Annotated in this window: 59 protein-coding genes, 3 tRNA genes and 1 other RNA gene (2 of these 63 running past the window's edge); 20 read left to right on the top strand and 43 right to left on the bottom strand. The window is 35.0% G+C overall.

The window, feature by feature from the left end:
* The 10 genes from M900_RS16110 to M900_RS16070 all read left to right on the top strand — a co-directional run.
* A protein-coding gene (locus tag M900_RS16110; protein ID WP_021275748.1) for a hypothetical protein crosses the window boundary here: on the top strand, nt 1-390 show its 3' portion. Its footprint begins 12 nt before the window's first position; only the last 390 of its 402 coding nucleotides appear in the window; its start codon lies off the left edge, out of view; it ends in the stop codon at nt 388-390.
* 159 nt (nt 391-549) lie between these two features.
* The gene (locus M900_RS16105) at nt 550-1,206 is read left to right on the top strand and encodes a hypothetical protein (protein WP_021276002.1); all 657 of its coding nucleotides are present in this window, start codon (nt 550-552) and stop codon (nt 1,204-1,206) included.
* A 1-nt stretch (nt 1,207) separates the two neighbouring features.
* Nucleotides 1,208-2,896, top strand: coding sequence for a glycosyltransferase family 9 protein (locus M900_RS16100; protein ID WP_021275867.1), 1,689 nt, complete (start codon nt 1,208-1,210; stop codon nt 2,894-2,896).
* The gene (locus M900_RS17795) at nt 2,886-3,032 is read left to right on the top strand and encodes a hypothetical protein (protein ID WP_021275902.1); all 147 of its coding nucleotides are present in this window, start codon (nt 2,886-2,888) and stop codon (nt 3,030-3,032) included. The genes M900_RS16100 and M900_RS17795 overlap by 11 nt, the downstream gene beginning before the upstream one ends.
* A gap of 3 nt (nt 3,033-3,035) precedes the next feature.
* Nucleotides 3,036-4,727, top strand: a complete 1,692-nt coding sequence (locus M900_RS16095) for a glycosyltransferase family 9 protein (RefSeq protein ID WP_021275732.1) — start codon at nt 3,036-3,038, stop codon at nt 4,725-4,727.
* A complete protein-coding gene (locus M900_RS16090; protein ID WP_021275763.1) occupies nt 4,724-5,344 on the top strand; it encodes a hypothetical protein in 621 nt (206 codons plus the stop codon). Before M900_RS16095 ends, M900_RS16090 begins: the two co-directional genes overlap by 4 nt.
* Nucleotides 5,296-6,870, top strand: coding sequence for a sensor histidine kinase (locus M900_RS16085; RefSeq protein ID WP_021276000.1), 1,575 nt, complete (start codon nt 5,296-5,298; stop codon nt 6,868-6,870). Before M900_RS16090 ends, M900_RS16085 begins: the two co-directional genes overlap by 49 nt.
* Nucleotides 6,871-6,876: 6 nt before the next feature.
* Complete coding sequence (locus M900_RS17465; RefSeq protein WP_021275973.1) at nt 6,877-7,254, top strand: response regulator; 378 nt, start codon at nt 6,877-6,879, stop codon at nt 7,252-7,254.
* Complete coding sequence (locus tag M900_RS16075) at nt 7,241-8,134, top strand: NAD(+)/NADH kinase (protein WP_021275825.1); 894 nt, start codon at nt 7,241-7,243, stop codon at nt 8,132-8,134. The genes M900_RS17465 and M900_RS16075 overlap by 14 nt, the downstream gene beginning before the upstream one ends.
* 3 nt (nt 8,135-8,137) lie before the next feature.
* A complete protein-coding gene (locus M900_RS16070) occupies nt 8,138-9,751 on the top strand; it encodes a DNA repair protein RecN (protein WP_021275775.1) in 1,614 nt (537 codons plus the stop codon).
* An 11-nt stretch (nt 9,752-9,762) separates the two neighbouring features.
* Here M900_RS16070 and M900_RS16065 read toward each other — a convergent pair whose 3' ends face one another.
* The 3 genes from M900_RS16065 to M900_RS16055 form a co-directional block, all read right to left on the bottom strand.
* Entirely contained in the window at nt 9,763-10,482 is a 720-nt protein-coding gene (locus M900_RS16065; RefSeq protein WP_084703645.1) for a UDP-2,3-diacylglucosamine diphosphatase, read from the bottom strand.
* Nucleotides 10,483-10,500: 18 nt separating this feature from the next.
* On the bottom strand, nt 10,501-11,187 hold the full coding sequence (locus M900_RS16060; RefSeq protein WP_021275961.1) for a PilZ domain-containing protein: 687 nt from the start codon (nt 11,185-11,187) through the stop codon (nt 10,501-10,503).
* A gap of 162 nt (nt 11,188-11,349) precedes the next feature.
* Entirely contained in the window at nt 11,350-12,180 is an 831-nt protein-coding gene (locus M900_RS16055) for a flagellin (RefSeq protein ID WP_021276074.1), read from the bottom strand.
* 240 nt (nt 12,181-12,420) lie between these two features.
* Here M900_RS16055 and M900_RS16050 point away from each other — a divergent pair, with 240 nt between their 5' ends.
* Nucleotides 12,421-12,999, top strand: coding sequence for a hypothetical protein (locus M900_RS16050; protein ID WP_034733106.1), 579 nt, complete (start codon nt 12,421-12,423; stop codon nt 12,997-12,999).
* A gap of 75 nt (nt 13,000-13,074) precedes the next feature.
* Here M900_RS16050 and M900_RS16045 read toward each other — a convergent pair whose 3' ends face one another.
* The 7 genes from M900_RS16045 to M900_RS16015 form a co-directional block, all read right to left on the bottom strand.
* Complete coding sequence (locus M900_RS16045) at nt 13,075-13,908, bottom strand: flagellin (protein ID WP_021276075.1); 834 nt, start codon at nt 13,906-13,908, stop codon at nt 13,075-13,077.
* Between the two features lie 189 nt (nt 13,909-14,097).
* The gene (locus tag M900_RS16040) at nt 14,098-14,415 is read right to left on the bottom strand and encodes a hypothetical protein (RefSeq protein ID WP_021275806.1); all 318 of its coding nucleotides are present in this window, start codon (nt 14,413-14,415) and stop codon (nt 14,098-14,100) included.
* Nucleotides 14,416-14,862 carry a D-glycero-beta-D-manno-heptose 1-phosphate adenylyltransferase gene (gene rfaE2, locus M900_RS16035; protein ID WP_021275912.1) on the bottom strand — a complete coding sequence of 149 codons (447 nt, stop codon included), beginning with the start codon at nt 14,860-14,862 and terminating at the stop codon, nt 14,416-14,418.
* Nucleotides 14,859-15,542: an RDD family protein gene (locus tag M900_RS16030; protein ID WP_021275971.1), complete on the bottom strand. Its 684-nt coding sequence runs from the start codon at nt 15,540-15,542 to the stop codon at nt 14,859-14,861. Before M900_RS16030 ends, rfaE2 begins: the two co-directional genes overlap by 4 nt.
* Before the next feature lie 37 nt (nt 15,543-15,579).
* A complete protein-coding gene (locus M900_RS16025) occupies nt 15,580-16,296 on the bottom strand; it encodes a 16S rRNA (uracil(1498)-N(3))-methyltransferase (RefSeq protein WP_021276057.1) in 717 nt (238 codons plus the stop codon).
* Nucleotides 16,296-17,267, bottom strand: coding sequence for a 50S ribosomal protein L11 methyltransferase (locus M900_RS16020; RefSeq protein WP_021275730.1), 972 nt, complete (start codon nt 17,265-17,267; stop codon nt 16,296-16,298). The genes M900_RS16025 and M900_RS16020 overlap by 1 nt, the downstream gene beginning before the upstream one ends.
* Nucleotides 17,248-18,762, bottom strand: coding sequence for an ABC transporter substrate-binding protein (locus tag M900_RS16015; protein WP_021275862.1), 1,515 nt, complete (start codon nt 18,760-18,762; stop codon nt 17,248-17,250). Before M900_RS16015 ends, M900_RS16020 begins: the two co-directional genes overlap by 20 nt.
* A 144-nt stretch (nt 18,763-18,906) precedes the next feature.
* On the opposite strand from M900_RS16015, the gene udk reads away from it, so the two are divergent.
* Both udk and M900_RS16005 read left to right on the top strand, forming a co-directional pair.
* Nucleotides 18,907-19,557 (top strand): uridine kinase, encoded by a 651-nt coding sequence (gene udk, locus M900_RS16010; RefSeq protein WP_021275907.1) that lies wholly within the window; start codon nt 18,907-18,909, stop codon nt 19,555-19,557.
* Nucleotides 19,558-19,583: 26 nt separating this feature from the next.
* Nucleotides 19,584-21,191 carry a ribonuclease J gene (locus M900_RS16005; protein WP_021275980.1) on the top strand — a complete coding sequence of 536 codons (1,608 nt, stop codon included), beginning with the start codon at nt 19,584-19,586 and terminating at the stop codon, nt 21,189-21,191.
* Here the strand turns inward: M900_RS16005 and M900_RS16000 are convergent.
* The 16 genes from M900_RS16000 to mtnP all read right to left on the bottom strand — a co-directional run bounded on the left by M900_RS16000 (nt 21,188) and on the right by mtnP (nt 38,603).
* A complete protein-coding gene (locus M900_RS16000) occupies nt 21,188-21,574 on the bottom strand; it encodes a hypothetical protein (protein ID WP_021276010.1) in 387 nt (128 codons plus the stop codon). The two genes, M900_RS16005 and M900_RS16000, sit on opposite strands and share 4 nt — an antisense overlap.
* The gene (locus tag M900_RS15995) at nt 21,574-22,116 is read right to left on the bottom strand and encodes a hypothetical protein (RefSeq protein WP_021275765.1); all 543 of its coding nucleotides are present in this window, start codon (nt 22,114-22,116) and stop codon (nt 21,574-21,576) included. Before M900_RS15995 ends, M900_RS16000 begins: the two co-directional genes overlap by 1 nt.
* A gap of 86 nt (nt 22,117-22,202) precedes the next feature.
* The gene (ftsZ, locus tag M900_RS17460) at nt 22,203-23,747 is read right to left on the bottom strand and encodes a cell division protein FtsZ (RefSeq protein ID WP_021275803.1); all 1,545 of its coding nucleotides are present in this window, start codon (nt 23,745-23,747) and stop codon (nt 22,203-22,205) included.
* A 15-nt stretch (nt 23,748-23,762) separates the two neighbouring features.
* The gene (gene ftsA / locus M900_RS15985) at nt 23,763-25,001 is read right to left on the bottom strand and encodes a cell division protein FtsA (RefSeq protein ID WP_021275926.1); all 1,239 of its coding nucleotides are present in this window, start codon (nt 24,999-25,001) and stop codon (nt 23,763-23,765) included.
* Nucleotides 25,002-25,094: 93 nt separating this feature from the next.
* A complete protein-coding gene (locus M900_RS15980) occupies nt 25,095-25,826 on the bottom strand; it encodes a hypothetical protein (protein WP_021275745.1) in 732 nt (243 codons plus the stop codon).
* 1 nt (nt 25,827) lies between these two features.
* Complete coding sequence (gene murB, locus M900_RS15975) at nt 25,828-26,727, bottom strand: UDP-N-acetylmuramate dehydrogenase (protein ID WP_021275933.1); 900 nt, start codon at nt 26,725-26,727, stop codon at nt 25,828-25,830.
* The gene (gene murC / locus M900_RS15970; RefSeq protein WP_021276020.1) at nt 26,714-28,099 is read right to left on the bottom strand and encodes a UDP-N-acetylmuramate--L-alanine ligase; all 1,386 of its coding nucleotides are present in this window, start codon (nt 28,097-28,099) and stop codon (nt 26,714-26,716) included. Before murC ends, murB begins: the two co-directional genes overlap by 14 nt.
* A gap of 77 nt (nt 28,100-28,176) precedes the next feature.
* On the bottom strand, nt 28,177-29,295 hold the full coding sequence (gene ftsW / locus M900_RS15965; protein ID WP_021275688.1) for a putative lipid II flippase FtsW: 1,119 nt from the start codon (nt 29,293-29,295) through the stop codon (nt 28,177-28,179).
* 63 nt (nt 29,296-29,358) lie between these two features.
* Complete coding sequence (murD, locus tag M900_RS15960; RefSeq protein WP_021275793.1) at nt 29,359-30,741, bottom strand: UDP-N-acetylmuramoyl-L-alanine--D-glutamate ligase; 1,383 nt, start codon at nt 30,739-30,741, stop codon at nt 29,359-29,361.
* A gap of 3 nt (nt 30,742-30,744) precedes the next feature.
* On the bottom strand, nt 30,745-31,821 hold the full coding sequence (mraY, locus tag M900_RS15955; protein WP_021275989.1) for a phospho-N-acetylmuramoyl-pentapeptide-transferase: 1,077 nt from the start codon (nt 31,819-31,821) through the stop codon (nt 30,745-30,747).
* Between the two features lie 26 nt (nt 31,822-31,847).
* Nucleotides 31,848-33,185, bottom strand: a complete 1,338-nt coding sequence (gene murF, locus M900_RS15950; protein WP_021276005.1) for a UDP-N-acetylmuramoyl-tripeptide--D-alanyl-D-alanine ligase — start codon at nt 33,183-33,185, stop codon at nt 31,848-31,850.
* On the bottom strand, nt 33,172-34,506 hold the full coding sequence (locus M900_RS15945) for a Mur ligase family protein (RefSeq protein ID WP_021275746.1): 1,335 nt from the start codon (nt 34,504-34,506) through the stop codon (nt 33,172-33,174). The genes murF and M900_RS15945 overlap by 14 nt, the downstream gene beginning before the upstream one ends.
* Complete coding sequence (locus tag M900_RS15940) at nt 34,499-36,415, bottom strand: penicillin-binding protein (RefSeq protein ID WP_021275797.1); 1,917 nt, start codon at nt 36,413-36,415, stop codon at nt 34,499-34,501. Before M900_RS15940 ends, M900_RS15945 begins: the two co-directional genes overlap by 8 nt.
* 6 nt (nt 36,416-36,421) lie before the next feature.
* Nucleotides 36,422-36,757 (bottom strand): hypothetical protein, encoded by a 336-nt coding sequence (locus M900_RS15935; protein ID WP_021275916.1) that lies wholly within the window; start codon nt 36,755-36,757, stop codon nt 36,422-36,424.
* On the bottom strand, nt 36,754-37,764 hold the full coding sequence (gene rsmH, locus M900_RS15930) for a 16S rRNA (cytosine(1402)-N(4))-methyltransferase RsmH (protein WP_021276025.1): 1,011 nt from the start codon (nt 37,762-37,764) through the stop codon (nt 36,754-36,756). The genes M900_RS15935 and rsmH overlap by 4 nt, the downstream gene beginning before the upstream one ends.
* Nucleotides 37,764-38,603, bottom strand: a complete 840-nt coding sequence (mtnP, locus tag M900_RS15925) for an S-methyl-5'-thioadenosine phosphorylase (RefSeq protein WP_021275680.1) — start codon at nt 38,601-38,603, stop codon at nt 37,764-37,766. Before mtnP ends, rsmH begins: the two co-directional genes overlap by 1 nt.
* Nucleotides 38,604-38,712: 109 nt before the next feature.
* On the opposite strand from mtnP, the gene M900_RS15920 reads away from it, so the two are divergent.
* Nucleotides 38,713-39,945: a lecithin:cholesterol acyltransferase domain protein gene (locus M900_RS15920; RefSeq protein WP_021275925.1), complete on the top strand. Its 1,233-nt coding sequence runs from the start codon at nt 38,713-38,715 to the stop codon at nt 39,943-39,945.
* Here the strand turns inward: M900_RS15920 and M900_RS15915 are convergent.
* From M900_RS15915 to M900_RS15890, 7 genes are all read right to left on the bottom strand, one after another.
* Entirely contained in the window at nt 39,940-40,527 is a 588-nt protein-coding gene (locus M900_RS15915; protein ID WP_021275813.1) for an ATP/GTP-binding protein, read from the bottom strand. The genes M900_RS15920 and M900_RS15915 overlap by 6 nt on opposite strands.
* Nucleotides 40,528-40,542: 15 nt before the next feature.
* Nucleotides 40,543-41,049, bottom strand: coding sequence for a hypothetical protein (locus M900_RS15910; protein ID WP_021276019.1), 507 nt, complete (start codon nt 41,047-41,049; stop codon nt 40,543-40,545).
* A 9-nt stretch (nt 41,050-41,058) separates the two neighbouring features.
* Nucleotides 41,059-41,652: a recombination mediator RecR gene (gene recR / locus M900_RS15905; RefSeq protein ID WP_021275725.1), complete on the bottom strand. Its 594-nt coding sequence runs from the start codon at nt 41,650-41,652 to the stop codon at nt 41,059-41,061.
* Nucleotides 41,653-41,967, bottom strand: coding sequence for a YbaB/EbfC family nucleoid-associated protein (locus tag M900_RS15900; protein WP_021275840.1), 315 nt, complete (start codon nt 41,965-41,967; stop codon nt 41,653-41,655).
* 9 nt (nt 41,968-41,976) lie between these two features.
* On the bottom strand, nt 41,977-43,761 hold the full coding sequence (gene dnaX / locus M900_RS17455) for a DNA polymerase III subunit gamma/tau (protein WP_021275987.1): 1,785 nt from the start codon (nt 43,759-43,761) through the stop codon (nt 41,977-41,979).
* A 79-nt stretch (nt 43,762-43,840) separates the two neighbouring features.
* An RNA gene (ffs, locus tag M900_RS17485) (signal recognition particle sRNA small type) lies at nt 43,841-43,934 on the bottom strand.
* Between the two features lie 48 nt (nt 43,935-43,982).
* A complete protein-coding gene (locus M900_RS15890; protein WP_021276001.1) occupies nt 43,983-45,308 on the bottom strand; it encodes a hypothetical protein in 1,326 nt (441 codons plus the stop codon).
* Nucleotides 45,309-45,646: 338 nt separating this feature from the next.
* On the opposite strand from M900_RS15890, the gene M900_RS15885 reads away from it, so the two are divergent.
* From M900_RS15885 to M900_RS15860, 5 genes are all read left to right on the top strand, one after another.
* Nucleotides 45,647-45,871, top strand: coding sequence for a hypothetical protein (locus M900_RS15885; protein ID WP_021275757.1), 225 nt, complete (start codon nt 45,647-45,649; stop codon nt 45,869-45,871).
* A 53-nt stretch (nt 45,872-45,924) separates the two neighbouring features.
* A complete protein-coding gene (locus tag M900_RS15880) occupies nt 45,925-46,434 on the top strand; it encodes a GNAT family N-acetyltransferase (protein ID WP_021275782.1) in 510 nt (169 codons plus the stop codon).
* Nucleotides 46,434-47,465, top strand: coding sequence for an LD-carboxypeptidase (locus M900_RS15875; protein ID WP_021275939.1), 1,032 nt, complete (start codon nt 46,434-46,436; stop codon nt 47,463-47,465). Before M900_RS15880 ends, M900_RS15875 begins: the two co-directional genes overlap by 1 nt.
* 2 nt (nt 47,466-47,467) lie before the next feature.
* Nucleotides 47,468-47,716: a hypothetical protein gene (locus tag M900_RS15870; protein WP_034733095.1), complete on the top strand. Its 249-nt coding sequence runs from the start codon at nt 47,468-47,470 to the stop codon at nt 47,714-47,716.
* Between the two features lie 506 nt (nt 47,717-48,222).
* Nucleotides 48,223-48,453 (top strand): hypothetical protein, encoded by a 231-nt coding sequence (locus M900_RS15860; protein WP_157680703.1) that lies wholly within the window; start codon nt 48,223-48,225, stop codon nt 48,451-48,453.
* Nucleotides 48,454-48,488: 35 nt separating this feature from the next.
* On the opposite strand, the gene M900_RS15855 is transcribed toward M900_RS15860, so the two are convergent.
* The 7 genes from M900_RS15855 to M900_RS17450 form a co-directional block, all read right to left on the bottom strand.
* Nucleotides 48,489-48,576 (bottom strand) — tRNA-Ser (locus M900_RS15855).
* A gap of 187 nt (nt 48,577-48,763) precedes the next feature.
* The gene (locus tag M900_RS15850) at nt 48,764-49,246 is read right to left on the bottom strand and encodes a nucleoside deaminase (protein ID WP_021275741.1); all 483 of its coding nucleotides are present in this window, start codon (nt 49,244-49,246) and stop codon (nt 48,764-48,766) included.
* A complete protein-coding gene (locus M900_RS15845) occupies nt 49,243-49,968 on the bottom strand; it encodes a PilZ domain-containing protein (RefSeq protein ID WP_021275852.1) in 726 nt (241 codons plus the stop codon). Before M900_RS15845 ends, M900_RS15850 begins: the two co-directional genes overlap by 4 nt.
* A gap of 50 nt (nt 49,969-50,018) precedes the next feature.
* The gene (locus M900_RS15840; protein WP_021275804.1) at nt 50,019-50,792 is read right to left on the bottom strand and encodes a ThiF family adenylyltransferase; all 774 of its coding nucleotides are present in this window, start codon (nt 50,790-50,792) and stop codon (nt 50,019-50,021) included.
* A gap of 51 nt (nt 50,793-50,843) precedes the next feature.
* Nucleotides 50,844-50,920, bottom strand: a tRNA-Arg gene (locus M900_RS15835).
* 40 nt (nt 50,921-50,960) lie between these two features.
* Nucleotides 50,961-51,356: a response regulator gene (locus tag M900_RS15830; protein ID WP_021275691.1), complete on the bottom strand. Its 396-nt coding sequence runs from the start codon at nt 51,354-51,356 to the stop codon at nt 50,961-50,963.
* Nucleotides 51,356-52,897 carry an ATP-binding protein gene (locus M900_RS17450; RefSeq protein WP_021275790.1) on the bottom strand — a complete coding sequence of 514 codons (1,542 nt, stop codon included), beginning with the start codon at nt 52,895-52,897 and terminating at the stop codon, nt 51,356-51,358. Before M900_RS17450 ends, M900_RS15830 begins: the two co-directional genes overlap by 1 nt.
* A 177-nt stretch (nt 52,898-53,074) precedes the next feature.
* Here M900_RS17450 and M900_RS15820 point away from each other — a divergent pair, with 177 nt between their 5' ends.
* Nucleotides 53,075-53,380 carry a hypothetical protein gene (locus M900_RS15820; RefSeq protein WP_021275985.1) on the top strand — a complete coding sequence of 102 codons (306 nt, stop codon included), beginning with the start codon at nt 53,075-53,077 and terminating at the stop codon, nt 53,378-53,380.
* Here the strand turns inward: M900_RS15820 and M900_RS15815 are convergent.
* The 3 genes from M900_RS15815 to M900_RS15805 form a co-directional block, all read right to left on the bottom strand.
* Entirely contained in the window at nt 53,377-54,744 is a 1,368-nt protein-coding gene (locus M900_RS15815; protein ID WP_021275900.1) for a mannosyltransferase, read from the bottom strand. The two genes, M900_RS15820 and M900_RS15815, sit on opposite strands and share 4 nt — an antisense overlap.
* Entirely contained in the window at nt 54,731-57,487 is a 2,757-nt protein-coding gene (locus M900_RS15810; protein ID WP_021276077.1) for a peptidase MA, read from the bottom strand. The genes M900_RS15815 and M900_RS15810 overlap by 14 nt, the downstream gene beginning before the upstream one ends.
* A 122-nt stretch (nt 57,488-57,609) precedes the next feature.
* Nucleotides 57,610-57,671, bottom strand: a tRNA-Ser gene (locus M900_RS15805); it runs 28 nt beyond the window's last position.

Raw genomic sequence — 57,671 nt, 5'->3', positions numbered from 1 at the left:
GAAAATATCATGCAGCACCTAGATCTACTAGAAGCGCTAACGAATGCAAGTCAGGGACTTCTAGCAGCGGCTCAAAACGGTAAAGTTGACCTAGTTGATCAGATTATCGATAACAGAGAAAGACTGATTAATATTATCAGAAAAGTTCAAACAAATGTAGAAGAAGAGATTGCGAAATTTGATCTAAAGACTGTAACACCTGAACACATCCAAATCTTTAAGACTTGGTCACAAGAGGTTAATCAGATTGTTTACGTTAATGATAAACTTGACATAGAGACTACGGAAATTCTAACAAATCAAAAAGAGCAAACTACTCAAGAAATCGCTAGTGTATTCAAGAATCGTCAGTCATTTAAGGGCTACGACTTATCTAATGTAAAAAAGTAACCCCATATAAAAACTTCATTGCAAGATGAAGCAAAAATAAGCTATCATTAATAGAATCTAAGGGAACCAAGAATTGGTTCCCCCTATTAACCATAAAGACCTTAAGGATGAGGAACTATGGAAGCAAGCAATTTATCTAGTTCCATTAGAGGAAGACACATGAAAAGTATTAAGATTGATTCTTATGAGATCAAGACGTCTCGTAATAATCTAAAGGTACCTGTTATAAACAACGTACACCTACACTCTGTTTATAATCCAGCTAAAGAGGCTCAGGCCATTGTATCTACATACGATGAAAGACTTCAAAACAATAAGCACGTTCTTGTATTTGGACTAGGGTTTGCTTATCACGTTTATGAAATTTGTAGAAAACTAGAATCATATCACGGTAATGATTATCAAGTTGTTGTAATAGAACCAAACGAAGAAGTATATAGAGATTGTATCGCAAACCACCTCTTTCCAAATAAAAACATCAAAGTATTTTCGGGAGAAGATTTAGAGACTATTTACAGTGATATAACACTAGCAAAGTTTCTAATTACAAAACCAGTAATGGTAAGTCACCCACCATCATTTAATCTGTACTCTGATTACTTTAAAAGTTTTTTAAACTATGAAGCTTCTTCACTGGTCAAAGATGTTGCAATGAACATTACTAATCGTGAATTAAAATCATATTTATATACGGATGCAGACGCACAAAGCTTAGATTCCTTCATTCAGGAAAATGTTTTATCAAAACCTGCATTAACTAACAACTTAGACCACTTACTTTTAGCATATACTCATTTGAGTAACGGAGAATTTTAAGATGAAAGAACTCTTAATAATCAATCTGAAAAGAAACGGAGACATTTTTGCTTCGGGACATATTATCAGATCATTTATCGCAAAATATCCAGAGATTAAAATATCTCTTCTCGTGTTAAAAGAATTTGAAAAGGCTGCACTCAACCTTAAAGGTATCACTGAAGTACATACAATCGATCGTAAGAAAATTTTAACTTATAAAAAGAACAAGATTTTCTCTGATGGATTTGCCCTAGATGAATTTCAGAGAGATATTGGAAAGGTAACAGGAAAAACTTGGGATGCTGTTTACAACTTATCTAACGACAGAGTGTCTACGCACCTAACATCTCTTCTTAAAACAAAGTCTTCTAAACATATTGGTATTCGCTTCAACGAAACTTGTAACATCGAATACAGCTCGGAATGGGCAATTGTAATGAATGACATTTTAACATCTGTTAAATATGCTCCTGTTACATTCACTGATACATATCTAAACATGGCGAACCTTAAGCCTGCAAATGAGTCTTTTGTTCTAAAGACTAAAGAAGAATACAACAAATCTTCAGCGACGAACTTTGCAGAACTCAGAAAAGTAGAAAATAACGGTAATGACGTGAAGTTAATTGGTATTCAACTAACAGCTTCAACTGATTACAAGTCATTATCAAAAGAACAGTTAATAAATTTAATCGATGCTCTATATATGAGTCCTAATTTCTTCCCTATCTTACTGGCTGCGCCAACAGAGCAAGAGAGAAATTTAGTTTCAATCATTAACTCTGAATTTAATAACTCCCTCGTATCTGTTGAAGCAGACTTCTTGGCCCTTAATTCAGTTCTAATGAATCTTGATCTTTTAATTACACCAGACACAGCAATCAAACATCTCGCTGATTTAACTAATACTCCAACAATAGAAATATCACTTGGAGAATCACCACTCTTTAAACAAGGAAGTCTAAACCAAGAAAGCTTCATTGTAACACCAACCGTTTCAAAACGCGTATTTAGTAAAAAGACTGTGGAAAATGATATGAGTCTACAGGCTCAGAACATTCTACTTTCAACGGAAGACATTGTTGCTCTTGCTAAAAACATTCTTTTCGCTGAAGACTTATCAAATCATAAATTCGCTCAAGGCATCTCTGTCTATTCAGTAAATAACGATGAGCTTGGGACAAGATATGAGCTAGCTTATGGCGCTGTCGACCAAAATGCAGAAATTGAAAGACTAATATCTCGCCAACTATTACTTAAGAAATTTACAGGTAGTGAAGATTTAGAAATTTATAATGCACTTGTTATTGACGGAACAACACAACTTGAAAGCTGGCTTACAGATACAAAACTAGCAATTACAGAAGTTTCAAAAAACCTTCTTGGTACATTGAGATCATTATTACAAGTTGATGGCTCAAAAGCCAAAACAGGACAGTTTCTTAAGAATCTAACAGAGCTTTTAGCAGAATGCGAAGTTGAGTCACAGTTCATGGCAATCCCACTTTTAAGATTTAGAGCAAGAGTGGAAGCGCTAAATACTTCTAATCTTCTTGAGTCAGCTCGAGAAATGGAATCTCTTATTTATGAACTGAAAGCCGACATTCAAGTCCAAGTTGATATTGTAAAAACCGCAAGTGACTTTGTAAGAAGAACAAAAGACTCCCAGAGAACAAAATTCTCAAAGGAAAATCAGTATGACATCTAATGATAATGAGGTTTTCAAAAAAGAGTTCATGGAAAAGCTTAATCAAGTTAAAGCTAAATTAGCTCGTAAAGAAAAACTCAATGACGATGATTTTACACTACTACTAATGAGCTCCGCTCTTGAAGAGCAAGGATAAGACATGGGTGCAAAACAGGAGAATAAGACAACTGAGACAGCAGAAAAATGGTTATCAATTCTTCAGTTAACTAGGATTGGTGATATTCTACAAACTGCACAAGCAGTTCGTCTATTGAAGATCAATCATCCAGAAATAAAGGTTCAGCTTGTTGCAAGAAAGCAATTTGCGGAGCCAATTCAGTTTATTATCGACCAAGTTTTCGATGAGTGTATTACTCTTGATCTAAAGACGGCGATAAATCTTAGAGATGGAGTAAAGGGATCTTTAAAAAATATTTCTTCTCAAATTGCACTCATCAACAAGCGTCCAATTGCAGCTAGTATTAATCTATCGTTCTCAAAGTCATCAACATATCTACACTCTCTTATAAGAAGTGAATATAAACTTGGGCCATTCTTTAACGAAAAACACGAACAAGTTATTCAGGACAAATGGTCACAATATTTATTCTCATCTGTAATGAGAGGAAATTTGAATCCATTTAATCTTGTCGATCTTTTCGCAGCTATTATTGGTGTTAAGAAGATCAATACTCATCTAAATACAAAAGAGTATTCGAAAGAATTAAAAAACAAAGCCCTAATTCACCCATTTGCATCGCTCGATAAAAAAAGATGGGCTGAGTCAAAATGGACAGAGGTAATTTATAATCTTTTAAAATCTAATGCCGATTTAACGGTTTATATTGCTGGTTCAAATGGAGATACGCCCTCATACGAGAAAATGACAGCGTCTCCTATACTTTCAAAATTTAAAGATAGAATTACACCCCTATTAGGAAAGAAACTAACTGAAGTTTACGATCTTGTTGATGAGAACTTCTTATTCATCGGTCATGACTCTATGTTGAGTCATCTTTTTAGTTTCAAGAATGTGAAGAGTTTAACTATTTCACTTGGTACTGTTAGAGTTCAAGAGACTGCTCCTTACTCTTTAAACAACTATGTACTAGCACCAAAAACAAACTGTTACCCTTGCTTCCCTGATACAAAATGTTCATATTTTCAATGTCATGCTGACGTGCCATTTCATACTGCAATAGCGATGTCAAAACAGCTTCTTACTGCAAACGTGATTGATATCGAAAAACTAAGAAAAGATGTAACTGAGTTCAATTTAAATTCTGTTGATATTTATAGAACGACAACAAATAATCTAGGCCAGTTACTGCTCAAAAATCTTCTCGATGAGAATAAAAGCGCCAAGGAAGTATTTAGAGATTTTTATAACGTAATTTGGTCATACTCATTCAGCGAAGTTGAACCAACTATAAATCTTCCGAAGCTTTCAAAGAATGCAACTGAAGCTCTTTCCATGATGCCTGGTGCTGCGGAAAACCTATACGAGCTTGCAGAATTTGGTAAAAAATATAGTCGTTTTATACTTGAAGAAATTTCAAATAATTCGCCAAATATTCAATCAATTAAAAACTACTCTTTAAAGATTGATGAGATTGACCGCTTACTTGATGTACTAATTACGTCATACCCACTTCTTTCGCCAATTGTTGATTATGCTAAAGTTGCCAAATCAAACTTAAGTGGCACTAATATCGTAGAAATGACTGAGTCTGCTTTCTATGTTTATCAGGAGATCTCAACATCCTCGAGTATTATTTATGATTTCTTAAATAAACTTAATATCAAAAAAGATAAAACTACAAAATTAACTTCATCAAGGACAGATGCATGATTACAGTAAGTATAAGTAGAGAAGTTCTCGAGCTTAATGACAATCAATCGATTACACTTCACGAAGCAATTAACTTAATCGAAAGAGAAGGGCTTAAGAACAACGAAATCGTTACAGCTGTAACAATTCATGGTGAGACGATTCCAGTCGATTTGCTCGGTGAGTTCGCCGACGTGGATCTAGATAATTTAGGTAATCCTACTTTAGAGATTAAAAACTCTGTTGAGATAGCGATGGAAGCACTTCAAGATTCAAATACTTATATTGATACATTGAATGCTAAAATTCATGAAATAGTTGGTTTCTATAATGAGAACAATATAGATGAAGCAAATGCAAATTTCTCTGATCTCATTGACCTAATTGATCTTTATATTCAACTGATCTCTAAAGTTCATCGCACAGTAAAAAATCACAATCCTACTTTCTTTAAGAATAATGAAACCATTAGAAACCTTGAGATTCACCTTCTTTCTGTACTCAAGGCCTTGATTCCAGCGAAAGAGAAAAATGACATAATCATGCTTTGTGACTTGCTAGAGTATGAACTTGTCGATAACCTAGCACAGTGGAAAATCAAAGCAATTCCTCTAATGATAGAAAGCGGAAAGATCTAACTTTATATATCGATAAGAAGGCTAATCATGAATTAGCCTTCATTGATTCATCTCAATTTTCTATAAATTCAAAAAAATCTATATCTCAATATACTCTAAGAAGTAATTCATTAGAATTTAACAGTGTTGATAACTCAGAAATATACTTTAACTCAGAAGATGAGCTCAAAGGTCATTTAATAAATATTTCAAATATTAGTTTAGAGCTTGAAGAAAAAAGCACACTTGAAAACTTAGAAGAGATCACTAAAAGACTATTTAAAAGCTCTACCCATATAAATCAAGTAATTGCTAACTTTAATAAAATTCCAAATTTCAAACACTATAGCTTCTTCCAAGTATTTATTCACGAAAAAGGACAATCGAATGTTCACTCCTTTTTTAATGATCAGCATGAGATTATCACTGTTGCCTCTTACAACAATATTTTCTCTAAGATTAAGAAAAGTAAAAACAAGCATTTCGATTTAAAAGATATTGGATCAGATGACATACATGTCATTGGATCATTCCTGGCCAAAGAATTAGAATACACAGATCTATCGATTGTTGTCATTGCTTCTCGTGGAGATTTATTCAGTACTCAAAAAGAAGAGAAAGAGTTTTTTTCTAATTTAATAGCGTATAGTAAAATTAAGTTTTCCTTAATCGCAAAGAATACACTAATTTTTAATCAGAAAACTCAAATTGAAAAAATCATCAAAGATTTTCCAATATATTTAAGTATTACTTCCAAACTCATTAATCTTGAGTCAGACAAGAAGGCCAAGAACTCAACAAAAACTGTAAGCAACGAATACGTCACCATTACCTATGAGACGACAGAAGATAGTTCTAATGACGCGGAACTATTTCATCATGCAAGATTGATGATAATGGGTGAACTTTTAAACACTCTTAGCCATGAACTCTCAAATCCTCTTTTCGGTATTAGCATATCAACTGAAATGTTATCTTATGACTCTCATGACAAAGATCAAGATATACTTTCGACAATCAAAGAAGTTGGCTTAAGTGCGAGTCGTTGCCAAATGATTATTAAAAGCTTCTCAGAGCTTTATAACGAAAATGATCATAATACAAAAATTAACCTTAGATCACTACTTACAGAAACGATTACCCTAACGAAAAGTGAGTCTAAGTTTTTCAAAAAGAATATTAATTTTATTAATACGAATGAAGATATTGAGCTACTCACAAATCCAACATATTTGAGCCAGATTATATTTAATCTAGTTATCAACAGCTCCCAGTCACTCAAAGAAAGCAATCTTCCATCGAAGGAGATTCACCTCGATGTTTCAGATCATGAGAACTATCTCACAATATCAATTCGTGACAATGGTCCAGGTATTCCAACAGATAAAAAGGCAGATATTTTTAATCCTTTTGTGACGACCAAAGAGACGGGAACAGGGCTTGGTCTTTCTATTTGTAAGCGTCTTTGTGAGAAAATTAATGCAAATATTTCACTTGTTGAAAATCTACCTGGTTGGACAGAGTTTCTTATTACTATTCAAAAATAGGTAAAAATGAAAAATATACTTTTAGTCGAGGATGAGCCTCTAATTCAAAAAACTTTAAAGATGCTTCTTGAAAGAAGAGGTCATCAAGTTACTGCTGTAAGTAGTGGAACGAAGGCGATAGCACATATTAACGATGAGAATTTTGATTTGATCATTTGTGACTTAATGCTTCAAGACATAACAGGCTTTGATATCATTGAGGAGTCGAAGTCAAAATTCACATTAGATGATATCGCTACAAAATTTCGCATAATTACAGCTTATAGTTCTCCACAGATCATAGAAAAGGCTAAAATGTATAACTGCGCCATTTACAGCAAACCATTTACAGATGTAAATTTAGTTATTGATAACATATTAAGAGAAAGTAATGACACAAATTAAGAAAATTGGAATTGTATTAAAACCTAGAGTTGTTCATGATTTAATGACAATGCTCCCAAACTTATATGAGTGGCTCAAGAGAAGAAAAGTTGAAGTTTGCCTATATGACTCAGAAGCAGAACGAGTATCTAAAATCTTTAAAAGTAATAAGCCAAAAATTCATTTTCTTTCAAAAGCAGAACTTTTAAAAGAATCAGATCTTATTATTACTCTTGGCGGAGATGGAACACTTATTGGTGTATGTAGACACAAGTCTTCTAAATCGACTCCCATTTTTGGAATAAACATGGGAAACCTTGGATTCATTACAGAGTTTTCACGACAAGATTTTTATGATGATCTAGAGCTTGTTTTGAAGGGTAAATACCATCTAAATAAAGTGCCTCTTTTCAAAGCGGAAATTTTTGAAGGCAATAAGAAAATCAAAGAAGCGATTTTTATCAATGATGCTGTTGTTTCTAAGAACGGAATTTCGAGAATGTTCTCTATCACTCTAGAAACAGATTCTGAAACGATCTATAATCTCGCAGGCGATGGATTAATAGTAAGTAGTCCTATTGGCTCGACAGCCTATTCGCTTGCGGCGGGAGGACCAATTGTCCATCCACAAGTTAGAGCAATTACATTAACTCCTATTTGTCCACATGCACTCACTCATAGGCCATTGCTGCTTCCAGACAACCAGGCCATATGGATCAAGGTACCAAAAGATGAAAGTGAATTGTCTTTAACGCTTGATGGACAAGAAAATATAACAATATCGAAAAATCAAAAAGTAAAAATTATAAAATCTTCTAAATCTCAAATTAGTTTGATAACAAATCCTAACAGAGAGTACTTTGGAACTTTAAAAGAAAAATTCAAACACGGACGCAGGTAAAAAATGAGCGCAAGATTAAATCTTCAAACATTAAAGCTACAAAATTTTGCAACTTTTACTAATCAACAAATTAATTTCAATGAACACTTTAATTCTATTGTTGGTGAAACAGGATCGGGTAAAAGTTTAATCCTCGACGCACTTCAAATGATATTTGGTGCACGTGCCGATAAGAAGTTAGTAAGATCTGGCTCGGAGTTCGCTTCAATTGAGGCTACCTTTACTTGTAACGATGAGAAGTCTCGTGCATTCTTTGATATTATCGGATTTCCTTGTGAAGATGATATCGTAATTAAGAGACTTATTTACAATAATGGAAAGTCTAAATCATTCTTAAACTTCCAATCTTGTCCTCTCAATATTCTCACACAAGTTGCAAGAAAGTTCATCGACCTTGTTGGGCAATTTGAAAATCAAAAACTACTTTCAGATGATTATCAACTTAAACTACTAGATAACTTCTCTGGTCACAGTGAGCTTTATAATGATTATAAAAATAGTTATAACGAACTTAAACTACTTGAAGCTAAATTAATTGATCTTCAAGAATTTAAAAATAAGTCTCTTGAAAGAAAGGATTTTTTAGAGTTCCAAATTAATGAAATTGAAGGATTAAGTCCTGAACCCTCAGAGGAAAATGAATTAAAATCCAAAAAGGATAAAATCTTAAATTACGAAAAGAATCAAAAGACATTGAATGAAATTAACTTCATGCTTAGTGAGTCTAACAACAGTGCGACAGAAATTTTGTCTCGTGCAGAGAGACTTCTTGATACTATAAGTGTTGATGATTCAATTCACGCCAGATTTTCAAATCTTAAGGCTGAACTCGACGATATTTCTTTTGAAATAACAAAACTTTCAAATGATGAGGCTCCAGAAGATTCCGTCGAAGAGATTATAGATCGTCTTGATGAGTACCAGCGTCTTAAAAGAAAATTCAATACTGATACTGAAGGACTGATTCAAGTTCTTGAAAAATATCAAAAAGAATTTTCAGAGATTGAAGTTGTTGATACAGAAATCAACAAGACCATGAAAGCTATTAACAATCAACACGATATCTGTAATAAAATAGCTACACAGCTTCACGAGAATAGGGTGACGAAAGCAGCAGAACTTTCGAAATCTTTAACGAAACTTATCCAAGCTCTTAATATGAAAGGGGCTGTTATCGATATTCGTATTTCAAAAGCTAATACACTAATGCCATCAGGAATTTCTAAGTTGGATTTCTATGCCCTTACCAACCCAGGAGAAGGCTATCATCCAATTAAGGAAATTGCATCGGGAGGGGAACTTTCACGTATCCTGCTTGCCCTGAGACAAGTACTCAGTACAACCGAATCTATTAGTGTTTTCCTCTTTGATGAAATCGACACTGGGATTGGTGGAGAGACGGCAATTACTATCGGTAAGGCACTTCAGGAAGTTTCACGAGGTAGCCAAGTAATTGCGATCACTCACCTTCCACAGATTGCGAATTTTTCTGATCAGTTGCTGTGGGTTGAAAAAGAGTCAGTTGAGATTAATAGTGAAGTAAGGACAGAGTCTCAAGTTCGTCATATCGAAAAGCCTAAAATGCCTAAATATATTAAAGAAATGCAAGCGCTCTAACGAGCGCTTTTTTATAGTTTTAAAATCTCTATTTTATCACTAATTCTAATGTAGCTTTGAGTATATGGTACGTATCCATTATTTGCGTAGATCAGGGTATCACTCTCAAAATAGTCCATATAGTGACTATGGCCACATATAACAACCTCTACCCCATATTCTTTGGAAGCAATCTCGGCGGCATCCCTAAAAGAATCTCTAATCTTAAGATTTTCCTGCGGATTACCGTAACGACTCTTGTTTCTCTTCCTACTTTTTTTACTAGCATTAACTCCAATAAAATTTAATAGGGAGTATGGCATTATTTTGTTCGCTATAAAATTTAGAGGTTTTGACGTTATGAAGTTCTTATATTTTTTATAGGTTGGGTTTCCAATCTCTATCTCATCGCCGTGGCAAAATAGAATTTTTTTATCATGAAATGATTTTTTCAATGGTGCCTTATAAACTTTTACACCAACATTTTGAAATAATTTCTCAACATGAAAGTCGTGATTTCCCTCAAAGTATTTAACTTTTATTCCTTGAGAAAGAAGTTCTTTAATTCGTCCAAAGAACCAATCATACTCTTTATAATATTCATTATGCGGACCGATCATGAGATCGAAGATATCACCTAGTAAATAAATTGAATCATTTTGCTCGAATGGTAAAGCGAGAAACTTCTTCATTATATCGACGTTTTGACCGTCTGGTTTAATGTGGACATCTGAGATCGTGTATATATTCATCTCTAGATAATAACGAATTTAAAGTAAATCTGTAAGTAATTTCTTCATTCCCTTACCTAGCTTAACCACACTTTCCTTGTAAAAATCATTTGATTCGACTTTAAAAGAAATTCGTTTTGCTCCATAAGGAAATCTCTCAACCTGAAATGGTTTAAGATTAGCGATATTTACAATTTCGGCTTTTATTTTAATTTTCTTGGTAGGAAATTCGATGTGACATTCTACAATTTGCCCTGGTTCATATCTCATATTTCTAAATTCTAGCCCATTCAGAATAAATGAAAATCCACCAAAAGATACGTCATAACATTCTTTCTTGATCCCTTCCATTTTGAAATGTACTGGAATCAGTGGTTCTAATCTATCTTCTCTTCTTCTATCATGCTTTTGAAATGCTTCTGGGTAGCGTACTTCTAAATGGCTTCCTCTATACATTTCAACTTTTGATACAAATAAAAGTTGAGAATCTGGAATATAAAATTTTAAAACACCAGGACCACTAATGAGGTCTTTGATATATTCTTTCGCACGGTGATCAATTTCAAAATTCACAACTTTCTTAAATGCATTATAATTCTTTAATTCAACAGGTACTCTTATTATTTCATTGGCCTCAAGATCCCAGATAAAGGCTTTAGCATTTGTACTAACCGCTGCTGCGATTAATTGTTCAAATGTTTTTTCTTCACCTTTTAACTTTAACATCTCTAATCCATTCCTTTTTTCCCAAAATCCCCTGGGCAACGCTAATTACCCAGAGGAAAAATGGGTAAAAAAAGGTATAAGTTTACATCGCTAAAAAAAACTTAACCTATGCTTTTAAGAAAAGAGCGGGAGGAATTCCCCTCCCGGTCTATACTTAATTAATTATCCTACTAGTCTTAGTGCTGCGTTTGGTATTCCATTAGCTTGCGATAATGTTGCTACCCCAGCTTGCTTGATCACGTTGCTTGAAGCCATTTTTGCTGATTCAGCTGCTACGTCAACGTCTTCGATTACTGATCTTGCTGCATCTTGGTTCAGCGCTTGTACTTCTAGGTTTGATACAGTTGACTGTAGTCTTGACTGAATAGAACCTAAGTCTGCACGTTGTCCTGATACCATTTCGATAGCAGAGTCAATTTGACTCATCGAACCTAGTGCATCGTCTTTACTTGCTACACTTGTCGATGAAATTCCGATTGCGTCAGCTGTTGCATTTGTTGCTGAAGAGTCAAACGTAATTCTGTTTTGTTCTCCATCATATGCACCAACTTGAATATCTTTTTGTTCGCCTTCTCCATTTAATAGGTTAGACCCGTTAAATGTTGTTGATTGTGCGATACGATCTACTTCTGTTGTTAGCTGTTGATATTCTTTGTCCAAGAATCCTCTTTCTGAGTCTCCAATCGTGTCAGATGAAGCTTGAACTGTTAACTCTCTAAGTCTTGTTAAGATGTTAGATGTTTCGTTCAGACCACCTTCTGCTGTTTGAACTAAAGAGATACCATCGTTAGCATTTCTTGTTGCCTGTCTTAAACCTTTTGTTGTCGCTTCTAAGTTTTTAGAAATCGCAAGTCCAGCGGCATCGTCAGCGGCTTTTGTAATTCTCTTACCGCTTGATAGTTTCTCTAAAGAATCTTGTCCTTTACTTGATACTTCTCTTAAGTTTTTCTGTACTGTTTGTGAAGCAATGTTTGTGTTAATTCGTAATCCCATTTTGTACTCCTTTCTAAAGCGTTGTTTTTTACCATTTTTTTGTCTGAGTTGTTTTGTCAGACAAGAAACCTATCGTTTCACTCGGGATTTTTCTTTAGTTTTTTCGTCAAGTACTTTTTAAAAAAAGTTATTTTTCTCTATTAAATTAATAGGTTATAGGCGATATTTTTTTGGCATTATTCTTGTAACAAACATACTTTCCACCCTTGCACATCACTGTTTTAGTGTTAAATTTATTTAATGAAATTTTATAGACTCCTTGTATTACTATTTTTATCAACATTCTCAACTGCGCTAAAAGCACAGGAAAACGTTGTTTCTAATGCAAATTCATCAAAAGGCTATATTCATTTTTTCACTGGTGCTATCACATACCACTTCTTTGATTTCAGTGAGGATGCTGGGAAATTTAAGAAGGACATAGGAGATCAAGGAAAGCTAATCCTTCATCCTTTCCTCGGCTATGAGCAGGCTGATATCAAAGGGGAAGACCTTCGTTATAACGCCTTCTTTATTTTTAATGACTCTCTAGGATCTCCGGCCCTAGGTTATAACAAAGGCTATAGTATTCGAATTGATCAATATATTGATGTCGGATATTTCTATGGCGTGTACGGTATTCGACAAAATGTGTGGGAAGATAATGATATTAATCTTCCAGTTCGTTTAAAGCTTGGGAGAAATATTGCTCTCGTGCCCATAATTGGCCTTAAACAGACTTTAACACTACCACTCTATGATGATTATACCTTCAAGACTTCGATGGCCGTAATGCCAAATACTGCGACACTCTTGATAGGAGTTGCGAAAAATTTTTAATCTATAAACGCAAAGAGGCCTCCATTACTGGAGGCCTCTGAGGTTTTGTTTTTTAATTCGATTTTGTGTTTTCGATTAACCGATCAATCTCAGTGCACCTTGGTTAGACTGATTAGCTTGCGCTAATACCGCAGTTGCAGAGTTTGATAAGATATTTGTTCTAGCCATCTCTGCTGACTCAGAAGCAATATCAGTATCTCTAATTCTTGAATTCGCCGCACTTAAGTTTTCTGTCGAAACTTCAAGGTTGCTAATTGTAGACTGTAGTCTATTTTGTAGCGCCCCTAGATTCGCTCTGTTTCCAGAGATCTTCTCAATTGCCGTATCAAGAACATCGAGATTGCCTTGAGCACCATCTTTCGATGCTACTGTTAGACCTTCAATCCCAATATCTGCTGCTTTCGCACTTGATTGAGATGGGTCATAAGCAATTCTATCTAACCCTTCTGTGTTGTTAATACCAATTTGGAAGTCCATCTGATCACCAGTACCATTAAGTAGGTTCTTTCCGTTAAACTTAGTAGATTCAGAAATTCTATCAACTTCTTGTACTAGGTTTTGGAATTCAAGATCAGTAAACTTTCTCTCAGTATCTCCAACTGTATCAGATGCAGATTGTACAGATAGCTCTCTTAGTCTAATTAAGATATTTGATACCTCGTTTAAACCACCTTCTGCTGTTTGTACCATTGAGATACCGTCACCAGCGTTTCTTGTCGCTTGTTGAGTACCTCTGATGTTAGCCTTTAGTTTTTCACTAATTGCTAAACCTGCTGCATCATCTCCTGCTTTATTAATTCTATTACCTGAAGCTAGTTTTTCAAGAGACGTATTCTGTGCTCTTTTTACATTTCCTAAACTTCTTTGTGCTGCTAACGATTGAACGTTTGTGTTAATTCTCATACCCATACTAATCTCCTCGAATCATTAAAACCTCCGTGTGTTTGTTTAAAGATAAAACTCCTTGTCCTATCTTTTTTTACTCATGTTACCTACCCCTAGGTAACAATAACCATTACGGATACTCAGAAATTTACTTGAGAGAAAAAGGTACAATTTTCCTAATTATTTTAAGTAGTTAAGTATTACACTCGGGTATTAAAGTAATTCTTTAAGATAAGTCTGTAGATTTATGAAGTTCTTTATGTCCGACTTAATTGCTATATTTTTAAATTTATTTTTCAAAGATAAATTAAGAAAAATGATTTCATCATCAAAATAGAAATGCTTACTCGGATAAACTCTTATTTCAACATTTCGATGATTTCTAATAACGCAGTTTTTTTTAGAGCTTAATATTGAATAAATTACTTTAAATAGCTGTTTCGAGCTATTTAAAGTCAGTCTATCTTTTTCTTGAGTTTCACAGAAAGTAATTACATGAAAATCTTTATCGTTAAGATCTATTTCTAACAATTACGATCGACCTTGAACTTGATTAATTAAACCAGTCGTTGAGTAACCATCTTCAAAGCGCAAACTTTTTGTTACTCCACCTTTCATCGCTACAATATCATGACCCACGATATCTTCAACTTTCCAATCCCCGCCCTTAACAAGAACATCTGGTTGAATTTTTTTAATTAATTCATAAGGTGTGTCTTCTTCAAAAACAAAAACAAAATCTACTGCCTTTAAATTTTCAAGCATGAACTTTCTATCAAGCTCATTATTTATTGGCCTATCTTCACCTTTAAGTCTTTTCACACTTGCATCAGAGTTAACTCCAACAACAAGTAAATCTCCCTGTTCACGGGCATCATTAAGGTAAGCGACATGACCACGATGAAGGATATCAAAACAACCGTTGGTAAAAACAATTTTTTTATTTGCTCTAATTGATTCTAAAGTTTCAAAACTCACGCTCTAATAACCTTATTTTTTAATAGCTCAGCATCCATTTGCATCAAGTATGGAATTCCAATCATTGGAATTGAAACCAGCTCTAACATTGATCTTTTTACGATAAATCCAATGTTCATTTCTCTATTGTATTTTGTCTTTGTCTTAAATATTTTTTGACCGACTGTTTGACTGAACCCCATCGCAAGTGAGTAGATATTATAAATTAAAACAAATAAGACAATAGGAAAAACGATATTCGATGTTAGCATCAACTGGCTCACAAAATCAGAAATTGTCATTGTTGTAGAAATAAACATCAATGAGAAAATAACTGAAACAAGCATTAGAACAATGATTACATCAGTTATAAATGCCATTAAACGACTAACTTTAGTTGCATCCTTCTCGACTTTTTCAAAGATTTTTATTTCTTTATTAACCTTAGGACTTGCAGTAGTTGTTTGAGAATAAAAAGCTTTTAATTCACTAGGGATAGCTCTTTCTTCAACAGCTGGTTTTTGAATCACTTGGTCATATACTTTTTTATGAATATGTAGCTCATTTTTTTGAGCTTGCCCATTATGGTGAAAACCTAGTCCTTCATTAATTGGCTTAAATGGAATATCTTCAATATCAAACGCATCTAAATCAAAATCGACAACTTCAATTTTCTTATCATTAATATTTGTGTCTAACATCCTCTATACTCCTGTTATTATTAGGATGACATAAATTTCACAAAGCAGCAAATTTTCCGAGCACATATCCTATACATGTTGAAACTGCATTTGGTGACCTTAAAATTGGGCCTCCTGTGAATAATGTCGATGCATTTGGAAATGATAAAATATAATCTTCTTCATTTGAGCTCAATCCACCTTCAGGGCCAATAATGATAAGGATCTTTTGAGTTGGATTAAGCTCTAATTCCTTTATTGAATTTTGTGTTCTAAGTGTTGATAGAATCACATAGTCATAATTTTTAAAGATTGCATCATAACTTTTAAGTGAAGGTGCAAGTTCTTCAACCTTCATCAAAAATGGGTTATTAGATTGAATTGTGGCACTTTCAATTAAAGCATCAACTCGATCAAAGTTTTTAATTTTCCACTGAGAGTACTCCGCAGTGAACGGATAGAAATTCGATACTCCGAGTTCTACAGCGTTCTTTAAGCACAATTCAAATGCCTCTCTCTTTGGAAGACCCAGACAAATATCAATTTGATATGGTTTCTCGGTCGCTGTTTGATCTTTAATCAAGAGAGTGATTTCTCTTTTTGTACAAGATACAACTTCAGAAATATAGCTTTGTCCTTGACCGCTTAGAAGCTTTACCTCTTCTCCACTTCTAATGCGAGCAACCTTGATAAGATGGTGTGCTCTATCGTCATTTAACACGAAATTTTCACCTTCTTTAATTGATTCAGTTTCTTTTAAAAGTACTGCTCTCATTATTTCTTGAAAACAATCGCCGACCAGTCACCTTTAGAAACTGTCTCGATATGAGTAAGCATCTTATATTCTTCTCTAATATTTGGAACTTGATCATTTAAAATTCCTGATAGAATTAGAAATGATCCTTCTTTCAAAGAACTTAATAATGTTTCTTTTTCAAGGATTAGAACATGCTCAAGAATATTTGCAAAAACCAGCTCATATTTTTCAGTTACTTCAAAACGGTCACGATGAGCTAAGACGATACCGTTAAGTTCACTATCTTCAAAATTAAGTTTTAGATTAGTAAGACAATTATCAAGTGCTGCAGGGTCGATATCAATGAAGTCAACTTGCATTTTTAATTTCTTAATTGCACCTATCCCAAGAATTCCAGAACCACATCCAAAGTCAAGACAGAGTCCACCTTCTTTAATCTCACTTTTAACTGATTCAAAAAGTTTTAAACAAAGAAATGTTGTTTCATGTTCACCAGTACCAAATCCCATACCTGGGTTAATATAAATATTGTCTCTATTACTTTTGTGACCTTCTTCCTTGTACCACTCAGGAATAACACTAAGATTTTCAGTTACAACAATTGGAGCGTAATGTTTTTTCCATTCTTCGTTCCAGTCAGAGAATTCTTGCTTCTCTGCTGTAACAGCAACTTCTTGATGGTTTTCTTCAATATATGCAACAAAATCCTCTGCTCTTTTCAAGTCTCCATTGAAAAAGTAGTACTTATATATTAATTCATTTCGTACTTTAGCTTCGACTTCTACTTCATCAATCACTGAAAGTGGAACATCTCCACCACTGTAAGCACGCTCCCCGAGAATTTCGTCAACAGTCGCTTCATCAATCGAGAATTCTTCAACTCCATCTACATGAAATGAATTCATTGCTAACTCGTTAACCTCAAGAGCTTTTTCTTCATTCCCAAAACGGGCCTCTACGATAAAAAATTCACCTTTTTCCACAGTCATCACTAATATTCCTTAAAGCAAGCATATTGCCATTTGGGTACATTCCATCAATTTTAATACAGCTTTTCATAACCCATATAACGCTTGGATGCCATAAATTAATATATGCATAGTCATTATTTACAAGCATACTTGCCTGTCTATAGAGCTCATTTCTCTTCTCTATATTTTCTGTTGATTCTGCAAGATCAAGCTGCTGATCTAACTCACTGTTTTTATAGAAACCACGATTGGCTCCCTTCGGCGGAATATTCTCGCTGTAAAAAGCAAACTTAAGCATATCTGGGCCAGTAAAACCGACCCATTTACCAATAAAGAGATCATATTCACCGCGCTTAAGACCCCTTAAAAAGGTTCCCCATTCTTGTACAACAAGTTCAACTTCGATCCCGAATTTTTTCATTTCTTCTTTGATAATTTCCACTAACTCGAGTGCAAATTTATTATTTGTACTTTTCCACAAAAGCTTCAATGGTTGATTATTAAACATCCATTTTCCATCAACTTTTTTAAATCCAGCCTGCATAAATAATTTTTCAGCCTTCTTTGGATTGTACTCTTCTACTCTATCAATATAGAGGTTCTCGAAAGCCTCAGAAAATAATCCATTAGCTATCGTTGCATTATTTTTAAACTTATAAGTAACAATCTTTTCACGAGGAACAAGAAGACTCAAAGCCTCTCTCACTCTTTTATCTTTGAAGTAATCTTTTTGATGATTTATTCCAATATAATTATAGTTTGTACTTTCTTTCTTTTCGACTCGAACAGCATTACTCTTTTCAAGGAATTCAATTTTTCGAGGCGACATTTCAGCTAATGAGATATCAATCTCACCTTTCATCATTTTCAAAGAAAGCGTTGTCTCATCTTTAACAACGACAAAATCAAGAGCTGGAAGTTTCTTATCAAGAGGTATCAGATTCACATGAAATGAATCGATCTGACCAAACTTATACTCACCTGCGCCAATAATATCACCTAACTCAATCTTCTCGAGTGAATCAAAATTTGTAATTTTAACAATTTTAAAGAGTACAAGATTTGGAAGATGATCAAGTCCAAACTTATTGTAAACTAATTCCACTTTATAATCGCCCAGCTTTTTTACTTCGATGATATTCCCAAAGGCAAATCTAAATACTGATTTGAGCTTTTCTGTATCCGTAAAATATTTGTGAGACAAAACAACACTGTCCGCATTAACAGCTGAACCATCCCAAAACTTAACATCATCTCTTAAGTCGAATTCAATGCTGTACTTATTTCCATCACGCTTTTCTTTATAAGAGGTGCATAGTCGACAAATAATATTCATCTTCTGATCAAAATCAATTAATGATGTATTTACAAGTCTATTGATATTCTGAGAATTCGCATCTGTCGAAAAGAAAGGACTCAAATTATTCGGAGCAGAAGAAATCGCTAGCTTATAGGCGTGGGCCTCGAATAATGTAAAAAAACTAAATACGATAAAGAGCTTAAAATTCTTCATTAAAAATCTACCTAAAATGTTATTAACTATCTAAAATTCTATCATTTTTTATATCTCGATGCCACTCATTGGGTCATTGATATTTCTTACAAATTTAGTTCTAAATTTCTTATTTTCTGTTATAACAAAAGAGTTGGAGTATTTATGAAATTAATAGGTATAGCAGGTGGATCAGGTTCAGGTAAAACAACTTTCGCGATGAAGGTTATGAGCAAGCTCCCAGCAAATAAGGTCAATCTTCTCCACATGGACTCTTACTATCTTCATGACCAACCAAAAGAGTTCTTTACTAAATCAGGTAAACCCAACTTTGACCACCCCAGTTCTTTCGACTGGGATTTATTACGTACACATATTAGAACACTCAAAGAGGGTGGTAAGATCGAAGTACCTCTTTATGATTTCACAACTAGTGCTCGACTCCAAGATACTGAAGTGATGTCGCCTAAGTCAATTCTCCTTTTTGAAGGAATTTTCACTCTATTTGATCAAGAAATCAGAGATATGTTGGACATCAAAACCTTCCTCCATGTTGATGCAGATATCCGATTTACTCGTAGACTAAATCGTGACGTACAGGAGAGAGGTCGCTCTCTTGAGTCTGTTACTTCACAATACTATGAAACAGTTAGACCTATGTATCAGAAATTTCTCGCCCCTCAACAGCAATATGCAGACTTTATCGTTGGAGAAGAAACAGATGTCGCAGCGGATATTCTTGCTTCTAAGTTAAACGATTTCATCAGAGACGAAGAATCTATGCAAAAGCTTATTGATCGCAATAACTTTTCATAAGAATATTCTCAGTGTAAATTAATATCATGAAAAATTATTTAAAGATTTCTCCAGTTGGTGGTGTTAAGCAAATTGGGTCCAACTGTACACTTATTGAAACATCTTCACAGAAGCTACTAATCGATTGTGGTATTTTATTTCCAAATGAAGGTGTTTTTGACATTAATTATCTTATTCCTGACTTAAGTGCTATTGATAATATTGATACAATCGTTATCACGCATGGCCACGAAGATCATATTGGCGCTGTCTCACACTTTATAGAAGCATTTCCAAGTGCTGAAATATATGCACCACGTTTTGCAAAAGAACTTATCCAATTCAAACTTTCCCAAAGAAAGATTTCAAAAAAAATTAATATACTTACAAAGCAGGACTTTGGTGATGTTAACATTGAAGCCTTTCATGTTAATCACTCCATCCCTGACACGAAAGGACTTCTAATAACGCACAAAAAACTTGAACTAGCTATTACGTTTATTTCTGATTTTAAAATTGATAAGAACAACCAGTACGAAGCCCCTTTTGATTTTAAGATACTAGAAGACGCATCGAAGTCGTATTCAAAAAGAATTGCTCTACTCGATTCAACAAATATCCTCAGCAAAAATATCCACACTCCTTCTGAGATGGATTTAATTGAGCCATTAAAAAATATTATCAAAGGATGTGACGGCACTACATTTGTCACTACTTTTTCATCTAATATTCATAGAATTCAAACACTAATTAATATCGCGCGCGAGCTTGGTCGTGTAGTCATACCTTATGGTCGTTCTATGCAACGTTATATCGAGACGGCATTAGAGACAGAGTTTTTAACAGGGCTAGATATTATTAAAGATGCTGATGACAAAAGTGTTAAGAAGAAGAAAATTGTTATCCTCTCAGGCTGTCAGGGCGAATTTAGAGGGGCCCTTAAAAGAGTTGTATCGAAGCAAGATTCTCGATTCAAATTCGCTCATGGTGACTACGTTATCTTTAGCTCCAAAGCTATTCCTGGAAATGAAAAAGAAGTTAGTCTCATATATAATGATATTGTTGAGCAGGGTGTAGAACTTTTCACCCCTGACAACAATCTTATTCATGCTTCTGGACATCCAGGAAGGGAAGATCTTAAAGAAGTCTATCATGCCTTTAAGCCAACTCACGCCTTTCCGATTCATGGAGAAAGTTTATTTCTGAAAGAGCATGTCAACTTTATCTATAATAATAAGCTTGCTGATAATGCTCAGATGATTCTTAATGGTGACGAGATCATTGTTTCAGATAATATCAAGGTCATCAATAAAGACAGTCATCCAGAACCAATTCTCATTCATGGAAAAGATCTTCCGATCGAAAGAGCTAAAATCTCAGAAAGACGCAAGATAGCAACTCAGGGGCTTATATTAATTAGCTTCTCTAAAGAAAGTATTAATAAGTTTAAGCCAACTTTTGAAATTACAACTCAAGGTTTACCTGAATTTATTGAATCTGAGCTACCGGAATTTGAATCTGTTTTACTAAGTGAGTTTCAAGCTTTGAAAAAAGCCCCTATGGATGAAAAGAAAGAGAAAATTAGAGTGCTCACGAGAAGATACTTCGGCAATATCCTTGGATATCGTCCAGTAGCAGTTATTCACATTTGCTAATTAAAGCTTTCACTAAATTTAGTTGCAAACTCGTCTAGTAATTCAACTGCATCTTTTTTAAATTGCTCTGGCGTCTTAAGTAGTAATTTACCATTATTATGTGGAATATTAGTTAGTACGAGACGAAAGTTTTCACCTTCCCATTTTTTCCAAGAAATAGAATATTGATCTCTTTTAAAGCCTGACCCACCAAAAGAGTGCTCAGCAAGTTCTGGGTTTAATTCAGCGACTGTTATTGAAAACTCTACTTTTATTCCACTTTCAATAAGCTCTGTTTCAAATTCTCTAATTCTTCTATCTTCCTTCGAATTCAGAACTACGCTCGGTTTATTATCTTCGATGATTTGATTCATCTGCTTTTTTAACTCTTCAAGACTACTCATTAAAGTCTTTCCTTTTCAAGCTGGTTTTTTAACACTTCTGCTTTTTCTTTAATTACGTAAAGCTGTACATATGTTTCGATATGATCATTAGTTACATCGATCTTATATTCACATTGAATATACATTGGTTCCTTGTTTTTTTCCCAGCCATTTTGTTTAAAATTATAAATATAAATTCCAGCTTCCGGAGTGTCTGCTGTTGTTAATTGATTTGTAATTTGTTCCCACTTATTTTCTGTATACGTTTGAAAATGTTCCTTACAAAAATGCAGGTTATCAGTTTCAAAATGATCACTTTTAATCAACTCTTTTTCACATATTGAACACAGCCCAACAATTGGTTCTTTATCTTTTTTAGAATCTTCAAATAGTTTTTTGAAATCATTTGGACCAAAATTAGCGAGAGACTCTTTATTAACAGGAGCTTCTTCTTTTCGCTGCTTATTTCTCATCAGTAGATAAACAACGATCCCACCAATGACTAATAAAAGTATAAATATTAAAAATAATAAAATGACTATTATGAGTGTATTTGAATCCATATTGATATTTTGCAGTAGAAATTTAGAGGTGTAAAATAAAAAGGCCCCCTAAGGCGAACCTTAGAGGGCTTTATCAGGGGGAATGGTTAAAGATCGATTGATCTATTAACCTCTGATCTTTGGTGATTTGAATGAGTTTCATCTTCCTCTTTTCTTAGATAACTAGGAGTGTCTAGTTCATCTTCATCAAAGTTAATGAAACCTAATTTTTCTGCAATTGATCTTGTTCTAGTTGCAGTTTTATCAGTTGCTCTCTCTCTTGAGTGAGATGCATATGGATCTGCATTCCAAGCTGTGTCTACTTCTTTTTTAGAAGTTTCATATCTTGTAGCAGCTTCTCTAATTGAATCAGCTAGACCTGTTTTTGGTGCTTCTCCACCATCAAACATTCTATCTTCGTGCAATTGAGCCTGAGATTGTTGAGCTGGAGCCGCCGCAACTTCTTCATGGTGCATTGGTTGTTGCTCTACAACTGTTTGTTGTGGTGCTGTTCTATAAATTGGCGAACTTTCCCAGTTTTGCTCAACTGTTTCTACTTGCTGAGTTCTTTGTACAGGCGTTTCAACAGCAACATGTCTTTCTGGTGCTTGCATTTGAACAGTTTCAACTGATCTTGCTGGAGCAGTTGCAACTGGTCTTGAAGCAAAAGTTTCATTTCTAATTGCACCACCAAGTCCTGTTGCAACAACAGTAACTTTAATATTATCTTCTAGATTGTTATCAATAACTGAACCAAAGATAATTTCTGCATCATCATCAGCTGCTTCCATAATTAAAGTAACCGCTTCATTTACTTCGTGCATAGTCATAGACTCGTCACCAGTAATGTTGATAATAATCCCTGTCGCACCATCAATTGAAATATCTTCAAGAAGTGGAGAAGAGATTGCTTCAGTAGCAGCTTTAATTGCTCTATCTGGCCCATTGCAAAGACCTGTACCCATAAGAGCAAGTCCTTTGTTTGCCATAACAGTACTAACGTCAGCAAAGTCAGCATTGATGTGACCAGTAGTATTGATTAGGTCAGAAATACCTCTAACCGCATTAAGTAAAACTTCGTCCGCTTTTTTGAAAGTTTCAACTAAAGATAAACTTTCACCAGCTAGATAAAGTAGTCTTTGATTTGGAATAGTAATAAGTGAATCTACACTTTCCTCAAGAGTCGAGATACCTGTAGCAGCTTGTCTCATTCTCTTCTTACCTTCAAAAGTAAATGGCTTTGTTACAACACCAACAGTAAGCGCTCCTAGCTCTTTTGCAAGTTTTGCAATTACCGGTGCAGCACCTGTACCAGTTCCACCACCCATACCAGCAGTGATGAAAACCATATCTGATCCTTCTAGGATTTCTGATAACATTTCATATTCATCTAGAGCAGCTTTTCTTCCAACTTCTGGATTCGCTCCAGCCCCTAGACCTTTTGTTAATTCAACACCAAGTTGAATTTTAGTAGGCGCTAGAGATGCATTTAATGCTTGTGCATCTGTATTTGCTACGATGTATTCAACACCAGTTAGTCCCGCCTTAATCATCGTATTTACAGCATTGCAGCCACCGCCACCAACACCTACGACTCTAATTTTTGCTCCTGTAGTCACTGTTTCACCTGCCTTGTCAGAGATTTCAAACATAATTCCCCCTTACTATTAAAATATTTCTTTAAATACTGATTTAATTGAGTCACCTAGCTTTCCAATAAGATCTACATGCTCATGTTCAACTTTATCTTTTATTGCAACCGGACTCATTCTCTGTGATGCTTCGATTAGTAATCCAAGTACTGTTGAGAATTTTGGGTTTTGCATAACATTTGTCATTCCACCAAACGCCATTGGATATCCAAGTTTTAGAGGTTTTTCTAGGATATACTCTCCAAGTTCAGGCATACCTTTAATGAGAGCTCCACCACCAGTAATAACAACACCACCAGTAACTGAGTCTGATAATCCTTTCTCATCAAGAATATTTTTTACAAGATCAAATAATTCATCCGCTCTTGCTCCTAATACTTTTGCGATAAAACTTAATTGTACTTCTCTTGGTTTTGTTCCAGCGATTCCTTGCACTGTAATGTGTGCAGACTGATTTAGCCCTTCTGCTAATACACTTCCGTGATGTACTTTAATTCTCTCCGCTTCAGCGTGCGGAATTTTAAGTGCAACAGCAAGGTCGTTCGTGAAGTGATTCCCACCAACAGGAATAACCTGTGTGTGGATCAATGAACCATCTTTCCAAAATGCAAGATCAGTTGTTCCACCACCGATATCTACAAGTAGTGTTCCCATTTCTTTTTCTTCGTTAGAAAGAACTGACTCAGAAGAAGCAATTGGTTGAAGTGTAATATGATCGACGTGAATACCTGTTTGTTCCACGCACTTTACTAAATTCTGAATTAGAGAAATTGAACCTGTAACAATATGTACATGGGCCTCAAGTCTCGTTCCACACATTCCAATTGGATTTTTAATTCCATTTGTATTATCAACTCTATATTCTTGAGCGATTACATGAATAATATCTCTATCACTTGGCATAACAACTGCTTTAGCTGCTTCTAGAACTCTATCAACATCATCCTGAGTAATCTCGTTACCTTTAACAGCGACTACTCCAGAACTATTGAAGCTATAGATATGATTTCCAGCAATACCAATTGTTGCGCGTTCAATTTGAACACCGGCCATAAGCTTTGCTTCTTCAAGTGAATTTTGAATTGATTTGATTGTCTTATCGATATTAACGACAGAACCTTTTTTAAGCCCATGACTTGGATGAGTTCCAATACCAATAATCTCTAGTTCATTTCCAGGGTTTTGAATACCGACGATTGTACATACTTTTGTAGTACCTACGTCTAGACCGACAACGATATTTTTTTCTTTCATAGAGAATCCTTTCTCTTACCAAACAGAATCATTCTGTTAAATTGAAGGGTTATGAGGAAAATTTTTCCTCACATATCTATGAAAATTCTAGAATTACTCGTTAAACTTGACAACTACTTTTTTTGGATTTGTAAGATTTATAATTGTTGGTATCTTTTTGCCCTTGCTCATATAACCTACTATTTTCGTCAACTTATCCACTTTTAGATCCCATTCATCGGCCCCAAGAAAGACACTAGATGGTTGTCCTTTAAGTGAAAGTATCATCGTTAACTCGCTAGAATCATTTACGATTACTTCTGAGAGGTTTTTTCTGAACACAAGATCGAGATTGCTGATAATTTTTGTGATTCGCTTCTGGATTTCCTGATCCATGTCTCCAACAGGGATTGCAAGGAACGGAAGATTATAATCTAACTTTTTCTCACTTCGCAGAAGTACTTCATATGTTGGATCGAAAAGTTTCCCATTATCGACGAGAATCGCTTCGTAAGATTCTAGTCCATTTTCTTTATAAATTTGAACTTTCATCAACGGATTTGGACAATCATAGATAAAGCTTAACATGTTGTGAGTAGGATCATACTTAACTGTATAGTCGGTAACAAAATGTTTCTCTTTTAACTTTTCTCTATCAATTAAGTTTTTTACTTTTCTAAGGGATTGATTTTGCTCGAACTCTTTTACAAGCTTTAACGTAAAAGTTCCTGCTGCACGCGAAGGACATTTTCCAAAAGCCGTTCTATAACTAATCTTTTTTTCACTAAAGTCTGGTTTAGCTGCAAAGATTGATAATGATAATAGTGCAAGAATAACAACTTTCATTTTATACCTTTACTTCAAGTTCAAAATTAATTCCAAACTGCTGTTTAAGCTCGTGCTGAACAATTGAAATCAACTCTTTCACATCTTCGTAAGTTGCATTGTCAAAGTTCTCCATGAAATTTCCATGCTTATGACTAATGCGGATTCCACCAACTTGAAGTCCCTTAAGTCCAATTATATCAATAAATTTTCCGGCAGGGCAAGAAACACCTTCAAAGGAACTATTTTTAAAAACACATCCACATGTAAAAGATGACATTGGTTGGCTTGCATTTCTTTTTTGTAAATAATCTTTAATCAAAAATTTAATTTCTTCATCAATTCCAAAATGAACTAATTCAGCTGCAACTATTACATCTCCTGCATTCAAAAAATTGTTCTTGCGATAAGAAAAAGATTCTGGCGTTACATCGTGCTCTACTCGCTTCCCCTCTGATGTTAAGTACCAAACTTTTTTTACAACCTGACAAATTTCTCCAAGCCCTGTTCCAGCGTTCATAAACAATGCTCCGCCTATTGTCGCAGGAACCCCAGTGAAAACTTCCCAGCCCTTAAGACCAAACTTTGCAGCATGTGATGTTAGGGAACTAAGCCTTAGTGATGCAGGAACGAGATAGCTCTCTCTTGGCTCATTAAGTATTGCAGAGTCAAATTCGAATTTTAACATAAGATATGGAAGCTCACTTTTAGATTTTAAAAGTTGATTTGCTCCCATTCCCAGTACTATAAATTTCTGCTGATTATTTTTTAATGTTATCAACACTTCTTTCAGGGCCTGTTCATTAGTTACACTGATAAGATCACCAGAGGCCTGTAGACGCATTGTCGAAAACTTTGATAAGTCCTTATCAAGTTCAACTTCACAATTAGCTATATTTGCTAAGAGCTTATCTAACTTCATTATCTAGAACCCACTCTCTTATCTTCTTTCCAATAGAGCCTGCTCCAAGTGTTGCAATTGTAGAGTTTTTGTTTTCTTTAATCACTTGATCAAGATCTTCAAGAGAACCCATTGCCACGGCAAAATTTGGATGAAGTTTATTGATATCATTTACTAAAATCTCTGATTCAATACCAGCAATAGGCTTCTCACTCGCAGCATAGATTGGAGCAATATAAAGCTTATCAACATAGTTAAAGCAATGCAGAAATTGATTCCAGCAATCTCTTGTTCTTGTATAACGGTGTGGTTCAAAAATACAAACAACTTTACCTTTTCTCGTTTCTCTTAGTGTCTTAAGAGTCATTGAAATTTCAGTTGGATGATGACCATAATCATCAATAATTTCGACTTCTTCATTTTTGTACAACTGCTGAAATCTTCTACCAACACCATCAAATTCACGAATCGATTGTGCAATAGTTTCAACACTAATTCCCATTCTTGTCGCAACTGCGATAGCTCCGAGAGAATTTAGAACATTATGTTTTCCAGGAAGATTAATTGTGATTTGAGTCTTCTTGTCCCCTTTGATATACAGATCATAAGTTGCTTGAAAATCAGTCATTGTTATATTGCGGGCCTCAAAGTCAGCAGGATTATCTAACTCATCGCCAATTCCAAATGTACAAAATGGTTTTTTGATACGCTTAACGATATTCATTAATCTTTCGTCGTGTGCATTAAGTGCACAAAGACCATAGAATGGAACTTTATTAATAAATTGCTCGAAACTGTTAATTAAATTTTCTTCTGATCCATAGTGGTCCATGTGATCAAGATCGATATTCGTGACAACAGACATAATTGGATTTAGAAGCAGAAAAGAACCATCAGACTCGTCAGCTTCTGCAACAAGGAATTCTCCTTTTCCAACTTTTGCGTGTCCATTAAGATTTTTTACAATACCACCAATGATATAGGTTGGATCGTAATTACTAGATTGTAGTATTGTCGCAAGAAAACTTGTTGTCGTTGTTTTCCCATGTGTTCCAGCAATCGCCAGTCCATATTTCAAACGCATAAGTTCTGCTAGCATCTCTGCTCTTCTCATAACTGGAAGATTTTTTTCTCTTGCCCCAATCATTTCAGGATTTTCATCTGTAACTGCTGAGCTATAAATAATAACAGATGCCTCTTTAACATTCTCTTTTGCGTGACCAATAAATATTTCAGCCCCGAGTTCGCGAAGCCTCGCCACATTAGCAGACTCAGAAATATCTGAACCACTTACATTATATCCAAAGCTAAGTAAAACCTCAGCAATACCACTCATTCCAATCCCACCGATACCGATGAAATGTAGTTTTCCGTTGAAATTATCTTTAAACATCTACTGTCCCTTAAAATTAATTTGGAAGCTATTTTTTACCATTTTTTAACGTAGATGTCCCATTTTGTTAGGGAATTTTAAAATGACTCAGAGCTTCTCAGTTCAGCACTTCTGTTAACACAAGAAAATACCAGACCTACAGCTAGAATATTGGCTAAAAGTGATGAACCCCCATAACTAATAAATGGAAGGTTAAGCCCTTTTGTTGGAAGAAGGCCAAGTACAACTCCCATATTAAGAGCTGCCTGTAGGCCAATAATACTAATTATTAAAACGCAAATTTGTGTTGCTACTCTATCTTTCATTTCAAAACAAAGACGAAGCCCTAAATAAACAAACATTAGGAAGAGGCCAACCATTGATATCACCCCTAGAAATCCAAACTCTTCCCCTATCACGGAGAAAATAAAATCGTTGTGGGCCTCAGGAAGATAGAATAATTTTTCAAGAGAGTTCCCAACGCCTTTTCCAAAAAATCCACCGTTAGCAAATCCAATCCAAGATTGGATTACTTGGAAACCACTTCCCTGAGCATTTGCCCAAGGATCGAGAAAGGCAGTCAATCTCTTAACTCGATAGGGTTGCGCAAATAAGATCATCACACCCACGATAGATCCCAAACCAGTGAGACCATAAAAGACTTTACGTGAGAAACTACTAATAAAGCATGCTAAGAAGATTCCAATTGAGCAAATAAAAAATGTTCCGAAGTCTGGCTGTAGAATCAATAGAACTAACGGCATTAGTAAGTTTAATGAATATTGTATTCTCTTCTTTAAATCTAATGTTTCAAAATTTTCAAAAAGATATAGCGCTAAAAGTAATGTAGAGTACTTTGCAAACTCCCCTGGTTGAAGTGAAAAACCAGCAATGGCGATCCATCGATTAGCACCTTTTGCAAGGACTCCAAGACCAGGGATATAAGTTAACATAATTAAAAATGAAACAAAGATGTTGATGTAAAATGAATACTTGTACCAGAATTGGTACTTTGTTTTCGAAACAATAAATGCTCCAAGTAACGCAACAGTTGCAAAACCAAGCTGCCTAATGAAGAAATAGAGAGACGAGCCATAGTGCTCTTTGGAATACATATAACTTGCCGAGTACACCATGATGACTCCAATTGAAATCAATAAACCAATTGTAATCTTCAAAAGTCCCGAATATTTTTCTAAGTTATCTCTAAATTCCATATTTTAATTTTAAACTAATTAGTAAATATAGCAATAAAAAAGGCCAGCAATGCTGGCCTTCTCTTATAATTGATAAACAAGTTTTTTGAAATAGTTTCCACGTTCTTCGTAATCTCTAAAAAAGTCTGTTGCAGAGTTTCCTGGTGACAATAGAATAGTATCTCCAGTACGAGATTTCTGATATGCAAATAAGACAGATTCTTCAAATGATCCAACGATATAAGTTTGGTCGTGATCACCAAGAGCTCTATTCATTCTCTCTTTAGTTTCACCAACGAGAACAACAACACGTGCGTGCTTGATTAGAGCATCAGTGTAAGGCTCATAATCAAACTCTTCATCATCTTTACCACCAGCGATTAAGATAACAGAACCTTTAAATGCCTCAAGTGACTCAACCATGTCATCCATAGTTTCAGCTTTTGAATCGTTATAGAAAGAAACTCCGTTCTTCTCCATAAGGAATTCAAGTCTGTGTGGAATTCCAGGGAATTTTTCAATACAAAGTTGGATTGCCTTGTCTGAAACATCAAGGGCCTTACATGCAGTTACAGCAGCTAGTAAGTTTTCTCTATTATTTTGACCAACAATTCTCATTTTGCTAACGATAAACTCTGAGTGGTAGTTGATATTAGAGTGGATTCTTCTCTCGTGGAAATGTGTTCCTTGAATTTCATCCATCACGCCAAGGCTAACAAATGATCTTCTCGAGTACCAAGCAACTTGGCAGTTCGCGTTTCTAAAGAATGTATTATTAGCTAATTTATCAAAGTTACAAACAAGTACATCATCAGGAGATAAGCTCTTCACGATGCTAAGTTTTGTTTCCATGTACTCACCCATTGAAGTGAAGTGACGTGCAGGGTATTTTTCACCAATGCTTGTAAACACAACCATCTTCGGGTGAAACTCTGGGAGGCTTCTCATTTGAACAGCTGAAACCTCAACGATTACGTAATCGATTTCATCTCTATTTGGAAGCATGCAGTATTCAACGAATGGAGTATCGTCCGTTCCACCAACAAATACATTCTTTCCATCTTGCTTAAGAGAGAAACCGATCATATGTGCAACTGTCGTTCTTCCGTGAGTTCCACAAACAGCAATAATTGGTTTTCTACATAGTTTATTACCTAGAGCGAACTCAGAGTAAACTTCTTTACCATTCGCTCTCGCAAGTTCTAGTTGAGGAAGGTTTGGATCAACTGCAGAAGAGTAAACAACAACATCAGCATCAAGAAAATCATCATCTCTATGCTCACCGAAAGTCATCTCAAGTGCAGGTCTAATTTTCTTTAATTTCTTAACCTGCTTATTAAGATCGAAGATTGGTTTAATATCTGTAACTCTGATCTCGCAATCTAGAGTGTTAAAGAAATTGATGAGTTTGAAACCTGTTCTCCCAATACCAACGATTAGAATTTTCTTGTTTCTAAATCTCTCCATTATTTACCTCATTTTAAGTGTTGCAATCGCAGTGATTGCTAAAAATATACTAATAATCCAAAATCTTACGATAACTTTTGTCTCTGGCCATCCCATCAACTCAAAGTGATGGTGAATTGGTGCCATCTTAAATATTCTCTTCTTTCTAAGTTTGTAAGAAGAAACTTGCAAGATAACCGACAAGGCCTCAATAACAAAAATTCCACCAACAACAACAAAGAGAACTTCATTCTTTGTAAGAACCGCAATCGTACCTAGTGTTCCACCAAGCGAAAGAGATCCTACATCGCCCATAAAAATCTGTGCTGGGTAAGAGTTATACCACAAAAAGCCGACGCCCGCACCAACCATAGCAGCACAAAGTACAGCAAGCTCACCCACGTCTTCAACGTATGGAACAAGTAAATACTGAGCGATTTCCTTGTGCCCCGCAAAATATGCAAAGATCCCAAAAGTAGCCGCTGAAGTGATAATTGGACCTATTGCTAAACCATCAAGACCATCCGTTAGATTAACAGCATTACTTGAGCCAACAATTACGAAAGCACTAAATGCTAAGAACATAATTCCAAGCTCTAATATCGGGCCCTTAGCAAAGGGTACGTAGAGATCAGTTCCAATAATCGCATACTTCTGCATTAGCCAGTAAGCGACTCCAGCTGTTGCAAATTGCCACAATAGCTTTCCTTTAGCACTTACACCTTTTGTATTCTGCTTTGCAACTTTTGCATAATCATCAAAAAATCCGAGCGCAAAGTATGAAAGCATGACAAAGATAGAGATTAATAATGGCTTAGAATTAAAGTTACCAGTGAAAAGAAGTGAACCTAAAATTGAGCCAATGATAAAAACACCACCCATAGTCGGCGTTCCAGCTTTTTTAAGGTGAGATTCTGGGCCGTCATCACGAATAACTTGCCCGAACTGCTTACGCTGCATGAATTTGATAAACAAATTTCCCCAAATAATTGAGAAAACTGTCGCTAACAAGAAAGCAACAACAGCACGAAATGTAATATATCTAAAAATATTAAACGCAAAAAACTGATTACTCAGCGGATACAAAAAGTGATAGAGCATAAGATATCCAAATTAATAAGATAATATTAATAAGTTATATCTATTAATGACTCAAGTTGTAAAGAGCGGCTTGCCTTTAAGAATATAAATTCAACGCTTTCTATCAATTTTTTCCAATCAGTTTCTAACTCTGACTTTTGTTCAAAAACTAGAGCATTATCACCAAAGCCTGCTTTATAATGCTTTGCATAGCGCCCAACGAACGCAACATGTTTTACACCAAGCATTTTCAAAAGCTCTCCAATCTCATTGTGATACAACGGAGCCCTTTCTCCAAGTTCATTCATGTCCCCACAAACAAAAAGAGATTTCTCAAAATCCAAGTCCTCTCTTGTGCAGATTGACTCAATAGCTTTTCTCATTGATGAAGGATTTGCGTTGTAGGCATCAAGAAAAATTTTCTTTTCACCAATTGTAATCCACTGACTTCTTTTATTTGCAGGCAGCTTAATCATTGAAAAATTATTTGTTAGTTTTGCACTTTCTTCTGGGAATAAATTCTTTATCACAAAATATGCAAATTTTAGATTGAACTGATTGTAATCTTCTTTAATACCTTTATTGACTAAACTTTTTTCTAAATCATCAGAATTAAATTCAATCACCTTTGATTTCGTTTCTAAGGTAGATAGATAAGGATCATCTTTATTCAAAAAGAACTTCTCACCGTAACTTGTAACATATCTATAAAGAGCACCTTTTTCTTCGAGAATTCCTTCTTCACTTTTTAAAAATTCAATATGGGCTGAACCAATATTAGTTATTAGGCCAAAGTTTGGATTGGCAATGTTGCACAACACTTCAATTTCACCTGGATGGTTTGTCCCCATTTCAATGATCGCAAAACGATGAGTTGGTTTAACTTCAAATATAGTTAAAGGGACACCAATATGATTATTCAAATTTCCACTTGTTGAAATAACCGAATCATCAAAGATAATTTTAGAAAAAGCTAAAAGTAATTCTTTTGTTGTTGTTTTTCCATTTGACCCAGTAAGACTTAAAACTTTTCCATCGCATTCACTTTGCCACTTCCTAATCCAATAAGCGGCACTTGCTTGTAAAAATTCCAAGGAATTCTCTACGCAAATAAATAATCTATCGGCATAGTTTTCAAAGAGCTTTTTAACTTTAACTTGTCTATTTTCTTCCTCTGGTCCAGACTCAAAAACAACAACTTCGACTCCCGACTCTAGCGTTTGAGCGAGATATTTGTATCCATCAAAGTTATCACCTTTCAAAGCGATGAATACATTCTTTCCTTCAGTATTTCTTGAATCAGTAGTTAGTGAAATCTCTCGATCACTAAAACTACCAAAAGAATACTTAATACCTTTAATGTTTTTAAAATCAATTATCTTCATTTTTTAGTATCTCAATTTTATTTTTTACTTCTTCAATATCACTAAAATGATGCTTTACACCCATTATATCCTGATATTCTTCATGACCTTTCCCTGCGATTAAGACAATAGTATCCCTACTATAGCTTCGAACAGATAAATCAATTGCCTTTTTTCTATCTACACATATAGTAATACATTTATCATCTTCATGACCTTTAACGATATCTGAAATTATTTGTTCAGGATCTTCTGTACGTGGATTATCGGTCGTTACAATTACTTCATCGGAACTAGGAAGTGCTGCTTCAAGCATTTTTACTCGTTTCGCTCGATCTCTATCTCCTCCACATCCAAAGACAGTGATTATCTTATGATTTGGGAACGCCTTTCTTGTTTCTGAGCAAAGATTTAATATTGCATCAGGGGTGTGTGCATAATCAACAACGTAAGAAGATTTTTCATATGAAAAAAGATTGAATCGACCTTTAGGTAAATCAATATCTGTAGGTATTACTATTTTTTTTCCCAGTGCTTCAACTACCAGTGAATTCGCTAAACTTATATTTTTTAAGTTAAAGCTCATTTGAAAGCTATCTTTTAAATATGAGACGTCTACTTGTGGAGCAACAGTATATTTAATACTTGCTTTATCAAGAAGGTTTTTAAGCTCATCTTCACCTGCAGGGATATATAGCTTATTTGCATGTTCCAAAATTTTTACTTTTGCTAAGAAGTAATTCTCTAATGTCCCATGATAGTCCAAATGATCTTGAGTGAGATTAGTGAAGCCCGCACTTATTAGTTCAATACCTTTTAGTCTTCCCTGCGCTAAAGCATGGCTAGACACTTCGATACATGCAAAATCATATGTCGATAAAGTATGTAGAATTCTTTTTAAATCAATTGCTGATGGTGTTGTTGCCCCTGGGGAAGGAAGTAGTTCCTTCTCTCCATCAAAGACTCCAATTGTTCCAATAGTGAAAGCCTTCTGCCCATTTGCACTTAGAATTTGCTGACACAAGTGAACAATCGTCGACTTTCCATTTGTCCCAGTTACTCCAATAACTTTTACTTTAGACCAATTTGGATAGACATCATTACAAAGTTTTTCTTGAAGATTTAAGAATTCATCCTCATTAACTAAGACCACACGGTCGTCTTCACAATTCCATTGTTCTACTGAATAAACATATACGACTTGTGCTTGCGAATTCTTTAATCGCTCAATAAAGAGGTCTTTGTTTTTCTGCCCTTCGTTGATTCGATAAAAAACAGCAGAATTACTATCTGCATCTTGGATATTCGTTGTAACTGATTTAATTGTGTGTGCGTTATTCATAAGTTGGAGGAGTATATTTTAATTTCACAACATCATTCTTAGATACTGTTCCCCCTGCCTCTATCGATTGATTCGTAACCACCCCTATTCCAGAATGAACTAAATCAATACCTAATTTATCAGCAAGGTTTTGCGCAGATTTTTTGTCAAGTCCAATAAAGTTAGGAATTCTTCCATTACCAAATGTTCTTTTAGATGATTGTGTTACCTTTACAGAATCAAATGCATCAGCATTTTTATATTCATTATTCTCTGCAAGTTTTTCAAATTCCTTATTCTTATAAAGTAAAAACTCTGTAACTTTTTTAAATACAGGACCAGCAACGGTATTTCCATAATACGACTTTCCTGGTGCTGGATTATCGATATATACATAGACAACAAATTTATTTTCTACGCCAACTGGATAACCTAAGAAGCCAGGAATATAACCTTTATACATACCAGAAGCATCTGATCTCTGAGCAGTACTTGTCTTAGCGGCAATTGTAAAATAAGGAACTCTTCCCTGTGTTGCTGTTCCTTTTTCAACAGTCTCAACCATCATCTGAGTTAATTCTTCAGCTGTTTTCTCAGAAATAATTCTCTTCTTTACTACTTTGTTTGGGTCATCGACTTTTAAAATTGTAGGAGTAACATAATTTCCGCCATTAGCGATTGCAGCATAAGCCGCCATCATCTGGATACCTGTCGTTGCGACACCTTGACCAAAACTAATATTACTTAAAGAAAGTGGAGAGACATTTTTATCATCGGTAAAAATACCACGCGATTCTCCAGGAACCTCTACTCCTGTCTTTTCACCGATATTAAACTTCACAACAGTTTCTTTTAACTTTGGAAATGTTAGATCAAATGCAATTTTAGTTGTACCAACATTCGATGAGTGTTGAACGATCTCAGATACAGAAAGCCATTCAAATTTCTTTCTTGATTCTGCTTCAGTGATTATATGATCTTCAACCTTCAGTCGACCTTGCTCACAATAATAATTTGTATTTGGTCTTACAATCTTATGCTCAAGAGCAGAAGCTACTGTTAATAACTTGAACGTTGACCCTGGTTCAAAAGGATCACTTACAAACGGAAGCTTTCTATGAATACTTTCACTTGTTGTTGGATCATTTGGATCAAAAGCCGGATAGTTTGCCATCGCAAGAATCTCTCCAGTTTCAACATTCATTACACCAACACCGCCACGAAATGCCTCAACTTCTTCAACAGCTTCTTTTAGGTGCTTTTCAGCTACGGCCTGAAGATCTTTATCAATACTTAAATAAAGGTCTTTTGCGCGATCTCCAGTATTTTGTGAAACAAATCTTACGGGACGACCTTTATTATCGATTACATATTTTATAATTTGAGGTTCACCTTGAAGTTCTTTATCAAACTGATGTTCGAGACCAGATAGTCCATCGTTATCAACTCCAACAAATCCTAGAACTTGTGCGGCTAGTTCATGGTTAGGATAAAATCTTTTTGGAATTTCTTCACCGTATACACCAGGAATATCTTTTAACTCATCAAACTGCTCTGAAGTTAGACTTACTTTACGAGCGATCCAAGTAAACTTACCTCTTTCTTCAACATTTTTTTTCAGTTCTTTTGCATTAACATCTGGAATTATTTTAGCAATTTTTGTGTATGCTTCATCAGATTTGATATTTTTAGGAATCGCAAAGATACTATAAGTACGAACGTTAATCGCTAAAGGATTCCCATTTCTATCATAAATATGTCCACGACGCGGATATACTTTTCTTTCTCTAAAAAATTGTTTGCTTGCTTTTGAAAGTAAGTGCTCTTTATCTACTACTTGAACTTTTAATGCTTTAAATATTACAGCAGTAAAAGCTAAACAGAAAAAAATAAAAATAAATTGTATGCGCTTCTTTTCAATTTCTTTCATAGTTCTCTACGGCACAACAATAATCTGATGTTGCTTCGGTTGAGCAAGATCGTGCTTTTTAGCCATTTTTCTTAAGTTATTAATTGAAAGGTATTTTGCTTTCTTAGCCTTTAGTTCCTTTCCTTCTACTTTTACTTTCTCTACATCTTTTTGAATTGAGTTAATCTGATAATTCATCTCAACACCTTTCATTCTAAATAGTACAAAGAGGATTGTTACTGTGATCAGGCAAAGAACAATTGGCATTCCTTGAGCACTAAAAAAGATATTTTTAAATTTCTCTTTAAATGCGCCTGTAACGTTGATGTTTTTGCTTCTTTGAGCTCTCGTCCCTGAGGTCATTCTTGTTCTCCTATCTTAGAAAACTGAGCATACTTATTCTTGCTCTTTACTCTTTTGCTTTCGATTCTTCTTAGCACTCTTAGTTTAGCACTTCTTGAGCGTGAATTTTCTTTTATTTCCTCATCGGATGGAATAATCGGCTTTTTCGTCACCACTTCACAAAGAACACCATCTTCTTTAAGTTCATAATTTTTAAATTCATGCTTCACAATCCTATCCTCAAGAGAATGGAATGTTATTACTAATAGTTTACCACCTTTTTTTAATAAAGGAATTATCTGAGGAATCACGTCGGTTAATACCGATAACTCCTTATTCACCTCAATTCTCAAGGCCTGAAAACATTTAGTAGCAGGATGTATCTTTCCATAACGTAGTTTAGCGGGATAACTCTCACGAATAAGTTCCGCTAACTCAGTTGTTGTCTCTATAGGGGCAATTAATCTCTTCTCGAGAATATTTGCAACAATCTTCTTTGTAAATTTCTCTTCACCAAAGGCATAGAAGATTTTTGAAAGTTCTTCACCACTATAGTTATTAATAATATCTTTTGCTGTTTGGATTTCATCATTATCAAAATCCATTCTCATATCGAGAGGTGCTTCCATTCGAAACGAAAAACCTCTATCACCAGCATCGAAATGATGAGAGGAAACACCGAGATCAAGTAACACGCCATCGAGACCACCATGGCCTTCGAGAAGTTCAGCTTTCTGGTTCTTTACCACTTCTTCAAAATGAACAAAGTTTGAATCGACGAGATGAAGTCTATCCCCAATATTTCTCGCCGCAATTAGTTCACGACCATTTCTTAATGCATCAGGGTCTTGATCAAAAGAAATAAGCGAAGAACGTTTATCTCTTTCGACAATCGCAAGTGAGTGACCGCCTCCCCCAAATGTACAGTCAGCAAAAAGCGGACGATACGAAGGATCATCACTAATACCTTCATACAATAGATCAAGGCATTCTTTCTTTAATACAGAGTAGTGTTCCGTATATGTCATTATTTTAAAATCACTTCCATCCACTCTTTTTGAGCTTCTGTCCAAAGGTCTTTAGGAGTCATCACACCCACAGCATTCTCTTTTACAAATGAAATTGGGTTTGCTACCAGATCTGGGATGAGCTTTAGAATTAACTTCTGCACTGTTTGATTATTAGTTGTCATAACTTTCATAATTTCATCAACAGCACAATGCTCTTCTTTCCAACAGTCATAATCTGTAACCATTGCAATTGTTGCATAAGCAATTCCCGCCTCTTTCGCAAGATAAGACTCTGGTACGTTTGTCATACCAATAACTGAAGCTCCGAATGAACGATATAGTTCCGACTCTGCTCTCGAAGAAAATTGTGGGCCTTCGATACAGATATAACTTCCGCCTTTATGGGCATTAATATCAAGCTCCATACAAGTTTTATGAATTCTTTCTTGAAGAACTTTTTCTACAGGGTAAGCTGTCGACACATGAGCAACGATACCTTCACCAAAGAAAGTTCTCTCTCTCTTACCTTTTGTCCAGTCAATAAACTGATCAGGAAGTACAAAGTGAGTCGGGGCATGCTCTTCTTTCAGTGATCCAACAGCTGACACACTAATGATCACATCAACACCTAATTTTTTAAGGGCATATATATTCGCTCTATAATTTACTTCATGTGGGAGAATTTTATGACCGCGTGCGTGCCTTGGCAAAAAGTAACACTCAGCTCCATTAACCTCAGCCTGAATAACTGCATCACTTGGTGCTCCAAATGGTGTTTCAACAATATGCTCTGCAACAATCTTAATATTATCTAAAGAATAAATACCACTTCCACCAATAATACCTAACTTTTGCATACAGTCTCTCCTACAAATTTGACTTCTGGCCTATTAGAGTGCCAAAATTTTAATTCTGTATAATGTTACTTCGAAGGTAGTGATCTTTAAAGTTTTTCTTATAAAGAATATGACTGATTTAGACTTTAAATTGAATAAACATTTTTATGAAAATATTGACCTCGTTAAGAACAAAACGAGTCGGTATAAATCACGCATTTCACGCTCAAAGTCATTTCTTAGAGATGCGACAAAGTTTTCAAAAACTGATCTTCAGAATAAATTAAAATCGCTGACGTCAAACCCAAGCCCGCGAGAGGCGGTTTTCCTTCTTCGAAACCTACTAAACTCTGGTGTATGGATTGGTCAGTCAACTCTTCGTTATCTTGTTTCAATGATCGACTTCACAAATAAGGGTGATCTTGCTGAAATGACACCTAGCCAGGCGAGCATTCTTAAAAGAGTGTCTCAAGGTAATACCATTGAAGAATTTAGCGATGAAGAAATTTTTAAAACTATCTATAATGAGATTGAGTACTCGTTCTACTATCCAGATCACAAGCCAATGCTTGAAATTCCACGTCTTAATTGCACACTGGTATTAGTACCAGGAGTATTTAATGAGTTGTTTTCTTCGGCGGCATTTGAAAGAGCGGCAATTCACCTTCAAGAGAAATATGGTATTGAATATTTCACTCCTCGCGTGAATGGGTTCAAGTCTTGTGAACACAATGCAAAGCTACTAGACAGACAAGTTAAGTCCTACGTTAGAAAACATCCAAAGCAAAAACTCTGGTTTATTTGTTATTCTAAAGGTGGACTTGATTCTCTTCATTTCTTAAAAGAGAATGCTGATTTTGCAAATCAACATATACTTGGAATATCGACTATCGCTTCACCTCTACTAGGCTCTGATCATCTAAACAGTAGAATGTTCAAAGTTTTAAACTCAGTTCATAATTTTTCAGATACAAAAATTTATAAAGCGTTGAATGAAAAAACAGATGTAATGGCAAAAGAGTTTCAAAAATCAATCTCATCTACATTTCAACGTCCATGGCTTAGAAAAAATCATGAGAAACTTCCTAGCAAGCTTTTTTACACTGCAATTGGTTTTGAAAGTGAATGGTACCAAAGTCATGTTTGGATGATGCTTGCCAAGGGTTTTTTAAAAAGTAACATGAAAAATGATGGTGTTGTTGATGCTGAAAATTCTTTATTCCCTTATTATTTTGATAAGGGAACAAATCTTGGAATTATTCGTGGTCATCACTTAGTTGGAACGCGCTCTAGCTATTTCTGCCAAGAAGCGCTTCTAGAATCTTTAATTATATATCTGAACTACAAGGGTCTAGTTTCATAGACCACCTTTTAAATTCATCAGAACAAGCTTCGTAATTGATTTTAGAGTTGTGAAAACTCCGTCGCCCTTAGTTGCAACACCTTCAAACTCAGGACGTTGATACTGATTAAGAGTTAAGCTCATATCTTCAACAGACGAAACATTTGGAAGATCTCTTTTGTTCCACTGAAAAACAAGAGGGATTTTTTCAATATCATAACCTTGCTCAGCAAGATTAGACTGCAAGCTTTTTAAACTTTCGATATTTGCTTCCATTCTTTCAAGCTGGCTATCTGCAACGAAAACCACTCCATCAACACCACGTAAGATTAACTTACGTGAAGATTCATAGAAAACTTGCCCTGGAACAGTATAGAGATGAAAGCGAGTTCTAAATCCTCTAATCTCTCCCAAATCTAATGGAAGAAAATCAAAGAAGATAGTTCTTTCATTCTCTGAATTAAGAGAAACCATCTCTCCCTTATTCTCTCCAGCAGACTTCTTATATACGTATTGAATATTAGTCGTCTTACCACCCAGGCCTGGGCCGTAATAAACTATCTTACAATTAATTTCTTTAGTCTTGTAATTTACAAAAGACACTCTTCCTCCAAATGATTAGGCAATCACTTCTGAAAATAAATCATCCATCTCATCATCTGAAATATCAGAGAAGAGGAATACTTCTTTATCTTTTTTATCTACTCTCGCAACCTGATTACTTAAGTGGTCGTCGAGGTATAAATCTAATTTATCTTTAATTGATTTTACACGAGATTTCATACGAGCAGGATTATCTAAATTATAATAAATATAGCTTAGATATAATGGTTCAAAATTTCCACTCAACTCAATAATGAATATGCCTCGAGATGAAGTATCAAAGGAAAATCTAAAATCTTCATCTCTAACTTCAGGTATAAATTGAGTCAACGTTTCAGCTGCTTGCCACATCCCGCCGATTAATGCTCCTGCAGTTGAATCATTCCAAGATGACTCGAATGTTTTATATGAAAAGAGAGGAACTCCATCACGACGACAAACTAAAAGTGCTGCGTTCTTTAAGCTTTCAAGACCAGCATATTCCTTAAAAAATTCGTGAATGATAACTTCCAGTTTATCCAAAACGTACTCCTATACTTTTCTTTTATTCTCAAGGGCCTTAGAAATCGTCATCGAATCAAGATAATCTAAATTTCCACCCATCGGGATACCAAAACCAATTCTATCAACACTTACACTCTCTGGTAAGATTGATTTTATATATCCACAAGTCGCATCACCTTCCACGGATGGACTAATTGCCAGGATTAAATTTTCAACTCCAAGTTCTCTCACTCGTTTTTCTAATACATCGAGTTTTAATTCACTAGGGCCAATCCCTAATAGAGGATTTAATACTCCACCTAGAATATGATAAACTCCATGAAACTGATTACTTCTCTCAATGGCGAGGCAATCCGTTATTGACTCTACAACACACAGATCACCACAATGCTTTCTTTTTTCATTGCTACAGATAAGACAAATTTCATCATCAGAATAAGCACCACATTCCTTACAACTTTGAATTTCAGCAAGGTTTCTTAGTGCTTCACTAAATGCCATGAGTTCTCTAGGTTCCCATGTTGTAATTTTTAAAACATTACGAAGAGCTGTCTTCTCACCAATACCTGGTACCTTAGAAAACATATCAACGACGTTTAAAATCTTATCTGGCAATTTCATCTAGAATAATCCAGGAATATTTAATCCACCAGTTACCTTACTCATTGCTTTAGAAACCATATCTTGTGATTCCTTAACAGCGTGGTTAACTGCAGTTAGAACTAAATCTTCTAGTGTTTCGACATCAGTTGGATCAACAGCTTCTTTAGAAATTTTAATTCCAAGAAGTTCTTGCTTACCATTGATCTTAATAACAATAGCACCACCACCAGAACTTACTTCCATCTCACGCGACTCAAGTTCCTTTTGAAGTGTTGCAATCTTCTGTTGCATTTGTTGTGCTTGTTTCATTAAGTTATTCATGTTCTTTGACATATATGTCTCCTATTTTTTATCGTTTAGTGTAATTTTATCTACTTTCGAATTAAATATCGTCTCAGCATGTTTAATCACTGGATCGTTTACCAAGTTAGTTTCCATTTGCTTTAAACGCTCTTGCTCGGCTTCATACTTAATTTCTATTTTTGACTTGAACTGTTGTTCTTCAGCTTCTTCTTTCCCTACCAGCTGAATTTTAAGATCAATCTTTCCATGATCAATCTGAAAATAATTTGAAAGATTGTTCATCAATTTATCGAAAGCCTCTTTCTCATTGAGATAGTCATAAAAAACTTTTGAGCTCATTGGATAACCAAGCTCCACAGATAACATCTCAGCTGTATACGAAATTGGTGAAAGTAAGTTTCCTTGCTCAAGGTTTGCACTAGCAGCAGGAGAAACAGATCTTAAAAATGATAAGAAGCCATTCCAATCTTTTGGCTCATTAGACTTTTCTTTTTCAATTGATGGAGCTTGTACTTCCTCCACAACCTCTTCTATCTTTTCAGTAGTAGATTCGGGCTCTGGCATTGGAATTACAATTTTAATTGGCTCGGCTTCAGGCTTCACAACTTCAACAGGAGCCTCAACAACTTCTAGTTTAGAAACTGGTTGCTCAACTGGAACTGACTTTGAAATAGGAGCAGCAACCGAGTTAGTTACCGGCTTTCCCTGTGCGACTTGCGCACCCCCTTGAACCTCGGCCATAAACTCATGTCTTAAGGCAACTTTTCTAAATACTAGTTCGAGGGCATCCTCTGGACACATTGATGAAATGGCCCAAGTGATATCAGTAGAAAGAACTTCATAGATCCAATAAATTTCTGCACGCCCAATTTTTTCGAAATTTTCTGCGCTGATCTTGCTACTTACTCTATTAAAGTCTTTGTAGTCTTTTGCAATGACAATTTGAAATGCTGTTTCAAGAATTGCTTTCGCAATATTTTTTGCGCTTACATTTTCATATAGAGCACTTCTATATGCTGCGGATAATGCTTCTACATTTCCATTAACAATTCCATCAATAATTGACTTCATTGTCTCAATTCTTGCAATCCCTAATGATCTCGCAAAAATTTCTTCAGTAATATTTCCATCAATAGAAAAACTTAATACCTGATCAAGTAGTGAAAGTGTGTCTCTAAAAGATCCACTCCCAAGTTTTGCAAGCTCAGTAATTAAATTATCATTTTCAAACTTAATATTCTCAACTGAAGCAATATGCTTAATATGTGCAACGAGATCTTTAATCTCCGCATTTCTAAAATCAAATCTCTGACAACGAGAGAGAACTGTTCCAAGAAGTTTATCTGGTTCAGTTGTTGCGAGAATAAATACTGCGTGACTTGGTGGTTCTTCTAACGTTTTTAAAAGTGCGTTGAATGCACTTGTCGATAACATATGAACTTCATCGATAATATAAACTTTATATTTACCTGTCGTTGGAACATATTGAATATTTCCAATCAAATCACGTACATCTTCAACACTATTATTCGAAGCACCATCGATTTCGATAATGTTCATTGATGAGCTCGTATTGAAATCTTCACAAGCAGAACATTTGCCACAAGCATTACCATCAGCAAGTCTTTCTGTACAACGAAGCGACTTCGCAAAAAGTCTTGCTACCGATGTTTTTCCAATCCCACGAGTTCCTGAAAAGATATATGCGTGACCAACTCGATCCTCTCTTAGAGAATTTTGTAATGATCTAATAATGTGTTCCTGTCCAACAACGTCTTCTAATTTCTGAGGACGCCATTTCCTTGCAAGGACTTGATATGACATGAAGCTCCCAATATAAAATTTGTGATATGAATAATCTAAAATATTAGCTAAGGGTAGGCAAATAGATATTTGAAATAGGAGTAGCTGAACACAGACACAATGCAACAAAAGCTACCGTTGCTTCGTTCCCGACCTGGCGGAGTTCACCCTGAATACACTTGCCTGGCCCAGCTACCTAAGCAATATTAATCATACGGGCCAAGATGTGTCAATGAACATAACTATAATTGAATGATTATCGAATCACCCTTAATCTTAACGCGATCACTATCAATAAATTTTCTTATAAGCTTTAAAGTGTACGCTTTTGCTGTTATCCCAGCTACCGTAGCCTTATTGACCTTTATTTCTACTTCATCTATTAGTGCGTTATGCGTAATTTGACCACTAACTCTAATCGGCACTCTAAAAACAACTTTCGGCTTACCAACTAAATTAAATCTTCCATTCTTAATTTCCAGCTTTAGATCTTTAATATCTGTAGCATCGACAATTGCTTCTCTATAATTGATATCACTTAAATCATTATCAAGTCTCTCTATCTTAAATAAACTATGTCTCATACATCCATTTAAAAATGAACTCTGTGAAAACGGCATCCTCTCACCCATTCCAAGCTCATCCTTGTCACATTCAAACTTCATTCCTGCGACATAAGTTGGCGATGAATCTGTCTTGAAGCTCGCATAATCAGCCTTCATCGTAAAATGATCGCGAGCAAAAACAACTTCTGCTGTATTAATGTGAAGGTTGATTCCAGACTCTTTAAACTTTAATTTTTTTCCTGTTATATTCGACTCTTGTAAACAACCAAGCACGATCTTATCAACATCAATATCTGTCATGTTGATATCTTTGAAGCAATCTAATGTTCCCTTACCAAGACCGAAATGTGATTTTTTATAAAAGCCTGCAATATTCTCACTTTCAATAAATAAACGATCTTCATTAATTGAAACTTCACGACTCTCAATTTTAATTTCAAATTCATTTTTATCTGAAACATCTTTTGCGAGGATTGTACTGTTTTTGTTTGTATTAAATGGAACAATCTTAGTGTTTGCAATACAAGCAACATCAATATCTGTCGTAAATTTTCCCTTTGTATCACAATACATATCAAGATTATCAACATAGAAATTTAAGTCGCCAAAGTTAGTATTGAGATGATCTCCCTTGATACTAATACCACTTGTCGCAAGTTCTACTTCAGCTTGCTCAATATCGAGATGAGTAATTTGTAGAACAGGATTTGAAGAACCCAATGGTGTCGCAAACTTGATTCCATCTTTATAAAATGTAAATTTATCATTCTCTAGAAATGTCTTGGCTTCGAAAACTCTATCCGGGCCCACATCAATTTCAACTTCATTATCATCCATAAGAACGAGAATCTTTTTGGCAACTGTTAGTCCTTCAAGCCTCGAGTCAGTTTGGGCCTTAGTTAATTTCATCGAATCAACTAGGAAATACATGTAATCGTCTGCCGCAAAAACTTGCGTACTAAACACTATGCTTATTAATAAAATAAACTTTGAACTCAACATAAATCTCTCCCTTCTATTAGTGCAACACGAGTTGCTATGAATTGGCAACACACGAAGAATCAATGCAAAGAGGTGATTTATTTCATTTATGTAAAGTCTTGATTTTAAACAGTTACTTTTTCTAGAATTTCAAAAATGGCATATTAAGTGTTTCATAATTGAACAGCTGAAAGCGAAAGCTTTCAGCGAGAGAAGGCAAACGTTAGTGCTGCCGTAACATATTGAAAAGCGAATTTAGTGAATAAAGAGGAATGGCGGGGCAAAGTGGACGAATTTCGAACCGTTTGCCGTGAACTCTTTGTCACTAAAAATCAAAAGCTACTCCAAGGTAGGGTCCTATGAAACTCGCCGATAAAATCCTGCACATGCTAGATGAAGGGTTAAGTTTAAGCAAGAGAGTCAATTTAATTAAAAAAGAGGTTGAATCTAAGTCAGTATCTCGTGGTGAGCTACTTGGTCACCTATCATCACTAGAGAGACTTCTTGACCACAATCCAAAATCAAAAACGCTAATAAGGCCTATTATCAAAAAAGCTGAGTCCAAATTAAGCCGTCCTGCTTAGTTGCACCGTGACATTTTGGCTATGCTCTGATATTCCATATATAGGAGAAATTTATGGAATTTTTAATTAGAGAAGCGAATGTTCAGGATGCGAGTGGAATCGCCAGAGTCCATGTTGATTCTTGGATAGAGACATATACAGGAATTGTTCCTGACTCATACCTATCAACTCTTTCTAAAGCTAAAAGACAAGAGATGTGGGAGAACATCATTTCTAGTAATACAGCAAAACAATATACTTTTGTAGCCGAAGTAAATGGTGAAATTGTTGGATTTGTTAATGGTGGTGAAGCCAGAGAAAAAGAACATGGGTATGAAGGCGAACTTTGCGCAATTTACCTTCTTAAAAGTCATCAAGGAAAGAAGATTGGCAAGACCATGTTCCAAAAGTTGTCAGAATCATTAAAGAAAGATTCTATGAAAGATATGTACTTATGGGTTCTTAGAGACAACTCAACAGTGAACTTCTATCAAGGAATGGGAGGATTAAAAGGTACTGAAAAAATAGATGAGATTGGTGGTAAAGAGTTATTAGAGGATTTGTATTATTGGGAGAATTTATAATGGATTTGATTAAACCTTTAAAACTTGTAAAAGGTGACACAATAGGAATCTTCACTCCATCATCACCAGCTTATTGTGCAAATGAAGAACTGTTTTTAAATGGTATTAAAAATATAGAGAAACTCGGGTTTAAAGTTAAATTAGGTTTTTTAACAGAAAATAGAGCATCTCAAGGTTATCGCTCAGGTTCACCACAAGATAGGGCTAAAGAGTTTATGGACCTTATTAGAGACGATGAAGTTAAGGCACTAATCTCAACGATTGGTGGAATGAACTCAAATAGTATGATTCCATTCCTTGACTTCGATTTAATTAGAGAAAAGCGAAAAGTAATATGTGGCTACAGTGATGTAACGTCACTTCACCTTTCAATCTTAAAGTATTCAGGGCTTAAAACACTATATGGCCCAGCTATTATGACATGGTTTGGTGAATACCCGAATGGTATTGAAGAAAGCATAGAGTCATTTCTAACTGCCTCTATGGAAAATGATAATAAGACGAGAGAGATTAAGCCATTTCATAGGTGGAGTAATCATTTTAGAGACTGGTCAAATGGTGACTGGAAGAATATCCCAAGAGAATGGAATGAAAATAAGGGTTGGAAGGTCTTAAACTCTGGTGAAGTTGAGGGTGAAATTGTTGTCGCAAACCTAAACACACTTATGAGTTCCGCTGGAACAGACTACTTTCCAGACATAGAAGGAAAAATACTACTTATAGAAGAGATGTCAGCCCCTTGGTCAAAAGAAGAAAGAAGTTTGAGACAACTTCAAATCATGGGGGTATTCGATAAAATTACAGGTCTTGTAATGGGAAAAGTTGAAATGCCAAATAACGAAGGTGCACCATTTGATTTGAATGAGTTACTTTTAGAAATTATTGGGAAAAGACCATATCCTGTTATTTCAGAATTTGATTGCTCCCACACCATTCCGATGCATACCATTGGTGAGCGATGTAGAGTTAGTATTGAAGCAAGTGATGGTTATAATGTAGTATTTAAGATCCTCGACTCTTTTGTTGAATAATAATGCCTCGTAAACTTGCTAAAGAACCTAAAGTCATACTCTCAAAAATCAAACAACTTAGATTAAAGTATGGTGATGACATTCTTAGTCGAGCAAGTAACTTATACCAGTTTTGTTTTTATAACTTTCACTCTTATAAAATATTAGAACTCAAAAAGTGGTCCAACGATTTATCCAAAAAGTTCAAAAGAATAGAAGATAGCGAAGAAAAGAAAGAAGCGTTTAAGAAGTTCAAAGAACTTACAAGCTAGCCTTTTCTAAAAGGTGGCACAAGAGAATACGCAATGATTTACACCTTTCTCCTATCAAGAATGTTAAAAGAGCATCACAGTAGATTCTGGGACAACGCTATCTTCATCATTTATTTCACTTATTATACTGGCTTTTGCTATAACTCATTAAACGATGAAGATTTTAACTATGATACTTAGTATCTAGTTGATAAATACGACAAAGGTATGGCCAATAGCGATTTTAAAGAAGCATTTAACTTTATAGCTCGATACGACTTTAAAAGAAAAAGTTCCAAGGAAGAGAAAGAGTTTCGTGAAGCTAAGGTAAAACACTCACGGCCTGGTAAAAGACTCTTGAGACTTATATCGACAGACTCTACAAAGATAAACTTGAGGGCATTATCGAACTCTCTGATTGGCAAAGAAGAAACCAAGAGTACAAAGCTGAGCAAGATGAGATTGCAACAGAGATTGATGCTCTTAGACGCTCTAATACTGCTTACATGATGGAAGGGGTAAAGTTGATGGAGATTGCCAATAGTGCGGCCGAAATCTTTCCTCACATGGAAAATGAAGAAAAGCGAGAACTCATTAGTTTGGTACTATCGAACCCTGTCATAGAAGATGCAAGTGTTCGTTATGATTACAAAAAACCGTTTGATATGTTTGTTGATATGGAAAATATAGAAAAATGGCGGAGAATACTGAAAGCGAAAGCTTTCAGCGAGAGAAGGCAAACGTTAGTGCTGCCGTAACATATTGAAAAGCGAATTTAGTGAATAAAGAGGAATGGCGGAGAACAAGGGATTCGAACCCTCGATACCTTTCGGTATACACGCTTTCCAAGCGTGCGCCTTCGACCACTCGGCCAATTCTCCGCAATCTAAAAAACAAAGAGCAATAAAAAGCTTTTTTGCACCTAGCGAACCGGAAAGCATAAACGCTTTCCTCTCGAATAACCTTCACTTCAAAAGTGGGTGCAGGCATTGCGTCTGAAACACCTTTGGTATTTCGCCGCAAAGCTTAGGCCAATTCTCCGTAAATGAGATTCACAAGATAATACAACTAAAATTTAGATTTATAAAGAGTTCTTCTCTCGCGAAAGAAGTCAGAGAGAATTTTTGAACACTGAAAATGTTCTACGCCACCCATGATATCAAAAGAATGATTAAACCTCTTATCTTTTTGAAACTCATACCCTAAAGAGATTGCTCCCCCCTTAGAATCATAAGCCCCAAAAATAACTCTTGAGACCCTAGCTTGCATCAAAGCATAAAGACACATAGGACACGGCTCAAGCGTCACATAGACATCATGGTCAGTCAGTCGCCATTCGCCAAGTGCCTTACTGGCCTCAACGATAGCCAAGATTTCAGCATGCTCAGTAGCAACCTTATTTGTCTCTTTAGTGTTATGAGTTTTGGCGACTATCTCGCCAGATGAATTTGTAATTACACAACCAACAGGAACTTCACCCTCACGATAAGCCTTTTCAGCTTCTTCAAGGGCAATCCTCATATTCCAAATATCATTCTTTAATTCGATCATAGAGAAAACTTTTCTTTTTGCTTCGACTTCCGTTCAAAAGTCCAAAACTTTTGTAACTTAATAAAATTCTTTCTATCATCTTCTTCTTCAAAGCGAAACTTAATCCCATATGTAAATGGACGCCCCAGAGTATGACGGCGCTTAGAAACGATCTCCCCATGAAGTGATTCGCTAAATTGATTGTCTTCAAGCTTGATGACAATCTTTGTGCCGATGTCTAAATCTTTAAAAAGTGATAGGCCGCCGGCGCTGCGACGAAGGTCAACTAATCTTGCAGTAAATTCCTCTTCTCCAATAACTACTCTTGCTTCAAGATCATTACGATATCTAAAATCATATTCCCACCAACTTACAATTGGATAAAAAATTGGAGAATGGACAAAGTACGCAGACAAAATAATTGCGACAAATGAGAGTAAGTATAAATAGAATAAAGATATATCTTCATATGTTATCAAAGACGTAAACATATCGGAAAATATGACGGCCAATGAAATAAAGAGCATAGTCCAAAATGAGTAATGTAAAAATTTAAGCATACGATAGAAAAATCTATAGTAAACAAGCCAAGCTACAAATCCAATAAATGATATAAAACTAAACTCATGAGTAAAGAGTTCTAGAATTTTTGCTAATATAAATAGAAAAGAATGAAGAATGAAAAATATCTTCACGCGATCGAATTCATCTTTAAATTTAATTTTTGATACGCCTATAAACATAAGACTATTTTACACTCTTAAATGTCTTTGGGCGAAGTGGAAATTTTTGACTAATCTTCTTCGTTCTCATCTTTGTCTTTTAAACAAATCTCAAGAGCGAGACTGCTAAGCATAAGTCCAAAAATACCTGTAATATGAGCTGCTGAACCAAGTCCGCCTTCACAGTCGAGCTTAACAGTCGACTTTTCAATCTCACATACTTCAAATTGTTTTCCAAGCTCATGACTATAAACACACTGAACCTTAGCCCTAGCGCGCCCAATAGGAAAACGATAATCTTTTCTAAGCTTCTTTCTTACATTTTTAAGAAGCATATCATTCTTAGTCTTCCCTAGCTCTTGAATTTCGATAGCACGTGGATCAACTTTACCACCGGCACCACCAGCGCAAATAACTGGAATATTTTTTGTATAACAAGTATTGATTAAAAGTGATTTTTCACCAACACTATCCATGGCATCGATGACGACATCATATGGATTAGAAAAAATTTCATCAACATTCTTCTTATTGAAGAAGCAATGATGCTTGATAACTTTACAGTCAGGATTAATTAACTTAATTCTCTCTTCAAGTGCATCGATTTTAAATTTTCCGTAATTACCTTCATGTGCATGAACTTGACGGTTAGTATTTGAAACACAGATATCATCAAGATCAACAAGAGCAATTGTACCGACCCCACTGCGGGCCAAAGATTCAACTGTCCAAGTTCCAACACCACCAAGGCCAATGATTAAAATTTTAGAATTAGCAACGCGAGCGAATTTATCCTCACCTACTAATGAAGCGTAACCTTTAAATCTTAAGTCTATTGTTTCCATGGGCTGACCTTGAAAAGTAGATATAAAAAAACCTTGGATGTCCAAGGTGAATGGCGCACTCGGCAGGAGTCGAACCTGCGACCTTTTGATTCGTAGTCAAATACTCTATCCAGCTGAGCTACGAGTGCATTGAATTGAATTTATATTGTCTCTAGGGCACAATGTCAATTAAATTTTAACACCCCTTTCGGCTAAGTCCCCTAAAATCTTATCACGAATACTCTCAATATTAAGAGGTTTTTTAAAAAAATGAATTATGCTATGCGCACTTATCATTTCTTGATAATCACTTTGGTCATATGCTGAACACAGATATGTTAATGAAAACCTAAATCTTGAACGCTCTCCCTCAAGTGTTTTCAAAACCTTATTATTTGGCATGTTAATATCTGTAATAACAGACACTATTTCAGCATTCGTGGTTTTTATGTAGTCTTCGAAATCTGGAGAATTTGAGAATAAATGAATATTAACTCCTTCAACTTTCGAAAGTTTTCTAAACCTTAACCTTACCAGATTAAGAATATCTTCCTCATCATCAATAAAAACTATATCAACACTCACTAGGCAACTCCTCCTTTCGGCAGCGTAATAATAAAACGTGCTCCTGTACCGACTTCAGATTCAACCTTGATGTCACCACCATGCTTTTTAATTATATCAAAAGAAATCGACATCCCCAAGCCGGTTCCCTCTCCTGCAGGTTTCGTTGTAAAAAATGGATAAAACATATTTTTAAGAACTTCATCAGGGATACCAAGTCCAGTATCATTAATCTGAATCACATACTGCTTATCATCACTTGATAACTTAACCGTTAATACAGAAGTTGATTTCTTATTTTCGCTATACTTCTTAAACATCGAATAAAATGAGTTATCGAATATGTTAATTAATGCACGGGTAAGTTCTGTTTTATAAACGCTCACTCCATCAAATTTTCTTGGAAGATCAAGCTCGAGCTCACATTGAAATATGTTCTTGGCCATTGTCGCATCGTAAGCAAACTGAACCGCCTTTTCAACAAGAACACCAAGATTAACAGCAAGTTTCTCATCTTCATTTGTACGACTTAAAGAAAGCATTGAATTAATAATATTTCCAACACGCTCGCATGATACCTCTGAGCGGCTACATAAATCTTTGATATCATCAACAATTGTTAAATCCATTTTTGCTTTAACGTCTTCAGGAACTTCTGCGAGCATATCGTCTAATAACTCACGCACTAACGACACTGAGTTTACAATAATGTAAACAGGATTCTTAATCTCATGAGCTATACCTGCTGTCATTTTACCGAGAGAGGCCATTCTCTCACTCATTGCAATCTGGCTATGTGCTCTTTCAAGATCATCAATGGCAGAAAGCAATTGTCTATTTTTCTCTTTAAGTTCATAAGTTCTCTCGTCAACTTTCTTTTCGAGACTATCATTTAACTCTTTCAAGTTCTTATTCAATCCATGGATGTATTCAATGAAGCTGTTAAGGTTTCGAACAAGGACTCCAATCTCGTCTTCTCTATCAAAATCAAATGGAATTTTTTCTCCTCTCATCGTTGCTTCAGGATTAGAAATTAGATAGCGACTAACACGACGTAAACTTCTTGTGATAAGCAATTCATAAGTAAAGAAGAGAAGAATACAAACGACAAGAGCTTTTATTCCTTGAATAATTACCGTCACCATTACGCGTTTTAAGAATTTTTGATTTAAACCTGTATCATCAAGGGCTATTTCTAAAATACCAATTTTTTCATTAGAGTATTTTAGATTAAATGCCTTAACTTCAGAATTTATGATTGACCCTCCCTCGAAATAAGTCGAAGAATCATCATAGATTTTTACATACGAAACAAATGGGTAACCTAATAAACTGTTTGCCTGTGTTTTAATTATGCTCTTATTCATAATCCACAAACTTTCTGAAATCGGTGCAACATAGAGGTCATTAATAATAGTGTATGTATTAAAGAGCTCTTTCCTCTCACCACGATATTCATAGTAGATTTGAAGAGCAGTAAATATAATTGTAAACACACTTGTAATCGTCCAAGTAATCAAGAGTGTTTTGAATGAAAGTGAGCTATCTTTAAAGAAGTTCAATTTGTTCCCGTTATTTTGCTTAATTAATTTATATTTATTTTAAATGATTACAACCCAATAGTGGTCACGGTATTTTTTTCTTTATCCGACGAAAGTATTTTGCACAGTTATTCCAAATTAAAGTTGGGTAATTTCTGCCGATAAGACAAGTATACACATTATTAGGAGTTCTTAATTATGCTACGTAACTTAACTTTGGGATTAACACTCTTCTTTACCAGCAACATCTTCGCAGGAGGATTTTGTCTTTCACATGGCCAGTGTCAATCTTTAACAGATGAAACTACAGCATGTTATCTAGTATCAACTGGAAAGAATCAATGTGAAGAGCGTTGCTTTACAATCTATGCCGGTTCTTACTGTGACTTTATACCTGGGAAGAATTATGGGACTTGCAAGGATGAGAATCACAAGCAAGCCATAGTAGATAAAAACGATTGCTCAAAAGCAATACCACAGGAAATTGTTCAAGATCTTCTCTAGTCACATTTCCAAACAACAAAGTAGGATGACCTAGAAAGCCAATTGCCTATGTTAAAAAAAGTTATCCAATTTGGATATGATTTAAACTTGGGAACACAATTGGCGTTAGAAGCAAAATCATCATACTCTTTATACTTTGTGGATAGATAAAATCCTGCATTCAGTTTTTTTGCATCTACCACACCAAATGTTTTAATTAAATCTCTCTGATAAAATGGCATGGAAAATCCAAAATGCCTATCTGCCTGATCTGTGTAAACACCAATGCGATCAATTTTATTATCGTACATATATTTATATAGGTTCATATACGAATTCGCTGGGAATAGTGAAGTTCTAATCATAATCAGAAAATTTAATACAATTAGCGACTTGAATATTTTTGAATATTTTCCCCTAAGAAGTTCTGATATGTATGGCAATGCCATCAAAGAACCAATAAGAAAATTAAATGTAATAAATCTTACTTCTTTATGTGGTATCAGACTATGGATAATAAAGAATGACCAAAAGGCAATCACCCAGAAATTGAGTTTATGCTCGCGATGATAGCGATAAATCCCATAACAAATAACGAGAGGAATAAGTACTCCTCCTTTAAATATCGGCATAAAGAAATAATAATAAAATGGCGACGTTCCAAAACCTGAAGCTCTCGAATGAAGAATGTTTTCTCTAAAGTAATTCCAAAAAGAGAGATTGAATGTACCATATCCCCAATAATCAACAATAATACCGATTATTATAGCGATACCAATGAAGATTGAATGAACAATAAATTCTTTATAATTTTTCTTTTTAAATAACTCCCAAATATTAACAAAGAAAACAGGAACACCCATTTGATATCTCGCTAAAAAACTCGCCCCAAAAAGTATTCCAGAAATCATCTTATTTGAAACCTTGTTACCTCTATGATGAAAGTATGCTCCAAACAAAAACAAACTTGTTGATAATGATTCCGAATTAGTTCTGACAAATAAGAACGGAACAAACCAGAGTAGAAAGTAAATAAGTAAACTATTCTTATTCTTTGAATCGAACTCATTTAAAAGAAGACGCACTGATACTATACCCAATACACCATTAAACACACGAATGATAAAAGCGATGATATACGGATCATCTAAGAATAAGATCTTCGTTAGAAGATAATAAACATAGGTTTGAAACCAGGGTCTAATTTTTTCGTGAAAGTCCCAATTAAGTAGATCAGGCCTAGGCCAACTCGATATTTTTAGCTGTAACAATTCTAAAATTTGATAGTGCTCATCTGGATGAAGAAATCCTGAACTAAAAAATGCCGTCACGATAATAATGACGGCAGTCCAAAAGATGTTTTTATTATTTTTAAAATTCTCCATATGATCCTACTGAAAACTCATATAATCTTTTATCAGAACCCTGTGGATGAATATAACTCATCATCAACTTAAGAGGTAATTTTCTCATAATATTTGTTTCAAGTCCGATTTCAAGACCATTACTTTCTTTGTTATCTGGTACAAAATAATTCTTTGAAAAGAATTTAGTTTTATCATAGAAAAAATTAGCAGTGATTCTATTTAGGTATAACCAATCTCCCAACAAACGAAGCTCAGTATTAACAACAGGGAAGCTATAGTCAAATCTATAAATTTCAAAATTTGGAAAGAAAAAATAATTAAATCCACGAGAATATTTATAATCTGCCGTCAATGACTGACTAAGGCTAATTCGATAAGCACTAGCTGAATCTTCCTGCTTAATTCTTTTATAAGACATCTTAAGCCCTGCATTTGTAAATATGCCTGGTATATAAATATCTGCTTGTATATCTACTAATCTACTATCGCGACCTCTCTTCAAATCAGCATCAACATATTTAATATATGAATCAATTCCCCACACTGGAAAAATTCTTCGCCAAGTTTTGTCTTTTGTTAAACTAAAAGAGAATTGTCCTACCTTCTCAAGAACTCTATCATTCTGTAATTCGTAATCTGCAGTATTAAGGTCATTAGTAACTTTTATTGCTCTTGCAACTCCGGTTACGAGCAATTTTAAATTGTAAAACCCAAATCTGTCGACATATGGAAGAGTAATACTTGGAACAATAGATGTTTCCGCCCACTTATTCTTTGCGCCTTGAAAATCTTCTTCTCTATCCTCATAAAGTCCACCGATTCCAAAAATTGGATAATATTTCATAAAGAAATAATTTCCTCCAAAGATTGGCTTACCATTCTCAGAGTTTCGACCAATGGAAAGATCTGCAGTATTATCACCTAAGTAATTTTTGAATATCCCCGTCAGCATTAACCCTCGCCCCCCAAAGAATGACCACGAATGAGGTCTCAAAAAATCTTCCATTCTTCCGTAATCTTTGTGTTCTATATTTTGCTTCTGTGCAATCTTCTGAACTACTGGTTTAGATTGTAAATAATTATCAGAGTAATCATCTTTAGAGAGATAATCAGTTTCTAATTTGTTTTTTGATATTTTGATACCAAGAGCTGTTTTTTTTGCAACTTTTTTTCCAAAAGCTGTTTGTTTTACGTAAAACAAATTCCCATTAAAAACTCGCCCCTCGAAAGCATCTTCATCCAGACCTGTCAAAGAATAGAATTCGCCAGTTTTTATATCATATCTAACAATATTCACACGCCCATTAAGATCACATTCAAATATAAGATCGTTTCCATCTGTGCTTAAGTTAAATATATTATTTCTTGTTCTGGAAATGATCCTTTTATCCCCAATGTAAATTGAGCGATAGCCTTCTTTATCCGCGCTAATATATGTAATTTGGTCATTAAAATAAATGGCCTCATAAATTCTACCTTGGTGAGAAATTTCCCCTAAGTAATCTCCATTTAAATTGTATCTTGCTAGTATCCATTTATTATCGCTTGTAAATTCAATGGCCATAAACGTTTTGCCATCTAATCCAAAGCTTGGGTGATATAACCTCTTTCCATTTGTTATTCGTGTATTTCGATCTTCTTTGATGTTATATATATAAACGTCTGAGAAGCCTTTAAACGCATAACGACTATCTGGCTGGTTTCTCGTATAAACAATCCTATTTTCGTTATAATCGATTTTTGATAGACCTGTTTCTATATTGATTTCTTTTATTTTTTCTGGTTTTCCAGACTTATTTAAATAAAGAGCTCTCAGATCATTCATCGTCGATTTTAAATAATATAATCCATCTTTAGTTGGGATCGGATAAGAATCTATTTCATACTCTTTTTCAGTAACTTTCTTAGGAGGCCATTTTTTGACGAGTTCTGCTATAGTTTCCTCATAAAATTCATTAAAGTTTTTCTTTGTTACAACTTCGAAGGCGGTATAAATGGCAAAAGGGTTATAACCTCTTCGTGTGATCTTTGGGATAATCATTTGCCAAATTTCATCACCATAGATTTTTCTTGCTCTCGTTATCAACAGATACCCCCACACATAGTGATTTGGATATGGTTGTGTATAACTGCCTGCTAATAACTGATCTAATGTAGGAAATTTTCCGGCCTCTACTAATGCTCTGGCATACGCCATAAAGCGAGGAGATCGCCCTCGTCCTGCGTCTGTATATTTAGTTTCAGTCCAAACGGCATCACCTTCAAAGAACCAAGCTGATGTTGTCCAAAAAGTTAAAAGACTTAGACCATTATCACCGAATAACATTTTGAAAAATTTAAAACCACCAGAATCTAATGCCTGATATTGAACAATATGCCTATATTCATGTACAGCTAAAGCATGATACCAATCAAGCCCACCGATAAAAGGATTGAAGCTTGAAGAAGCAAAGAACTCTGATCTAAATGGTCCTCTAGTTACAAATCCATTCGGCTGTGACATTTCGGGACGTATAATAAATTGCATCGATGGAGGCGTAATTCCATATGACTCACCTTCAATCAATCGATAATGATCGAGTAGTGAATAAACATAATCAGCATCTGCTTCAATATAGTCTGGATATATAATTTTAAAATGCGCATCTTCAATTTTTTTCCATTTTATTGAAGGTGAGCTCTGTGAATTCGTAGGGAACGAGTAAAATAATTGTGCAGAACTAGAGAATGCCAAAAGCATTAGGATGAGAATCTTTTTCATTTAAAATCCATATAAAATTTGTATCATGCGTAATTTTAATGGTGTTTAGAATGAAAGTCTATGAATGTGAGGTTGAGACTAGAACAAAAAAAAAGCTAGGCAGAACCTAGCTTTTTTATAGATGGCGGAGACGGAGAGATTCGAACTCTCGGTACAGTTGCCCGTACGACACCTTAGCAAGGTG

The sequence above is a fragment of the Bacteriovorax sp. Seq25_V genome, from assembly GCF_000447795.1.
GTDB lineage: Bacteria > Bdellovibrionota > Bacteriovoracia > Bacteriovoracales > Bacteriovoracaceae > Halobacteriovorax_A.
This window is presented reverse-complemented; position numbering and strand designations above follow the sequence as displayed.

Excerpts from the sequence above, each read along its gene's own strand:
- M900_RS16105 (WP_021276002.1), top strand. The coding sequence starts at position 550 with ATGAAAAGTATTAAGATTGATTCTTATGAGATCAAGACGTCTCGTAAT.
- M900_RS16100 (WP_021275867.1), top strand. The coding sequence starts at position 1,208 with ATGAAAGAACTCTTAATAATCAATCTGAAAAGAAACGGAGACATTTTT.
- M900_RS17795 (WP_021275902.1), top strand. The coding sequence starts at position 2,886 with ATGACATCTAATGATAATGAGGTTTTCAAAAAAGAGTTCATGGAAAAG.
- M900_RS16095 (WP_021275732.1), top strand. The coding sequence starts at position 3,036 with ATGGGTGCAAAACAGGAGAATAAGACAACTGAGACAGCAGAAAAATGG.
- M900_RS16090 (WP_021275763.1), top strand. The coding sequence starts at position 4,724 with ATGATTACAGTAAGTATAAGTAGAGAAGTTCTCGAGCTTAATGACAAT.
- M900_RS17465 (WP_021275973.1), top strand. The coding sequence starts at position 6,877 with ATGAAAAATATACTTTTAGTCGAGGATGAGCCTCTAATTCAAAAAACT.
- M900_RS16075 (WP_021275825.1), top strand. The coding sequence starts at position 7,241 with ATGACACAAATTAAGAAAATTGGAATTGTATTAAAACCTAGAGTTGTT.
- M900_RS16070 (WP_021275775.1), top strand. The coding sequence starts at position 8,138 with ATGAGCGCAAGATTAAATCTTCAAACATTAAAGCTACAAAATTTTGCA.
- M900_RS16065 (WP_084703645.1), bottom strand. The coding sequence starts at position 10,482 with ATGAATATATACACGATCTCAGATGTCCACATTAAACCAGACGGTCAA.
- M900_RS16060 (WP_021275961.1), bottom strand. The coding sequence starts at position 11,187 with ATGTTAAAGTTAAAAGGTGAAGAAAAAACATTTGAACAATTAATCGCA.
- M900_RS16055 (WP_021276074.1), bottom strand. The coding sequence starts at position 12,180 with ATGGGATTACGAATTAACACAAACATTGCTTCACAAACAGTACAGAAA.
- M900_RS16050 (WP_034733106.1), top strand. The coding sequence starts at position 12,421 with ATGAAATTTTATAGACTCCTTGTATTACTATTTTTATCAACATTCTCA.
- M900_RS16045 (WP_021276075.1), bottom strand. The coding sequence starts at position 13,908 with ATGGGTATGAGAATTAACACAAACGTTCAATCGTTAGCAGCACAAAGA.
- M900_RS16030 (WP_021275971.1), bottom strand. The coding sequence starts at position 15,542 with ATGTTAGACACAAATATTAATGATAAGAAAATTGAAGTTGTCGATTTT.
- M900_RS16025 (WP_021276057.1), bottom strand. The coding sequence starts at position 16,296 with ATGAGAGCAGTACTTTTAAAAGAAACTGAATCAATTAAAGAAGGTGAA.
- M900_RS16020 (WP_021275730.1), bottom strand. The coding sequence starts at position 17,267 with ATGACTGTGGAAAAAGGTGAATTTTTTATCGTAGAGGCCCGTTTTGGG.
- M900_RS16015 (WP_021275862.1), bottom strand. The coding sequence starts at position 18,762 with ATGAAGAATTTTAAGCTCTTTATCGTATTTAGTTTTTTTACATTATTC.
- udk (WP_021275907.1), top strand. The coding sequence starts at position 18,907 with ATGAAATTAATAGGTATAGCAGGTGGATCAGGTTCAGGTAAAACAACT.
- M900_RS16005 (WP_021275980.1), top strand. The coding sequence starts at position 19,584 with ATGAAAAATTATTTAAAGATTTCTCCAGTTGGTGGTGTTAAGCAAATT.
- M900_RS16000 (WP_021276010.1), bottom strand. The coding sequence starts at position 21,574 with ATGAGTAGTCTTGAAGAGTTAAAAAAGCAGATGAATCAAATCATCGAA.
- M900_RS15995 (WP_021275765.1), bottom strand. The coding sequence starts at position 22,116 with ATGGATTCAAATACACTCATAATAGTCATTTTATTATTTTTAATATTT.
- ftsZ (WP_021275803.1), bottom strand. The coding sequence starts at position 23,747 with ATGTTTGAAATCTCTGACAAGGCAGGTGAAACAGTGACTACAGGAGCA.
- ftsA (WP_021275926.1), bottom strand. The coding sequence starts at position 25,001 with ATGAAAGAAAAAAATATCGTTGTCGGTCTAGACGTAGGTACTACAAAA.
- M900_RS15980 (WP_021275745.1), bottom strand. The coding sequence starts at position 25,826 with ATGAAAGTTGTTATTCTTGCACTATTATCATTATCAATCTTTGCAGCT.
- murB (WP_021275933.1), bottom strand. The coding sequence starts at position 26,727 with ATGAAGTTAGATAAGCTCTTAGCAAATATAGCTAATTGTGAAGTTGAA.
- murC (WP_021276020.1), bottom strand. The coding sequence starts at position 28,099 with ATGTTTAAAGATAATTTCAACGGAAAACTACATTTCATCGGTATCGGT.
- ftsW (WP_021275688.1), bottom strand. The coding sequence starts at position 29,295 with ATGGAATTTAGAGATAACTTAGAAAAATATTCGGGACTTTTGAAGATT.
- murD (WP_021275793.1), bottom strand. The coding sequence starts at position 30,741 with ATGGAGAGATTTAGAAACAAGAAAATTCTAATCGTTGGTATTGGGAGA.
- mraY (WP_021275989.1), bottom strand. The coding sequence starts at position 31,821 with ATGCTCTATCACTTTTTGTATCCGCTGAGTAATCAGTTTTTTGCGTTT.
- murF (WP_021276005.1), bottom strand. The coding sequence starts at position 33,185 with ATGAAGATAATTGATTTTAAAAACATTAAAGGTATTAAGTATTCTTTT.
- M900_RS15945 (WP_021275746.1), bottom strand. The coding sequence starts at position 34,506 with ATGAATAACGCACACACAATTAAATCAGTTACAACGAATATCCAAGAT.
- M900_RS15940 (WP_021275797.1), bottom strand. The coding sequence starts at position 36,415 with ATGAAAGAAATTGAAAAGAAGCGCATACAATTTATTTTTATTTTTTTC.
- M900_RS15935 (WP_021275916.1), bottom strand. The coding sequence starts at position 36,757 with ATGACCTCAGGGACGAGAGCTCAAAGAAGCAAAAACATCAACGTTACA.
- rsmH (WP_021276025.1), bottom strand. The coding sequence starts at position 37,764 with ATGACATATACGGAACACTACTCTGTATTAAAGAAAGAATGCCTTGAT.
- mtnP (WP_021275680.1), bottom strand. The coding sequence starts at position 38,603 with ATGCAAAAGTTAGGTATTATTGGTGGAAGTGGTATTTATTCTTTAGAT.
- M900_RS15920 (WP_021275925.1), top strand. The coding sequence starts at position 38,713 with ATGACTGATTTAGACTTTAAATTGAATAAACATTTTTATGAAAATATT.
- recR (WP_021275725.1), bottom strand. The coding sequence starts at position 41,652 with ATGAAATTGCCAGATAAGATTTTAAACGTCGTTGATATGTTTTCTAAG.
- M900_RS15900 (WP_021275840.1), bottom strand. The coding sequence starts at position 41,967 with ATGTCAAAGAACATGAATAACTTAATGAAACAAGCACAACAAATGCAA.
- dnaX (WP_021275987.1), bottom strand. The coding sequence starts at position 43,761 with ATGTCATATCAAGTCCTTGCAAGGAAATGGCGTCCTCAGAAATTAGAA.
- M900_RS15890 (WP_021276001.1), bottom strand. The coding sequence starts at position 45,308 with ATGTTGAGTTCAAAGTTTATTTTATTAATAAGCATAGTGTTTAGTACG.
- M900_RS15885 (WP_021275757.1), top strand. The coding sequence starts at position 45,647 with ATGAAACTCGCCGATAAAATCCTGCACATGCTAGATGAAGGGTTAAGT.
- M900_RS15880 (WP_021275782.1), top strand. The coding sequence starts at position 45,925 with ATGGAATTTTTAATTAGAGAAGCGAATGTTCAGGATGCGAGTGGAATC.
- M900_RS15875 (WP_021275939.1), top strand. The coding sequence starts at position 46,434 with ATGGATTTGATTAAACCTTTAAAACTTGTAAAAGGTGACACAATAGGA.
- M900_RS15870 (WP_034733095.1), top strand. The coding sequence starts at position 47,468 with ATGCCTCGTAAACTTGCTAAAGAACCTAAAGTCATACTCTCAAAAATC.
- M900_RS15860 (WP_157680703.1), top strand. The coding sequence starts at position 48,223 with ATGGAGATTGCCAATAGTGCGGCCGAAATCTTTCCTCACATGGAAAAT.
- M900_RS15850 (WP_021275741.1), bottom strand. The coding sequence starts at position 49,246 with ATGATCGAATTAAAGAATGATATTTGGAATATGAGGATTGCCCTTGAA.
- M900_RS15845 (WP_021275852.1), bottom strand. The coding sequence starts at position 49,968 with ATGTTTATAGGCGTATCAAAAATTAAATTTAAAGATGAATTCGATCGC.
- M900_RS15840 (WP_021275804.1), bottom strand. The coding sequence starts at position 50,792 with ATGGAAACAATAGACTTAAGATTTAAAGGTTACGCTTCATTAGTAGGT.
- M900_RS15820 (WP_021275985.1), top strand. The coding sequence starts at position 53,075 with ATGCTACGTAACTTAACTTTGGGATTAACACTCTTCTTTACCAGCAAC.
- M900_RS15815 (WP_021275900.1), bottom strand. The coding sequence starts at position 54,744 with ATGGAGAATTTTAAAAATAATAAAAACATCTTTTGGACTGCCGTCATT.
- M900_RS15810 (WP_021276077.1), bottom strand. The coding sequence starts at position 57,487 with ATGAAAAAGATTCTCATCCTAATGCTTTTGGCATTCTCTAGTTCTGCA.